Source organism: Roseofilum capinflatum BLCC-M114 (assembly GCF_030068505.1).
In the GTDB taxonomy this organism is placed as follows: Bacteria; Cyanobacteriota; Cyanobacteriia; order Cyanobacteriales; family Desertifilaceae; genus Roseofilum; species Roseofilum capinflatum.
On sequence record NZ_JAQOSO010000084.1, the window covers coordinates 1 to 57,671 of the forward strand.

Genomic DNA, 57,671 nt, shown 5'->3' on the forward strand with positions numbered 1-57,671 from the left:
ATCAGTCAGTGAAGCGTCAAGAATCACCGCTCCTTTAGGACGGTGAGTATGTCAACAGTAACTCTCTTCATGGTTTTAGATCGATTGAGCTAAAGTATATATGAAGCAGTTAACTAAAGATCCGAGTGACATCACCATCTAAAATTGAAGCCGTCAGCGATCGGGCAGCTCACCAGACGAGCCACAGCGAAAACAATACCAAAACGATTATTCTCGCGGGTGTGGTGGGAAATGTGATCGAATGGTATGACTTTGCCCTCTATGGCTATTTAGCTCCCGTCATTTCTCTGCTGTTTTTCCCCCATAACAATGAACTGGTTTCCCTACTACAAACCTATGGTGTGTTTGCAGCCGGGTTTATCATGCGACCTCTGGGGGCAGGAATCTTCGGTTATATTGGCGATCGCGTCAGTCGCCGCACCGAACTCTTTATTTCAGTCATCCTCATGGCCATTCCCACATTCCTGTTAGGTCTGTTGCCCACCTATAAACAGATTGGGGTTGCTGCACCAATTATATTAATTTTACTCAGATTAGTTCAAGGATTATCCGTAGGCGGTGAATTCACTGGATCGGTCACCTATGTCGCTGAAACCGCCCCTCAAACTCGGCGTGGCTTCACCACTAGCTTCGTCAATGTGGGGTCTACCATCGGATTATTATTAGGTTTAGGGATTGTTACCCTAATGACCCATCTCCTCTCTGAGGCCGATCTGCACAATTGGGGCTGGCGCTTGCCGTTCTTATTTGGCGGTATATTGGGATTGACTGGACTCTACATTCGTACAAATCTCCCCGATTCAGAAGTCTTTGAGGAACACCAACAAGAAAGACAAGTTCCCTTACTCAAGGCCCTAAGACAATCCCTAGTCCCTATGGTACAAGCGATGTTTTATGCCGGGGCCTATAGTGCTACCTATTACATTGTGATGGTCTATATCCCCACTTACTTGGATCGGTTCAGCGATATGCCCCGGAGCAGTGTTTTAGGCGTGAATGTGGTTGCCCTGGCTATTCAGATCGGGCTACTTCCCCTCTTCGGTTGGTTATCCGATAGTACCCTACGGCGTAAATCCTTGTTGTTGTTGACAACCCTGGGTCTGGGGTTATTGAGTTTTCCTGGATTTTGGCTGTTGTTGCAACCGAATAATTACGAGGTGTGGTTGGCTCAAATTCTATTAGCTATCTCAATTGTCCCCTTGTTAGCTACTTCCCCAGTAATGATGGTGGAATTGTTTCCCACAGAAACTCGCCTGACAGCCTATTCTCTCTCCTTCAACCTGGGCGCGAGTATTATGGGGGGAACGTCTCTGTTGGTGTGTACCTGGCTAATTAATATCAGTGGTAATGTTTACGCTCCTGCCCTTTATTTAGTGTTCAGCCTTGTCATTAGTGCGATCGCCTTGGGATTTATGAGCGATCGCAGCCGCGAACCCCTACGGTAGACCAACTCGGTTTATATGCCACTCCCCGATCCTAGCGATCGCCATACCATTCGGTGAGCAACAGGGATCTAGTTTGATACAATACTTGAGTCAAGTTGCCCTATCGGAGATCGGGGCATAAAAAATCTATCCTAATGAATTATTATATTGCCCCTCGATTTCTCAATAAAGTTGCCATCCATATTAGTAAAAATTTCCTCGACTTACCCCAAGTGCCCGTTCCTCTCATTCTAGGGATTCACGGACGCAAGGGAGAAGGAAAAACCTTTCAATGTGAATTAATCTTTCAGAAAATGGGCGTGGAAGTTGTCCATATGTCGGCTGGAGAATTAGAAAGTCCAGATGCAGGCGATCCATCTCGGTTAATTCGATTGCGCTATCGGGAAGCAGCAGAACGGATTAAAGTCCGAGGAAAAATGACCGCATTAATGATTAATGATTTGGATGCGGGAGCCGGTCGTTTAGATGAGCGTACCCAATATACCGTCAATACCCAATTAGTGCATGGCACATTAATGAATATTGCCGATCGCCCCACAGATGTACAACTTCCAGGAAGCTACGACCCCACCCCCCTGCACCGCGTCCCCATTATTGTTACCGGAAACGACTTTTCCACCCTCTACGCTCCCCTGATTCGGGATGGACGGATGGACAAATTTTATTGGGAACCCGATCGCCAAGATAAACTAAGCATTGTTAAGGGTATCTTTGCCCCGGATCGTCTTCCCCATGGCACGATTGAACCCTTAATAGATCGGTTTCCTGACCAATCCATTGATTTCTTCGCCGTACTGCGATCGCGCCTGTATGATGAACAAATTTTAAACCTGATCGAAACCGTCGGTTATGACCAAATTGGCAAGCGCTTGGTCAATAGTAAAGAAAAACTCCCCGAATTTCCCAGCCAAACTTGGAGTTTAGACCAACTGCTGCAAACAGCAGAACAATTGCAACAACAACAGCACCATATTAACCGGCTGAAATTATCCCAAACCTACCAACCGAGTCCACCACCAACAACAGCACCCTCCCCCACAGTGGCGGAGAATTTACCCCAAAAGTCCCCTCCTCTTCATCTCCCCTCAGAGATTACCCAACAAGTGCAACAGATTCTCGATGGAGGCTATAGTTTAGCCGTGGAAATGGCTGATTCTCGGAGATTTAGGACAGGATCGTGGCAAAATGGCGGGCCCATATCGGCTCAAAGTCTGCCAGAGGCGATCGCCCAACTGAGCCATATTTTAGCAGAGCATCCCCAAGAGTACATCCGCTTAATTGCCATCGACCGTCAACGCAAACAGCGCATCCTAGAAACCCTGATTCAAAAACCTTGAAGGCTTAATCTCAAAAAAGTATCCCCAACTGCCGATTAAAGTGCTATCCTAGAGTGCAGACCCGGACTTATGCAATTACAACGCCCAAACCTTGTCAGGACCGGAAGGTAGCAGCAATACGGGATGCTTGTAATAGGCGTAAACTCCGGGTCGCCCCGTGTCAGAAGAGGTTGGAAGATGCCAGGTTTAGGAGATTTCGTCAAGAAAGCATTCTATATGGGAGTTGGGGTGGCATCCTATGCAGGGGAAAGGGCCGGAACGGCCATCTCTGATTTGCGTCCCCAGGCCCAGAAACTGGCGAACGAAATGGTAGAGCGGGGCGAAATCACGGCGGAAGAAGCTCGACGGATGGTCGAAGAAATCGTCAACCGCGCTCAACAGCAGGTTAATGAACAAGCTGAAGAAGCCAATGTAGAGGATAAACCAAAAGAACCTCGCCGGATTGAGATTCTAGACGATGACGATCCCGATCTTTCCACAGATGAAGAAGTTCAAGTCAATCATTTACGAGATCAGGTGAATCAACTTAAAGAAGAACTGAAGCGACTCCAGCAAGATTAAGTGGTTATGGAAGATTGGGAAAAAGACTGGCAGAATCTCTGTGAAAGCTTGACTGCTGGAGTTGAAGAATTATTTCGGGAAGTCGAGGAAGAGTTAGGAGAGTGGGTGGGTGAGCTGGCAGAACTCACGGTCGAGATTGCTGAAACTCTTGATGATTTGCTCTTTTCGGATTTAGATGCTTTTTTCAATGAATACATAGAACCCCTTGAGGACTCCAATCCAGATTCAAGGGAAGATGAGCCATTTTACCACCCCTTTGCCGATGTCGATCGCCCTTCAAGTCATCAACCTCAAACTTGTGTGGGATGTCGTCATTACCATGGGCAAGTTTATGGGGGGAATCTGTTGGTCTGTGGAATGCATCCCTATGGGCCAGAAGATTCCTTTTGTCGCGACTGGGAAGGGATGGGGAATGGACAAAACTGAGAGTCAGGTGACCTTCAGGAGGTGAGGAGATCGCTCGATCCCTTACGCTTGATCTGGACTATGGGGTTGATTTAATCAACAAGTTACGTTATACTACAAATGAAGTTTATCCAGGCTTGAGAGCGGTGACTGTGGGAGTTCAGGAACTCAAAGGGCAAAAATTTCGTCATCTCAATCAACTTGACCCATAGGCAAAGGTTCGGCAATCTCGATGATGAACCGAACTGACACATTCTGGAAAATATTCGATCCTAGATCTTAGAAAAGGAGATGAATTTTTGGAAGCCAAGCCAGCACAAATACTTAGTCTAATTTGCGTAAGACAATTAAACTTCAAATTCACCTGAAAGGAGGAGGTATTTAACCCGAAGTTTAGTTTATTTTAGAGACAAAGTAAGTTAGACAAAACCCTGAAATCCCCCCCATCCTGGTAAAGATAAGTTGAAGTTAGGGCATGTCCCAACGGAACCAGGAGCAAAAAGGTGGGTGAACTGATTGCTCCAGTCCGAGTTGTCAAGATTTGGCAATCAATCGGGAACCCTAGAAATAGATATCTCTAATACTAGATGTCCGGGAAACGTCTACGAAACCAAGTAGGCGATTTTTGGCTCTCAAGTTTTTCTGCATTCACCCCGATCATCACGACTACCTAATCCTATGCCTAAGACCATGACCAAGACGCAAACTAAGCCTCCGACCTATACGGCAGATATGGTAAGGACATACTTACATGAAATCGGTCGTATTCCTCTGTTAACCCACGAGCAAGAGATTGTATTGGGTAAACAGGTTCAGCATATGATGCAGTTGATGGAAGTTAAAGAGGAGCAAGAAGCCGAACTCGATCGCCCCATTAGCGACCAGGAATGGGCAGATCGAGTGGAGTTAGATCCTCAAGAGTTGGATCGCATTGTCAAGCAAGGTCAAAGAGCCAAACAAAAAATGATTGAAGCGAACTTGCGTCTGGTGGTGGCGATCGCCAAAAAATACCAGAAACGAAATATGGAGTTTCTGGATTTAATCCAAGAAGGAACCCTGGGCCTAGAACGGGGAGTGGAAAAATTTGACCCCATGAGGGGTTATAAATTCTCAACTTATGCCTATTGGTGGATTCGCCAAGCCATTACGCGGGCGATCGCTCAACAGGGTCGCACGATTCGCCTGCCGATCCACATTACGGAGAAACTCAACAAAATCAAAAAAATACAACGAGAACTCTCCCAACAGCTTGGTCGCAGTGCAACTCCCACGGAAATTGGCAAAGCTTTAGACCTCAAACCCGCTCAAATCCGTGAATATCTCACCCTCTCCCGTCAACCGGTCTCCCTAGACCTACGGGTAGGAGATAATCAAGATACGGAACTGCAAGAACTCTTGGAAGACGATGGCATTTCTCCAGAACACTATGCCACTCAAGAACTCCTGCGCCAAGATCTACACCATCTCATTGCTGACCTGACCCCTCAACAACAAGAGGTGTTGAACTTGCGCTTTGGACTCACCGATGGTCATGAGTTATCCCTGTCTCAAGTGGGTCAACGCATGAGTTTAAGTCGCGAACGAGTCCGCCAACTGGAAAGACAAGCCTTAACCTACTTACGTCGCCATCGGGGTTTGGTTCGTGAGTATTTGGCCAGCTAAGGAGAAGGGTTTAGTCCCCCCAGAAGCGCCCATTATGTAACCCCCAATCTATGGGTGCTTCTGAAATGTATGCACAACACGCTCATTGATCGATCCATAAAATCATTCAAGGAGGAGACCAGGGTGTTTCAGTTTTTTTCATCTCAGATACAACGCTTGACTACAACGTTAGCTCACTCTTCATCGCTGCTAACGCCTCTGGCGATCGCCCTAGTGGTCTCCTTGGGAAATAGCACTCCCTCCCTGGCTCAAACGGCTTCGCGATCGGCTCAAACCGTTACTGAGTCTGAAAGGGTGGCCCACTTCCCAGATGGGATTTATTTTTATGGAGAATCACCTCAACGGGATCAACTCGGTCAAGGCTATATGGTTTTTGAAGCCCGTGAGCAAAACCTGTTAGGAGCCTTTTATCTGCCCCATTCATCTTTTGATTGTTTCTATGGACAGGTTACCTCTAACCAGTTAGCCATGACTGTGATTAATAGTTACGATCGCACTGCCCATGCCTATCAAATGGGCTTGGAACCGGTGGCGATCGCCTCTAATGAGACTCTAGAGACTCAAGACCTCCAGTTTAAGCCCCAAGGCTTTCACCGCATTCCAGAACTGAGCGATTTAGAGCATGAAATTCTAGAAACTTGTCGCCAAGATCTGCAAGACCATTAGATTGGAGAAGAATTAGAGTCAACAACGGGATCGTCATTGTTGGCTCAGTTTACCACTTCAATTCAATCGTATTGACTATTGACTGCTTTATCCCTTGATCCACTTTCTGAGTTGACGATCGCAAAACACAAATAAACCCGTATATCCCCATAAGAGTATAGCCATACTTAGCATAAAAAACAATATTTTTGGATAAGTGGGTATACTAACATATTTATTAAGTTGACGAAAGATTACGAAAAATAAGGGTTGATGAATTAGGTATATTTGATACGAATATAGACCTAACAAAGAAAAGAAACTCAACAGCCAAACAACAGGTTTCATTTTTTTTCTTTTGTCCAACCATACCAACAGACTCCGAAGTGCAACAAAAAATAACGGAGTAAACAGCATGTCAAAACCGAGCATATAGCGAAAATCAAAGCCTAATTTTCCTAAGTAAATATAAACAATAAATCCCAGCAAAAAGACAAGTAAAGTCCACCAGTAATCTATCTTTCTAAATCCATCATGGTAGAAATAGATAATCCCCCAATACAATCCCAAGCCAAATTGAAAAATATAACTTCCCAGAAAATCATTCTGCAATAAGTACCAATACAGATCTGAGCTTGTATCTGTATTAAAACACAGCACTTTAGTTACCACCCCTAAAAATAGAGTTACAATCAGAAGTATTATCGGTTTACTCTGAGAAATGCGGAAAATAAGTGGCGTAACTAAGTAGGCTTGTAAAATAACCGTAAAAAACCAAAATCCAGGATTAATAGATTGGAAGGTATAACCTGCTAAACCCACTACACTTAGCAAAAAATCTGGAAAAATATATTTTTGAGGATAGGACAGAATAAAATATAAAATTAAACTAAAAACAACAGCCAATAAATAGGTGGGATAAAGGCGATTTAACCGCTTGATTAGCCACGATCTCCAGTCAAAATGAATCGTAGGAAGTAAATTTTTCCTGGCCATGACATAAGTAATATTAAATCCAGCCATGACAAAAAAGATATCAACAGCAGCAAAACCCACTTTAGCACCTAGTTTGTCAAGGGTGACGACTAAGGGGATACGCTCAGGATAATTCTGGAAAAAATGAAAAAGTAAAATACCGAAAATTGCTAGACCTTTAATTTGGTCAATCCAATTGATTCGCTGTCCTGTTTGATTAGGTTGATTAGCCATAAGAATTCCATTAAAACTTAATGTTACAAAAAATCAGCAAAAATATTAAAAAACATCCTTCCTGTATAAGATTGAGGATTTTGAGTAAGTTCAGAAGAAAATTCTGCAATTTTTATTAAATCCTCTGGCGTATCTTTTTGAGTTACTCGAACTCTTGGTAGAGTATACGGATTTTGATTATAACCTAACTTAAAAATTTGGTGATTGTATAGATATCCTGATTGATAATATCTGGCTACAGAATTTTGGATCGAAGGATTGAAGTCATTATAAGCGTAAGCAATATGAGATACAGTCTTGGAATAATGGGAATTAGCTTGATCGTCAAGACAGGATCTTAAAATGCTTTGACCTTTGGATAACTCTATGGTTAATTGATCGGGATCTAAGTGTGTTAATCTTCGATGTCTCCATCCATGAGATTGAATATCAAAAAAATCACTTTCTATTCCTTGTTTTAGTTCTTCGCAAGTTGCATACTTTTTTGATTTTTCATGAGTCATAAACCTTGAATTTACAAATAGAGTTACTGTTAATTGCTTATGATATTTTTGAGAAAGTTTTCTGAGTAAAGGGAGGACTTGAGTATACATGCTTTTGTATCCATCATCAAATGAGATAAGAACTGCCTTTTTACCGATATATTTTTGCGGAATTTTTTGTGACCGTTCTAAAAAATAGGCTTTAAGATCATCGGTAGATAAAAACCAATAATCATTTTTACACAGATATTCTAAGAATTTTTCTAACTTTTTATTTTCGTAATCTAACCCATAATTCGTGGAAGATTCGACAACATCATGAAATCCAAACAAGGAGATTTTTGTGGTCTCTAGATTAAGCATAAGCCAGGGTTCTACACTTAAGGTGCTAGAGATCAAAAATATCAATATAATCACTAAATTAAAAAACCATCTAAGCATGGAAACTTATCTTAAAGAAATTGTTGGTAAACCTCGATCATTTGTTGGGCGATCGCCGGCCAGCTATAGTGAGTGTTTGCATATTCTGCGCCGGCTGCTCCCCGTTTCAGCCGTTCTTGGCGATCGCTCAGAGCCAATCGTAAACTACCAGTTAACGAATCGACATCGCAACCACACACCCATCCAGCCGCCGATTTTTGGATATCTTCCCAAATATAAACCCCTGTGGAGATGACGACAGGGGTTCCGGAGGCGATCGCTTCAGCAACAGCAATGCCAAAATTCTCATAATAGGAAGGCAGCACGAACAGATCCGCATCCCGCAACAGTGCTGCTTTTTCCTCTCCCCGGACAAACCCCGGAAACCGGGTACAAGAGGCTAAAGGCGAGGACTGGATCTCCTGTTTAATTTGCTCCACATAGGCAGTATTTTGTGGATTTCCGCCCGCTAAAACGAACTCAAAGTCAAATTTTTCATTCACCAGGGTTTCCAGGGCAGGCAGGAGCAAATCTAAGCCCTTTTTCGGGTCGATTCTGGACATATAGAGAATCAGGGGTTTATCTGGGGGGATGTTCAGGTTGGCTCTGGCTTTTCCCGGTTCAGGCAGTTGGGGCAGTTGTACGCCCAAGGGTACAATTACCCCTGGGGTATCGGTTCCGAAGCGATCGGAAATTTTCGCTTCAATACTACTGGTAAAATGAATCGCGGCTGCTCCAGCAATATTAGGCTTTTCCCAGAGCGCCGTATAGAGGCGTTTAAGCTGTCGTTTTTTGCGTAAATCTGCTGGGTCTAAAGTTCCCAAAGGACGCATCAGATAAGGCAGTTTTTTCCGTCGGGCAATAGTAGCTGCCGCCGAACTGACGGGAGAAAACAGGGCATGAATATGGGCAATATCATACTCTGAGGCATGTTCAGACAGCCAGTTTAATAAATCTAGGGAAAACTTGTAGCGTCGGAAGGGAGAGCAGCGAAAGTAACGAATGTGATAACCATTTTCTTCCACAGGGCGGTCTAGAGGCACATCTAAAGGCGCTTCTCCCGTATCGCCATTGGAATCTGTAGTTAGAATAGTTACTTCAATACCCGCATCACTCAAGGCCGCAGACAACCCTTTGACCATCTGACTGGGGCCACCATAGACCAGAGAAATCGAAGGAACAATTTGTAAAACGCGCATTATAGTTAAGAGTATAGAAATTTATAGCATATGTACAAAATCTCCCCTCATCCCCCAGCCCCTTCTCCCGCAGGCGCTGCCCTGAGCGAAGTCGAAGGGAGAAGGGGAGAGAAGTCCCTCTCCCTTGGGAGAGGGATATAGGGAGAGGGCAAGATATCCACTTAAAATTTAGGCAAGCAACTGTTCATAAAACGATAATTGTTGTTTTGCCAAAGCCGTATTGGTATAGTGAAGCATAGCCCGTTCGTAACCTTTTTGCGCTAAATCTTGCCGTAAGTCTTGATTTTCCATCATTTGACGCAAACAGTTTCGCAAACCATCTACATTCGCTTCTGGAAAAATTAATCCCGCTTCCTCAATCACATGGGGAATTTCTCCAGAATCCGAACCAATCACAGGCACTTTACAAGACATTGCTTCAATTAAAACATGGCCGAACTGTTCTTTCCAACCGGCCGCTGTTAGGGTTTTAAACTTATAGGTCGTCTCAGAGGGTAAAACCAAGACATCCATTAAATTAATATAGCGATAAACTTGATCGTGGGGGACACTTTCCACAAAAACAAGCCGGTCTCGTAAGCCAAATTCTGAAGCCTTGTTTAAAATCTCTTGCTTCAAATCACCGCGACCGAGCAACACCCATTTCCAGGGATGTTCTGTAATTCCTTTTAAGGCTGTGAAGAGGGTTAAAAGTCCTTTTTCTTCCACAAACCGCCCCACAAAACCCACCACAAATTCATCCGGCTTAATGCCCAATGATATTCTTAACTCTGGTTGCTCTTGGGGGGAAAATAATTGCTCATCTACCCCCAGTTGGGGCATGACTTTAATGGGCCCGTCATAGCCATGATCGCGCAGAACATCCGCTCCGTCTTGGTTTCCCGATATGATTCCGTGGGAATTTTTCAGATTAAAACCCTCTAACACAGAGATGGGAAACTTAACTTCATAGGGTAAGTTCCACCAGGTGAAAAATACATTTTTAGCTTTCAGGTTTAGTTGGTTATTGAGGGTGATTAATTCGGCATGACTGAAGGCTTTTGCGCCTTGTTCGGTCTGCAAGATATTGGGCTTGAATGTTTTTAGCAGTTGCACTAAATCTAGACCAAAGGTTAATAAGCCTTGGTTGTTTTGACTAAAGTTAGATAAAGGCACAACCCGAAAATTGCCCTCATCCACGGGTTGAGTTTCAATGATTTTGTTTTGTACCCCTCCTGGTCGCCATCGTTTGGGGACAACTACGGTTACTTCTATCCTGGGATCGAGTTGGGCCAGTTTTCTCAATTTCTCACGATTGAGATCGACGATATAGGTGTGGCTGGCGATTAAAATTTTCATGATGATCTAGAGTCCAATAACACCATTAAACCGATTGAGAGGTTGTCCATTTTTCGTCTTGCTGGCTATACATTTGCCCAGTTTTCCAGAGAGTTTTGAGTCGAGTTTGCCAAGCACTCAAGTAACCCATGGTGTAGAACCCTGCGCGACTGACAATTTTGATGGGGGAACCACTTTTATTGCAGGGAGGATGACCTAAAACATGGCAGTCAAATAACTTGCTAAAGAACCGGACTTGCTGACCGACGGTCAAATTTTTGAGTCCCATGAGAAAGTGGTTATGGTAGAAGGTAATCTGATATTCTAGCGATCGCGTCGAAATATCGTGACATCCTCCCGTTTCTTCCCCTAAATGCACCAAATTTGCCTCTGGATCGTACCAGATTTTGTATCCGGTCTGGCGCAAGCGCAAGCAAAAATCGGACTCTTCCCGCACCGCACTACCGCGAAATCGCTCATCAAATTCCAGTCCATATCTGGTAAAAATATCACGCCGAAAGGACATATTACACCCACGAGCAGAAATGACTTCCTGAGCTTTCGTGGTATGGACTAAATCAATGTGATACCAAGCGATGCCGGGGTCAAAGGCTTGGGGGGGTAAGTCCTCAATGGTGTAACCATCCTGAGACTCGCCCAACTTCATGCGGTCAAAAACGCGACCCGCTACAGCACCGACTTCCGGGCGATCGTAATTGCGAGCATGGGCCATCAAATACCCGTCCGGTAACACCACATCATCATCAATAAACAGCACCACATCCCCACTAGAGCGCCGTACTGCATAATTTCGCGCTCCAGGTAAACTCGCCCAACTGACTCGAAACAGCTTAATTTTACCTGAATTAGCCATCTCATCCAAGAACGCTTGCACTTCCGGTTTATGCTCGGCGGTTTGATCGACGACTATCAGCTCAAAATGGGGATAGTCCTGCTTAAGGACATCCTGGATACTATCCCGTAAGGGTTCCTCTCGCCCATAGGTAGGAATAATTACAGAAAGAAAAGGTAAACTCATAGTTGGTTACTCTATAGTAGTGGATTGTTTCATCTAATTTGATGCATTAGATTTTGTTTGTAGTGAGCGCTAAAGCGCTAACACCGAACCGAGTTTTCTATTGCCTTATTTTAGTTGAAACAGTCCAGTATAGGGATTCTATCTCCTCTTTTTACTCGATTTACGCCCATTTTTGCCAGATTTAGCCGATTTAGATTTAGATTTCTTGCGTTTTTTCGGATCGGCTTGTGCTTCCAGCAGCGCTTCCAACTCTTCCTTTTTCTTCTGCTCCTCCTTATCAATGGCTGGCAACTTTAACGTAATGCCAGCAAACAACCAATAGTAGACGCACACCGGATCAGTGTCCAGGGGATACCAGTAAGTTTGGTAACTAATAATTAAAATAAATACCCAGAAGCAAGCGCCAAAGTTTCGTAAGCTTTTATCTTTCACCGAACGATAAGATTTAAACGTTTCCCAGGTGAGAACTGTAACCATCAACAAAAACAACGTCAGCCCTGGCTTCCCAAGTTCAAATAGTATTTTTGGAAACCATGTTTCCACCAAAAAAGTCCTCCCAAATGCTCTAGCAGAGTTAGTTGCACGTCCTAATCCATTGCCAAACAAACCGGCTCTCTTGGCAGAACTTTCTGCTTGTTCAGCAATAAAATCGGCGGGGTTAGACGCACCGACTCGACCGATTAAACTATCCCATCTTTCTTGCACAACATCGGGGAATGCTACAGCAGCACCTCCCAATAGCAAGGTCAATCCCAATGCAATGGGAATAAATCGTTTTAGGTTGGCAACTTGACCCGTCAGCACCAGTAAAATAATCGTTACTACTGGTACAAGCATTGTGGCAATTCGTTGCCCTGAAATTACAGAACAAACGAAGTTTAAACCCATGCCAACAAATCCAGCCATTTGCCAGGGAAGAGAAGGATCGCAAAAGGCAGTTGCAAAGGTAAAAAAGGCACTACAAATCATATACCAACCCCAGTGCCAAGGAGAGGGTAACGTACTTGGTAGGCGAATCTGATTTTGTGATGGACTGAAGGTTAAAGAACCTCCCACTAAACATTTGGCCTCAATATCCGCTTTAAATAAAGCATCTCCTATCGCACCGCGTGTTCCGTTGCATGTACCAGATGACAGCATTTGATATTGCATCAAACAGAGAACACAAGTAATAATTGCAAGAATTGTGGTTAAGCGCGTGATCCAGAGCAATTCTTTTTTTCCCCGAATCATATAAAACCCGCAGCTAATTAGGGGGATATATCCCATGAAAACTTTTAAACCTAAAATTCCTAATAAGATCGGTTTATCCCCTGGGTATATTCTTTCAGTTGTATTGATAGCAAGGATGACAAATATACAATAAGCTAATAAAGCGAATATGAAAGGGACTAAAGCTTTGGGCACAAGGAAGGGTAAACGATATCGTTTTGTATATTGATAGATCCCCATTAATCCGGGAATGTAGAACGCATCTTTGGCTAAGTGAAGGAGAGCATTCCCTCCTCCGACCCAATAGACGACCGTGCCGCTGAAGGGCATATAAATATAAAATGCCCACAGAGCTTGAATGGGATAGTTTAAGGAAAATATGAGGACAGCAATACCAAATAATCCGGCCACAAAAAATGAGGGTTCACCCATAACTGCAAATCCAATTAAGCCGAAGACGGAACCGATACCGATCGCCTGTCCGAGGACTCCATTGAACTTTTTGCGAGCATTGGCGGCTTCGCGTTTTTTGGCGGCTAGTTCTTCTTTTGTTGGCGGTGGTTTGACTAGAGTTGCTGGATTAGGTGCTTTTCCTTTGGATTTGAGTTTAGTTTTGGCCATGAGGGAAGCGGAAACGACTCTGCGTTATTGGGTTTGGGAGATCAATACAATTGCACCCTTGCCTAAGATAGCTTAGAGATTGCGTCCGTTGCCGAGCAATGACAGAATACCTGTAGGCTGTTTTTTTATTGACTATTATATGCTACTGAAGTCTACGACCCGCCATATCCGCATTTTTACGGCTGTTATTGAGAAGGAGGAACTGAATCCTTCTGAAAATATGCTGACTCTGGATGTCGATCCGGATAATGAGTTGAATTGGACAGATTCGGCGCTGAAAGCGGTCTATGGGAAGTTTGAGGAGTTGGTGGCGGCTTATGAGGGCCAGGATTTGACGGAGTATAATCTGCGTCGGATTGGCTCGGATTTGGAGCATTTTGTGCGATCGCTCCTTCAGAAAGGAGAACTGAGCTATAACCTGGAAAGCCGGGCAGTCAATTACAGCATGGGCTTACCCCAAGTCGCCGTCGATCAATAATCCTCCCCACCTAAAATCCCTCAAACGGATTAGGCGGTTCAGGACGAGGACGATCGCCCCCTGCCAACTCGGAAGGCGGTCGTTCATCGCTCCAACCCCACCAAGCTTGCCCACATTCACAGAGATAAAATTCTTGCCATTTGCGGCGATGGCCTTGGGTATAAACCGGCGATCGCCGATTTAACCAAACCCGCTCGGCTTCCCTAGAAGTCGCCGCACAACGAGGACAACAAAACTTAAACGCATGGGTCGCCTGCTCTGTCCAAGCCGGTGGATTTAAATCAAACGCTTCCATAAACCTCAAATTCTCCCTAAACCAACGGAGTGCTTATATCCTAAGCTTAAACCCCTTAACCTCAATTTTTCATCGATTATGGCCATTCTGGACTTGACATCGGTCTAATTCCAGAGTCTGATAATAGTCAAATTGGTGTGAACTCACCGGATTGGCTGGCTACTGTAAGGAAGCACTCTGCCCATGAACCCCATCTTAAACCTAATCTCCGCCCTCGGAATCGTCGTCTTATGTCTGATCGCTTGGGTGGGTTCCGAAGACCGCAAAGTGGTTCCCTGGAAAACCATTATCTTTGGGATTAGTCTACAACTGATTATTGGACTGCTCGTTTTCGTCCTCCCTACCCGCGACCTCATTGCCCAACTCAATAATCTGCTCAATGCCCTCTTAGACGCTTCAGAAGCGGGTGCTCGCTTCCTATTTGGGGGGGATACGTCCGCCTTTGTGCCCGATCCCAACCGGGTGGTTGGCCCGGGGCCAGCCGGACGCTGGATTGCGCGGGCAGTCGGTCAACCCTATATCGCTATTCCCGGCGATAAACTTGGCTCCGATAACCTCAATCCGGGCTATATCTTCGCCTTTCGCTCTCTACCGCAAGTGGTCTTCTTTTCTGCTTTAGTGGCTCTGCTCTATCGATTGAATATTATTCAACCGATTGTGAAGGTGTTTGCCCAAATTTTCCAGAAAACCATGAAAATTAGCGGGGCAGAGTCTTTATCGGGAGCCGCTAATATTTTTGTGGGCATTGAATCGGCGATCGCCGTTAAACCCTTCCTTGCTAAAATGACCCGTAGCGAAATCTGTGCCATTCTCACCAGTTGCTTTGGCTCTATCGCTTCCTCTGTCCTCGGACTCTATGCCGGATTTTTGCGCCCCGTCTTTCCCTCCATTGCCGGTCATTTGGTCTCCGCTTCCATTATGACCATTCCCGCGTGTTTCGTAATTGCCAAAATCCTGGTTCCCGAAACCGGAACACCGGAAACCCTGGGTAAAATTCCCGAAGAGCCAGAGCAAGACCCCGAAAAGCGTCCTAATCCCATGGACAGCCTGATTATGGGAGCCTTAGATGGGGTAAAAATGGCCGTCGGTATTGCCGCCGTCATTATCGCCATTTTGGGCTTAGTCGCCCTAATTAATATGGGATTTGATAGCCTATCCGGATTACCTGCACCAGTCGGTACTGTCTTTCAGGTGATCACTCTGCAAAATATTATGGGCTTCCTGTTCTTTCCCCTGACCATGCTCACAGGAGTTTCCCTAGATATTAACGAGATTTGGCAAGCTTCGGTGATTATCGGTCGTCGGGTGTTTGAAACCAATGTGCCACCCTATATTAGTCTTGCTAATCTTAGCCGCACTGGAGCCATTAGCGATCGCGCCATGCTCATCGTCAGCTATGTTCTCTGCGGCTTTACCCACTTTGCCTCCTATGGCATCTTTGTTGGCGGACTCTCTTCCCTGATTCCCGAACGGCGCTCCGAAGTCTCTTCCCTCGGCTTCAAAGCCTTATGGGCCGCTACTCTCGCCACCCTCATGACCGGTTGTATCGCCGGACTCTTTGACTTGGGTAATCCTGCGACATTAGGACGATAAACTGAGGTTTTTCCTCTTGCCTCACCTGCTACAGAGACTCCAAATAACTCAATAAATCCGCCATCACTTGGGGACTGGGCTGAAATTGGGGCATGGGGGGCGTTTTGCCACTGATCACTTGTTCGATTAAACGGCGCTTAGACTTATGCTCTGAAACTCCTTTCAAACTTGGCCCCACTCGGCCATTGGCTTCAAGTCCATGACATCCGGCACAATTCATTTGGAAAATAGCATGACCTTGAACGCGATCGCCTTCCAAAGCCAAGACTTCTTTTAAGTAAGGAGAAGGCCGATCGAAATACTGGATCGAAAAGCCAATTACGCCCACTGACACCAGCACCAGCACTACTATCCCCCAGAGGCGCTTACTCAAGAGGGGGTCACGGAAAGGATGATCCAATATTTTATCACTAAACTGCTTCACCAAGGGGTTTATAACGATTAAATTGAAAACGATCGGAGCAGAACACTCAACAAACTTTGGAGAAATATGAAATTTAATAACATACTAATAACATAACTTAAAATTTCACAACTCTCCAAAACCAGCGTATAGAGACCCGATCTGGTCAAAGTGAAGAGAACACGCTAGGTTATATCTGTCTCCAACGCTGAACCAGCGCGATTTCGCTTATGGAAGGATCTTTTGAAATCACCCTCTTGATTATCCTCACAGTCATGTCCGGGATTAGTGCCCAGGTGCTGGCAGATTTTCTGCGCGTACCGGCGATCGTCTTCCTGTTGCCCTTTGGGATTTTGTTAGGGCCCGATGGTGTAGGATTAATTGATCCTCAACTGCTCGGTATTGGTATTGAAGTGATTGTGGCCCTTTCGGTTGCCCTAATTTTGTTTGAAGGGGGACTGAATCTTGAACTTCGAGATTTGGGTAAAGTTTCTGGAAGTTTGCGGAATCTGGTCACCATTGGCACTTTGATTACGTTGATTGGTGGGGGTATCTGTGCCCATTACTTGGCTGAATTCCCTTGGGGAATTGCCTTTTTATATGCTTCTTTGGTCGTGGTGACCGGGCCGACAGTCATTTCTCCCTTGCTCAAGCATGTGAAAGTGCAGCGGCCGATAGCAACCCTGTTGGAAGGAGAAGGGGTCTTAATCGATCCGGTAGGGGCGATCTTGGCGGTGGTGGTTTTGGATATTATCCTCAATGGGGATGCCGATCCACTTTCTATTATCAGTGGGTTATTGCTGCGCCTAGGCATTGGTGGGGCGATCGGTGCTTTGGGGGGCTGGCTACTGGGTTGGTTTCTCAAGCGCAGTAAGTTTTTGTCTGAAGACTTAAAAAACTTAGTGGTTTTGGCCGGGTTGTTAGGACTGTTTGGCATTGCCCAAACCATTCGCTCCGAAGCCGGACTCATGGCCACCGTTGTCTCTGGGATTGTTCTCCGGGGGTCTTCCCTGCCAGAGGAGCGGTTATTACGGCGGTTTAAGGGCCAACTGACCATGTTGGCGGTTTCCGTCTTATTTATTCTATTAGCTGCTGATTTATCGATCGCCAGTATCTTTGCTTTGGGTTGGGGCAGTGTCTGGACTGTCTTGATGCTCATGTTCGTCATTCGACCCCTGAATATTTGGGTCTGTACCTGGCCCAGTGACATGAATTGGCGACAAAAGTTATTTTTGGGTTGGATCGGCCCTAGAGGAATTGTTTCTGCCTCCGTTGCTTCCTTATTCTCAATTTTATTAACTCAACGGGGCATAAGCGGGGGAGATGCCATTAAAGCCTTGGTGTTTTTGACGATTATTATGACCGTCTTATGCCAAGGTCTAACGGCAGGATGGTTCGCCAGCTTGTTACAAATCACCTCAACGAAAGCCACGGGAGCCGTCATTGTCGGGATTAGTCCCTTGAGTCGGTTAATAGCTCGCTTGTTTGAGGAACAAGGGGAGTCTGTGGTTCTAATCGACACGAATACAGAAGCCTGCCGTCAAGCGGAAGCAGAAGGGTTGCGAGTGTTTGTTAGTAGTGCCCTGGATACGGCCGTTCTAGAGGAAGCGGGACTCGCTTCCATGGGGACATTTTTGGCCATGACCAATAATGGTGAAGTGAATTATGTCTTGGCTCAACGGGCGGTAGAAGAGTTCGATCCCCCTAGGGTGTATGCAGTGTTTCCCCGTGATTCCCAGGGACAGCAACATTCTAAGAGTCCCCAGAAGATTTCCCAGGCATTTATTCCCCACCTGCCGATTAAGATTTGGAATCAGTATGTAGACGAGGGGAAGGTGAAGTTGGGGGTAACGACGCTGAAAACGGAAGGGTTAGGGTTTCAACAGGCCCATTTACAAGCCCTGATCCGGGCTGGGGAGTTGGTTCCGATTTTGTTCTCTAGGGATGGCCGCTTGGAAGTGATGCCTGCGTCGGAAGAGTGGCGCAGTGGCGATCTGATTATTTATTTGCTCCACGATCCGAGACCCGCTCTGTTGAAGCGTTTGTCAGGCGCTTCTCAGGCCAAGCGGTTATCGGTGGAGCGCCTGCCGGAAGTGGAGGAAATCCCCCTGACTCAGGTGGAACCGGAAAAGATTTTAGATGCTGTCCCGGCTGAATCGAAAGCTAACCCGGTTTCAGAGGCAAAGGCGAAGGTGGGATAGGGGAATAGGGAAAAATTACTGATTATCGATTACTGATTACCCATCACCGCCCTGGGCGCTGTAATGTCAAGAATCATGACAGTTTTATCGATGAATTATTAAATATTTTTTCAGGAATATACCAGCTCTGAGAAGGTTAGGGTTCAATGGAGATAGTAAGGAATTTACACGAACAAAGGATTGGGCCCATTGCACGTAAGGACTTAAGGCTATGAAACGACCTTCACAACTAACGCGGTTGATCTGGGATTTTTATCGTGAGAATCAACGAGAATTAAGGTGTTTGCTCCCTTTGTCTCGATGTCAGGTATTTAGGCGGTGGGGGGTGTTACATATTCGCTGTTTCAATCGAGAGATGGCGGATAAGCTCGCTAAGGTCTATGCGTTGATTCGTGAGCCGGTGATCCAATTGAGGTTAGCCCACACAATTAAAATTCAGGTGGATCAGCGATCGGTGGCGGTGGTTGATGTGCCCTCTGGAGAGTTAATTGCTTGATGGCTCCTAGGGTCTCGGTTGACCTGAAAATCCCGGAATAGATAAAGATGAGAATTTTTGTTGGCGATCGCTAAAACAAATTCTCATCTTTTGACTGTTGACAAAAATCACTGGATCTCATTACGTTAGATTAAACTCCGCCCATCCCTCCCCTTTACCGGCCTTCAGGGTATGTTATTCACGAGCTTTACTTTCTTCGTTTTTGTTCTGATTACCTTTATCCTTTATTACTTACCCCTTTTTAAGGGCATACAGGTTCCGATTCTCGTTATTTCTAGTTTTATCTTTTATGCCTGGAGTTCTCCAGCTCTGCTATTATTACTCATTATCTCGATTGGCATCAATGTTTTAACCAGCTTCAAAATTTGCCATACAGAGAAGCGACAAGTTAGGATTCTCTGGGCCGTTTTGGGAGTAGCCGCCAATTTAGGGGTGTTGGGATTATTTAAGTACGGTGCATTGCTCACCAACCTATTTACAACCTTCTTGAATATTAATCCCACTCCAGAAGATGCCCTCATACAAACCCTTTTACATCTACCTCTCCCCATCGGCATCTCCTTCTACACCTTCCAAGGCATTAGTTTAGTCGTCGATGTCCTGCGTCAGCAAGATGCTGAATGGGAAGTCAGAAAACAACAAGAGAAATATTTTGTCCATCTTACCCCTATTCGCTATTTACTCAACACCTCCTTTTTTCTGTCCTTTTTCCCGCAACTGGTCGCTGGCCCCATTGTCAGAGCCAATGATTTTTATCCGCAAATTGCGAGAAAATATTTTCAGGATATCCCTTGGGAACTGGTTTTTCGGGCCCTGGTGTCTGGCTATTTCTTGAAAATGGTGATCGCCGATAACATAAAAGACTATACCTTCTGGATTACCTATCCCTATTATCAAAGTCAAGGCACTCTGACGAACCTAGTCTTGTTATTTGGTTATTCCATGCAAATTTTTGCCGATTTTGCCGGATATTCCTTAATCGCGATCGGTTTAGCGGCATCCTTTGGCTATACTCTACCCGAAAACTTCAATTTCCCCTATATTTCCCGCTCCATTGCCGAATTTTGGCGACGGTGGCATATTTCTTTATCGACCTGGTTAAAATATTATCTCTACATTCCCCTAGGAGGGAATCGGAAAGGTGAAATCCGAACCTATCTTAATTTAATGATTGTCATGACTCTGGGGGGATTATGGCATGGAGCGGCTTGGAGTTATGCAGTATGGGGGATGTTTCATGGTATGGGGTTAGCGGTAGAGCGATTATTGGGATGGGATCGTGTATCTCAATCTAGCGATCGCGATAGAATCCAATGGAAGCCATTCTTGACCGATACTATCCGAGTCTTAGCGGTATTTACGTTTGTTTCTTTCGGCTGGCTTTTATTTAAGCTTCCTGAGTTTAGTCAAGCGGTTGACTTCATGGTAACCCTGGCTAGAAATACTCAGGTGAAACCTGCTCTAATTCGCATTATTCCAGTCTTGCTCTTCTCTCTCCCTGTCTTACTGTATCATTTGCCTCATTTTCCCAATCTGCAAAGCAAAGGGGCGGAACTTCTTGGATCTGGAACCGGAAAAAAATTACAGGTCTTAAGTTTTGGATTGATGCTGGCATTGATAATTCTGAATAAAGGAAGTTCTAATGCGTTTATCTATTTTCAATTCTAAAGTCAGAAAAATAAATTTTGTCGGGCAATGTTTACTCTTATGCTTTACAGTGATGATTGGGTATCAAGTTTTGATTTTTTCAGGTTTGATTAGTCCCAGTGAAGGGATTCATCAAGCTCAGTCTAATTTCATTAAAGCAGAAGAATATGTTTATACTCCCATGAGTCATGCTCAAATGGTTTTGGTCGGAAGTTCGCTAACGGCTAATCTCGATCCCAAAATGATTGGTTCTGATGTTTTTAATTTGGCGATGCGGGGAGGTTGCACGCAAACAGGTCTAGAAATTGTAAGGAAAAAATCATCAAAACCTAAAATCATATTGGTTGAAGTGAATGAGACGATTCAACGGGAACTGGATGTATATTTGATTGATTCTTTGTACAATCCTTTTTTATATTTTATGCGCTCTCATTTTCCTATGTTTAAGCAAGAGTATAGACCGGTTAGTGTGTTGGTGGATAGTTTGAGGAAGTGGTCACAAGGGAATCAAGAATCTGGCACTGCGCCAGATTCTCCGTTGAGGTTACAGGAAATAGAAAGAGTGAAGAAACAATTCAGTAATCCTCTATCTGATGAGACAAAAGCATTGATTATTGAACAAGCTCAGGTGATCAAAAATCAATTATTGGCCATCAGTAGTCAGGAGTCGCGCATTGTTTTATTTAATGTTCCGGGAGAACCGGGTTTAGAAACAACGGTCAAAAAACAGGAAATCGAAGAGCTAATAGAAACTCTTTTTCCGAGCGATCGCTTTGAATGGTTACCGAATCCCCAGAGGGAGTGGAAAACGAGCGATGGGGTGCATCTAACTCAGGGTGATGCTCAAGAGTATGCGGTTTATTTGAGAGAACAATTACTCGATCCGATTTCGGGTTAAACCTTCAGCTCAATGGATTTATGAAGAAAAGGTTAGTACAGTTCTTGGGACTATTTTGTATAGGCTGGATTACGTTAAGCTGTATGGGCGATCTTGGCTATACCTCAGCACCGGATGGGGGGTTTTCTTGTAGAACGCTCCAGGTTACCAGTTATCCAGCACTGACTGAAGTTCCGGAAAATGGCGATCGCGCTCAAGTCTACCTGAATGGGGTATGGGATTTTCAACCGGCGATCGCCTCTACCACCACTCCCCCCCAAAGCAATTGGGGCAAAATTCGTGTTCCTGGGGACTGGAGACGGGAAAACGCCCAATCAGTCCCCGGTGTCCTTTCCCGTGGTACTGGCGACCCTTGGAAGGGCTTTAACGGAGAAACGTTAGCCCAGGCTTGGTATCAAAAACAGGTAAATATTCCGTCTGGGTGGGAAGGACGTAGAATTCTCCTCAGTTTGGAGCGGGTTAGCACGGATGCCAGTTTGTATATTAATAACCGACCTTGTGGTGAAGTGAATTGGCCTTATGGGGCTGTAGATATTACTTCAATGGTTAATCCGGGAGCAGAGAATAATCTCAGTCTTTTGGTTCGTGCCATTCCCGATCGCGATGATAAAGCGGTAATTATGGGGCCGAATGAAATTTACACCACTGAAGCTAAATTAGACTCTCGCGGTTTGATTGGCGAAGTGCGATTATTAAGTATTCCCCAAGGTGCATTGATTAGCGATGTCTTTGTACAACCTTCCACCCGCAAACAACAAATACAAGTTGATGTTGAACTCACAGATGTTAGACAAGCGGGTTCAGTGGAAATTACAGCAAAAATGCTGGATGAACAGGGTCAAGTGGAACGGGAATTTACAGCAACAAAACCCGTTAAAGCACAGTCAGTTCAAACTCTAAACTTAGTCTGGGATTGGCAAAATCCTCGATTGTGGGATGTGGAGCAGCCGAATTTATATACGCTCCGATTGCAAGTGAAAGGAGAGGGGATTGAGGATACCTACGATCAATCCTTTGGTTTTCGAGAATTTTGGATTGAAGGCAAACAATTCTACTTAAACGGCACAGAAATTCGTCTGCGTCCTATTTACCATAAGGATAATTGGCAAGGTTGGGCGGTGGGTATTCCTGAAGCGATCGATCGCATGATTGAGGGGTATCAGTGGGCTGGATTCAATATTGCCGAACTTTGGCCCTGGAATCATGATGAACGGGGACGATGGCATTTTCGCGAGCTGTTGAGCGAACGGGCGGATTTAAAGGGATTTCCTATCATTGCACCGGCTCTAGATATGACTCCTTTGGGGTGGTCAAAGCAGTGGAAAAAGGAAGAAAAACGCAAAGATTGGGAAGAGAGAATGGAGCGGGAATTACGTCGTTATCGCAATCATCCGTCTATTCTCTTTTGGGCAACGAGTCCTAATTTTTTGGGTCATGGTGACGATCAAAATCCGCGTCGAGTTGGGATCAAGAATGTTGTGGGAACTTTGGGTTCACGAGAGAGCGATCGCCGTTGGCAAGAAAGAAGACTCATGGTTGAAGCGGCAGTGGAAAAGATTAAGCACTCCGATCCGACTCGACCGGTGATGGTTCATCAAGGAGCATCGGTGGGAGATATTTATGCTCTCAATTCTTATTTGAATTTGATGCCTCTACAGGAACGGGAAGAGTGGCTTTCCCATTGGAGCAAACAGGGAGAGATGCCCTATTTAGTGGTTGAGTTTGGTACGCCGATATTTACGACGATGATGCGAAGTCGCGATGGTGTAGCGAAGGCGATGCATTCAGAACCTTGGATGACGGAGTTTAGCGCGATTTATTTGGGTAGTAAGGCTTATGAGTTAGAAACGTCAGCTTACCGAGACAAGATTCGCCAGCAGTTTATTGCAGACCAAGACTATCAAAACTGGCATCATCAGCCGGAATTGGATTTTGCACCGGCTTTTCAGGAATTACAGCAATTATTTAGTCGGAATACTTGGCGCAGTTGGCGAACGTTTGGCATCACGGGGGGGATGATTCCTTGGCAAGATGGCCATGGCTGGGAAATTTCTGAAAAGGGTCGAGAGTGGGTGACTAGAGATGCTTTTCAGAAAGGCGATCGAGGGCCCTATTTGGAGAGTATTCCCAAGTATTTTGGGGAGTATTTTCAGCCGGATAGTTATCGAATTTATCCGGGTGGAAAAGCGATTTTAGATAATAATGGGGCAACTCTGGCTTGGATTGCTGGAGGCGATGGGGCGTTTACGGCTAAAGACCATAGCTATCGGGTGGGAGAAGGTCTACAGAAACAAATTGTGCTGGTTAATGACGATCGCCAAATGCAACCGTTTAAGTTGAATTGGGAGGTGGTGGTTGAAGGGGAAACAGTGGCAAAAGGCGATCGCGCAGGAACTCTCGATCCAGCAACCACTCGTTTTTTCCCGGTGGAAGTGGCTTTATCGGATACAGAAATGATTCGCCCAAATGTAAGCTGGCCTTTACAGGGAGAAATCCGTCTCAAGGCGGAAATCGGCGATCGCAAAAATCAACAAGAAGACTCTTTTCAATTCCGAATTTTTGAGGGTTTAAAGCCAAATCATTCTCAAGTGGCGCTTTCTCTCTACGATCCAGTGGGAAAAACTACCCGAATTCTGGAGCAATTGGGGTATGATATCGTTCCCTGGGATGGACAACAAACAGCGCGATTAGTGGTAATTGGGCGCGAGGTGCTATCCCAAGACTATGAACTGCCAGGGGATTTAGCCGATTTTGTGCGTCAGGGGGGGCGAGTGATGATTTGTAGTCAACATCCGGATTGGCTCAGAGATCGGTTAGGGTGGCGAGTGGCTCCCCATATCAGTCGCCGCGTGTTTCCTGTTCATCCCAATCATCGGGCAATTGAGGGATTGGATGCAGAAGATTTACTCGATTGGCGCGGTAATAGTACGTTAATTGAAGCCTATCCCAATACTCTCCAGGAGGCAGGGAAATTGAGTCCTAAAGGTTATCCTTGGTACGGTTGGCATTGGGGTAATCAAGGAGGTGTGAGTAGCGCTGCGATTGAGAAGTTTCACTATGGCTCGTGGCGACCCATTCTAGAGGCTGAGTTCGATCTGGCTTATACGCCTCTGATGGAGTTGGAGTACGGTCAAGGGCGTTTAATTTGGAATCAGTTGGATTGGGAAGACCATGTGCCTTTAGATGCTGCGGCAACTCGTTTGACAGAGGCAATTCTGGATTATGGGGTGACGGAGCCTTTGAGACCCAAGGTTAAGAATGTGGTGTTTTTGGGGAGCGATCGCCAGGCTGCCCAATTAGATGATTTAGGCTTACTCTATCAGAGGGTCGATCGATTTTCTCCCTCTGCCGATTTGGTCATCCTAGGAGAAGGAATCACCGTTCAGGAAGAAGCTCTCAGAGATTATCTAAATCGGGGGGGTAGGCTGTTGGTTTTACCCCGAAAAGAGGGGGAACTGTTAGGGGTGAAAGTCGCACAGGTTAAGGATTTTCCGGGTTCTTTGAACGTGCCCCAATGGCCAGAAACTCAAGGATTAAGTGCTTCCGATTTGCGATCGCGCTCCGGTTATGATACCTGGTTAATTCAATCGGGTGGGGAAATGGCTGCCGATGGCTTATTGAGCCGCTTACAAGTGGGTAATGGGGTGGCTCTTTTTTGTCAAATTGATCCAGAGTGGTTACTGGCAGATAGTCAAACTTATTTGCGGTTTACTCGCTGGCGACAGACCAGGGCAATTTCAGAGATTCTGGCTAATTTGGGAGCTACATTTAAGTCAGACGAAACCCTCTTTGAATCGATTCAACCCCAAAAACGATTCGGTTTCTGGACTTCACCTCACCCAGTTTACCATTCCGATTACCGCATGGACTTTGAGTTAGGCGACGATCCCTATCGCTATTATCGCTGGTAATTTGCTTATGGGTGAGCTTGAGCTACAGTATTTTTTTCAATAGAGCGGGATAAAATTGTGCGGGTGTTAAGCGCTCAAAGAGCGATCGCAACTGTCGCTGTAGATCGCGAAATTCAGAATCCGAGAATCGATTATGCCATTCCCAGAGGCGATCGGGCAATTCAGGCAAACGAGTTGAGGGCACTCTGACAATTACATCATCCCACGCAATTTCATCCTCTAAAGGCAACACACAATCCGTATCAATCAAAATCGGTATTTTACCTAAAGAAAGTGCTTCATAAAATCGCCAACTATAGTTATCTGTCCCACGAGAGCATAGAGCATAAGCATTATTTTGTAAGTTTTGCAAAAACTGCTTACGTCGTTGTCCTTGTTCTTTTGGCCCCATTCCCACCTGACCGCGCCCCATAAAATCCGTTTTAATTCGAGCATCTTTTTCTAGGATTTGCATCGTATCTACTCGTAGGGGATAACAACAAGTGGCTCGAATACCACGAGTAGTCCCACAAAAGAAATTAGCCGCCATTTTCCGAGTTAATGTTTTGGGCATCATTCTCCAAATTGCCAGCCCTATTTTTCCTCCTTCTCGACCACAAAAACTAACCGTAGGATACTCTTCTTTTTCTGACGGTTCCCAGTTGTCAATCCCTAGCTCTGCGAGTAAATCAAAACCTTCAGAATTCAGAAATGCAGGACTAATAATTCCCCCCGATTCCTGAAACGAACCATACCAAGAGAAACGGATGATATAGTCTAACCAAGCAGGTTTTCGTCGCTCATTACTAATATCAAAACCGATGGCAGGCAATTTTAGTTTAGAGACTATTTCTCCAATTTCTGCAATCTTTTCAGCAGAATAAAATGAAACATTAGACGGTAATATAAAGCCATCTGCTTCCGAAGTTTCCACAATTTCTAAAGTTTCTTGAATGACTTGATTGAAATGTGGTGAATAGTTTCCTCGCCATGCTTTCAAAATAGGACATCCATCAGGAAATTGTTCTTCCCGTGCCAATTCAATGCCTAGAGTCGTTAATCTTAGTTTATCTTTCATAAATCACTCTAATTCTTAACTCAAGATATCCTTAAAAACATCAATATAACGGTTCGCTTGCCGCTCGAAAGTCCATTCAACTGCCGCTTTAGCACGAGCGGCTTGTCGCAATTTTGGGTATTGTTCTGGATTATCCAGTACCCAGGTGATTCCCATGGCTAAATCTTCAATTTCATAAGGCTGTGCGAGATAGCCTGTTTTCTGATGTTCGACAATATCTTTTAATCCAGTTGCCGCAAATGCTACTACTGGAGTACCACAAGCAAGAGATTCAGAAGCGGTTTGCCCAAATGCTTCCTGAAGTGAGGGCACAATCATCACATCCGCCGCAGCATAGGCCGTTACCAAAGAAGTATCATCATGTAAACGGCCGAGATAGTGGCATTTAAAGCCAACATCAACCGGTTGTTCGGGTCGGGATGCCCCAAAAATCACCAGTTCTATCCGGTCTTTCCAACCCGACTGACTGAGGCGTTGTAGAGCAGGTTGAAGTAAATGGAATCCTTTACGGCGATCGCTATTCGGATACAATGCCCCAAATAGCACCAGTTGCTTGTCTTGAGGTAAATTCAGCAATTGTCGTGCCATTTCTCGATCAATCGGTTTATAGATTTGCGTATCTAAACCATGGGGAATGACTTCAATTCGTCGATCTCTGAGTAGCGAGCTTGATTTCGCACAATCAGCTAACCACGTTGAAGGACTGATAATTGTCAAATTCAGACTCTTCCAGGCTTGCGCTTTACGCTTCCACACCCGCTGCGATACATCAACAGGGTTAAGGCTATGTAGAATAGGGCATTTTCCGCAGGATTCCATGTAGCGATCGCATTCTGGAGTATAATGACATCCTCCCGTAAAGGGCCACATATCATGGAGCGTCCACACTAACGGCCGGCGGAATTTCGCTAAACTTTCAATCTGGACAAAACCATTGCAAATCCAGTGTAAGTTAATCACATCAGCTTTGAGCTGCTCAACTCTAGATGGGATCTTATCCATAACCCACTGTAGTGAAAAATCAGTGCGATCGCGATCGGGATACCTCTTTAACGGCAATTTATCTAAGTGTTCGCTCAGTTTTAATTTGGATATTAGTTTACTCAGAGTGCTAGGATCTACAGTCACAGTGCGATCGTCATGAGTTTTGTGTTGCACCAACATTTGAGAATCTATATCAGAATCTCGTAATCCCCGATGCAACCGATAGGCCGCACGACCAGCTCCCCCACCATCTGAATTAGCTAAATGCAGAACTCTCACAAAAACTTATCCTGTCTATCTTTTCAGTAGTTTCTTTAGTCTAGTCCTTACCTGTAATTTCCTCCTTAACCTAGTCCACAAATTATGATTCTGCCCCTTAGCATACCCTCGAAAAACCTTTTTTTTGTAAATACTTTCTTTGATTTCATTGGGGTAGGTTCTAACACGGAAACCTTTTGGGGGACGAGCAACCGGTAGATTCTTTTGCTTACAATGAATGCCACTTCCATCAAAACCAATATTGTCCACCAAAGAGTAAACAGGAAACAACGTTAAGCCTTCCTGCATAAAAACACTCAAGTACCATACAATTGCCCAAGAATCAACTTTTCCATTCATGAATCCCTCCAGCAGACTAAAATAATAATACGATCCATCTAAATCAAACTTATATCTAAGTTTCCTATTGTTCTTTAATTCAGGATAACCCGATAAATTTGGATCAAAATAATTCCATGCTCGTTCCCAAGTCGCCCATCCCCATGAAGTTATATAAGGCAAAAAAATACTATCCGTTTCCGGCTTAAAATTAGCCGGAAACATATGGCCTCCAATTTGCATAACTTGCTTCTCATTTTCGTAAAGATTCAATCCTGTATTCATATATTCTAAAAAGCAAGGATGAAGCAACAAATCATCTTCTAAAACAATAACCTTACCAGACTCTTGGCAAAGATTCGTCACTCCAGAAATAATTGAACGAGCTAACCCCATGTTCTTCTCTTGTTCAATGATTTCCACCTCACCACACCAAAGTTGGCTCTTGGCAACCTCTCTAACTTTCAATACGCTTTCCATATCTTCAGCACACTTAGCACCATCACAAAACACATAAAGCTTACTATCCTTAGCCAAATCACACTTAGATAAAGAAGAAAGAGCTTTCAGGGTATGCTCTGGTCGTTTATAAGCAAAGAAGGCAATTGGTGCTAAATCCATATCTAACTATTCCCAAAGTTTAATTTTTCATTGCTGTTTTAAATTTAGCAAACTTTTTAATCATACTCACAGCAATACTTGATATATCTATTAAATTAGTATTGAAAGGAATATAACGGTACTTAAAAGCAGCTAGTCGGGGATCTTTCTCCTGATACAGAATATCTTGAGCAAAGTTATTCCATCTTGACTTATGCATCAAATCAAGAGTCATTCCCGCATGACCAGATGGAAGGAGCATATTTGAGCCATGTATACCAATCACTAGACAACTATCCGCATAGACTTTACAAACTTTTCTCTCCGTTTCCTCAGTATAGTTCTCAACTCTTAAATCTTCAATCCATTGAGGAAATTTAGTTTTTTTTCCCAATCCAGCTATCGTCACTTGAGCATCAGGAATAGCTTTTTTGATTAACCATAATAACCTACGGACTTTCCAATTTTGAATCCTTACCAACCAAGGTATAACTTTAAATTTTCTACAAACTACATACAGAAATTCACCAACCCATGGTCTATCTTCACGCCAAACAAAAGTAATTCTAGTTTTGTCATCTGACCAATCATACTTATCTATTTTTGTGAACTTTTCTATATCAAACTGGCTGGGATGAGAATGAGCTTTACTGACATAGATTTCATCAAATCTTTCACATTCTTGTTCTACAAAATCATGAAATTGCGTATAATAACATTGTCCATTCTTCAATGATATATTAACCGTCCAAATTTCCGCAACCCCTTCTGGAACCATCCATCGAAGATACTGAGGAACAATAACAACTAATCCAAGATCTGTAGCTTCATCCAAGTGCCTTTGAGCATTTAGAAGTTTCAATAAGCTATGACCATACAAAAAATCAATACAATTTAAAACAATTACTTTTCTACAAGAATCGAAAACTTCTTTCTTTATTTCAAGTGAACTATTATCAGGATTTTGTAAAGAGTAAAGCAAAGGCATTCCCAGAAAACTCTTTGCAGCTTCATTTCCCCAAATTTTACCATCTATAACATCAATCGTATAAGGATTGGTCTGTGCATGGCCAACTTTCAACTCTTCAACAATTTCTCGATTCCTATGTAAACAATAACCTTTAACGCACACATGAGTACCTTGCCATAAGATCTCTTTTGGAGTCAATTGCTCTCCACTATAAGGTGAAATTAGCTTATGATCAATATAAGGTTTAATCTGTATCACTTCAGTAACTCCTTAAATCTATTTATTACGCCAACTGGATTCAATACATTTAAAATAAAAATTTGGATTTGATATAGATCTTTAATCAAAAAATTGATTAGTATAGTTACAAAAAAGTAAGTGGCTAGAGTAGCAATTGTTGCACCTGTAGCTCCCATTATTGGAATCAGATAAAGATTCAGAGCTATATTAATCAATGCACCTGATAGGCTAAAGTATAGAGAATATTTTTGTTTATTTTCTATCAGCAAATAAGAACTTCTTGCTACACCAAAATTGCTGCCAAACTGTGCCCAGACGTAGATAGAAAGAATGGGAATACTAGGAGCATAGGATTCTCCATATAACCAATTAATAATCCAGGGAGACAACAAAGAGGTGGGAATGGCAACAGCCAACCATAAGCATAACATTAAATCAAAATAATTTTGATATTTTTTAAGATATTCTTCAGGATCACGCTTTCTCAGAGAGGTTAGTTTTGGCAGAACAGAGCTATTAATTGTCATGGGAAGAAAATCAAACATTTCGGAGAGTTTAACCGCTACTGAATAAAATCCAAGCTCTGAAGTATCTTCTAGTAAAGATCCGAGCATAACTTGATCGATTTTAGAATATATATATATAGTGATCCCCGCAAAAAAGATTGGCCAGCTATCTGTCAGTAGAAGTTTAGCCCGATTTAATCGTATTTTCCATAAATTTATTTTATTTCCTTTTATTTGATAAATTATCATCAAGGCAATAGAACTGAAAACAATTTCTGCAAGACTTACTATGGCAAAAGCAATTACTGTGGCTTGAGCTTGAATCAATAAAATTTTTACCAAAGAAATCCCCAGATAAACTATTCTCTTGGCAATGACAATATACTTGGCTTGAACTTGAGATTGAAACCAAAATTCAATTACTTGAGATGATTTGAAGACACTTCCAATGGATAAAATCACAATTAGTATATTACTAATGATATTATCTGGCTTAATAGCAAAACTCAGACTTGTTGCTAAGATAATAACTAGCAAGCCAGTTAATAACTTTAGAGTAAAACTTGTGCCGATAATTTCATCCTTGTCTTCTGAATTTCTCGCTAGATCGCGGACTACAATTCCGTCTAGTCCTAAACTAATCAGAGGGTTAAACAAAGAAACAAAGGCGATGGCATAACTAAGCAACCCAAACTGATTCGGTCCAAGATAACGAGCAACCCATACTCCTACAATGAGTCCCAAGCCCATCTGCAAAATTTTATCAAAAAAGAGCCATGAAATATTATTCAATACTTGGCGCATACCCAAGTTTCTACTCTTATAAATTTGTTTTATTTTGTTAAGCATATTAATATTGAATCAAAAATAGAGTTAGTTTAATTTTTGTGTTTTTTTTGAATTTTCACCAGTTTTGTGTTTATAGTGTCTATGCATAGTCTTACAGTTATCATAACATAAGCAGACCAAACATGATTATTGCCTGCCAGAGTGCTTTCAGTAATATTATTCAAAACAATATACATAATGAAAATAATTGGCACTCCAGACAATTCAATTTTCTCTTCAATGAGATAATATACCGCATTGAGTATATTATTGATGAATGAAAATATAAATAGAGTTAATCCAATAAGTCCAAAGGCTAAAAATATATCTATAAAACCATTATGAGCATTGGGTGGAGACCAACCATTTTCTGTCATAATAACATAACCCGGACTATCATCTCCTCTCCAATTCTGCCAAAATCCACCAAACCCATATCCTAACCAGGGACTTTTGTAAATTTCCTCAAGAATGAGAGGCCAAATAATTGTACGTCCTGTTAGAGTCATGTCTTTTTCAAGAGATGTAAAAATTGCTTCTAAATTTTCTATCACTATGAGTCCGACGCAAATATTGAGTGCCATCATCACTACAATACAAGTAAGCGCCCACCTAAAATTGAGTTTTTTTACAAAGTTAAGACTTAGTAAAATTGCGATAATAATGATCGTTGAAATTAAAGCTCCTGCCGATCTTCCAGTCCTCACCAAAAAAAAGGAAATCACTGTAAATAACAATGCTAAATAACGGCTCTTTGCTTCTTTATTTCCTTGAGAATACTCCAAAAACCATAGAGCAGTACAGATACTTAAAATTCCTCCTAAAGCGTTTTTAGATAGGGTGATTCCTGTCCAGTCACCTGAACCTGGAGGTTGTTTAACATAGCTAAATAGACCAATAAAAAGATAGCTAAATCTTAGTATCTTTGACAGCTCAATCCAATTATATTGACTAGCAATATAAATACTCAAAAAAGTTGTAATGAAGAGTGCCAATCCAAATTCAAGGGTAGGTCGAGGTGCTAAAGACCAGGCACTTGATAGAGGCGGGAGGAAAATATATAATAAAAATGTCGGATTTTTTTTAAATATAATTGATGACATCTGAATTATGTTTTTACTAAAAAAAAATAATTTACTCCATAAAACAATAAAAACGAGTGGATAAAAAAACAAAGGAAGAAAATTTAACACTTGTTTAGAAGGTTGCTTGGCGATATTTATTGGGTGCAAATAATTCAAAGGAGGCTGGGTTAATACAGGGCTTAATATAACAAAAATGTAAGCAAATAAATAATTAAAAAAACTTCCTATTTTTTGATTTTTTGATGACAAATGAAAAAATAACAAGGTGGATAAAAATCCAAGGCAAGCTAAAAGTAACAAAAGAATTGGATTCCCTAGTAATAGTTCTCGAATCATTCTTGCCATAACTTCACATACCCTTATTTTTTACTTTTCTTTTTAATTTATTAATAAAAAAGTATAGACAACACATTGTAAGGTTGATACCATATCATAAGTCGGTTGTATATAAATCCTATAATTTTACCGATAAATGCTCTGTTCAAATTCAAATTATAGTAACCTTTGTTAAAAGAATATACCTGGAGTAGTTATGTTCATTTTACTTTATAATTTTCAATTCTTAATTTTTTGTGGATACATTGTCTTCGCGCTCTTTTTGGATATACGGTTGGCTTCAGCACAGTTCCATGCTGATGATTCACAAAATAGCGCTCGTTCAATATCAGTATCTCCATTTACTTCAATTCCTAGGGAATATTACTTAGGGGCTGGAGATACTATTAATGTAGATATTTTAGGGGTTCCTGAACTCAGTGGAAGATATGATATTCTCTCAGATGGTTCCATTAGCCTCCCTTTGATTGGTCGCATTGTAATTGAAGGTTTTACCATCCCAGAAGCAATCACTGAAATCACGGTACGCTATCGTCTGGTCATGAAGAATCCCGTAATTTCTCTGAGGGTTGCCTTTCCTCGTCCCATTAATGTTGGTGTAATAGGAGAAGTGAATCGTCCAGGGACTTATACTATCCGCTTAACACCTGGAGTAGGGGCCAACCCTTCTGCTCAATATCCTACAGTCAGTCAAGCCATTAAACTGGCTGAAGGTATAACTCAAGCAGCGAATTTACGCGAGATCGAAGTTCATAGATATCATAGATCTGGCCAAATTGAAAAGATAAGCTTAAACTTATGGGATTTTTTACATAAGGGTAAACTGAATCAAGACATAATCTTACAAGATGGAGATACTATTATCATACCAACTCTCACAGAAGTTGATTTGGTTGAAGCGAGATCTCTGGCTTTAACCAGTTTTTCTCCAGCGACAGATGTACCCCGTAGTATTGCTGTCATAGGAGAAGTGAATCGTCCAGGGCCTTATGTTTTGGTTGGAGGAAATACAACTACCCAACTGCGAACATTAGGTTTGCCAACGGTAACACGAGCAATTCAGTTAGCAGGGGGAATTAAGCCTAAAGCCAATATCCGTGAAATTAAAATTCGTCGATTGACCCGTTCGGGGACTGAGCAATATATTACAGTTAATCTTTGGGCCCTCTTGGATGAAGGTGATTTGAAGCAAGATACTATTTTGCAAGATGGTGATACAGTAATTGTACCTACTGCTACTGAACTCCGTTCATCAGAGGCGATCGCATTGGGTAATGTTAATTTTGCCCCTGAGACAATTCAAGTTTATGTGGTTGGAGAAGTTAGAGGGGAAAGAGCAAGTCGCATTGAAGTGCCTCCAGATACTACATTAAATCAGGCCTTGTTAGCATTTGGCAGTTTTGGATATGACAATGTGAGAGTAAGAAGAGGTTCTGTTAAGCTTCTTCGACTGAATCCCAATGGAACCGTATCAAGTCGCTCGATAGTAGTTAATTTAAACCAAGGTCTGAATGAAGAAACCAACCCTCAACTGAGAAATAACGATATCATAGTAGTGGATCGTAATTTACTAACCAAAATTTCAGATGGTTTACAGTTATTAGTGAGACCTGTTGCACAAGGTTCATCCGTCTTGAACTTTATTGGACTCTTAGATAACTTATTTAATATCATTAACCAGGAGAATTAGCTAAATTATTAGCTATTTAGAATTTATCATACATCTGCTTAAACTATAACTAGGTAGTGCCATGGACATTGAACAGCAATTTCATAATCGTCCCTCTCAACAAAATGGTCAATCCATTGAAAGTGCTTTGAAAGCTGGCTTAGATCAAAGCCAGGATGTTAATGAAGAAGAATTTGATGCCACCTGGCTATTTGCTGTTTTGCGTCGTCGAGTGTTAACTATGGCAGGAGTCGCATTTGCTTTGTCTGTTCTAGCTGGTGGCATGATTGTGTCTAAATCTCGCAACATTACACTTGAATATCAAGGATCATTTCGACTATTGGTAGAGCCCCCAACTGCTCAAGAAGTTCTAGCTCGGCAGTTTATTTTAGCACAAGGTAGTAATCCAGATGTTCAACGAGCTAGTGTTCAGAGCCATTTTTTAGATTATGAAACTCAATTACGGGTGCTACGGAGTCCTTTGATTCTTGAACCAATTGTTGAGGATCTGAAACAAAAGTATCCAGATATGAACTACTATAAATTAACGAGTAAATTAACTCTTGAACAAAGTAAATATTTGGTTGACGGAAAGCAACAAGGTACTAAAATAATTGTTGTTTCTTACAAAGACAAAAATATTGAGAAAATACAATATGTACTAGATAACATTGCACAATCATTTGTGAACTATAGTCTTCAACAACGTCTAAATAGCTTACAAAATTCTTTAAAGTTTATTGATGAACAGATTCCTAATCTTCAACAACGAGTAGATGCCCTACAAGATAAAATGCAAGAAGTAAGAGGGGAATCTAATTTTATTAATCCTTCAAAGAATGCTAACACTCTAGAAATTTTAGCTATTAAAATTGAAGAACAACGGGTGGCAATAGAGACACAGCTTGCTCAAACTTACGCTTTATATAAAGCTAGTGAAAAACAATTGTTGGAAGGTAATCCTATATCTGTCTTAGCTCAAGATACAAATATAAACGAAAGACTACTCCATCGAATTGCAGAAAATGATGCTAATTTAGCAGAAGCCTTGTCCCACTTTCGTGACGATAGTGCGCCAGTAGCAATCCTAAAAAGTCAAAAACAAGAGTTGTTAAATGAAGCTCAAAGAATTGTTGAAGGAAGAATTTTACCCAAAATAGTAATAGATATTGAAAAACTGGAAGGTCAACGTCAAGAGCTGTTACTTGCAGAGCAAGAACTCAATCAAAAAATAAAGGATTTTGCTTTGAATACACGACGTTATAATGATATTGAGCGGGAACTAGAAATTGCAACTGACGTTCTGAAAGAATTTCTTTCTAAGCGTAAAGCTTTGGAAATTGATGCAGCAGAACAGCAAGCTCCTTGGGAAATCATTCATCCTCCAGCGATTAATCTAAATGCTAGTGGACAACCTCGTTCAGTGACTGAGACAAAAACCAAGAGAGAGTTAGCTTTGGCTGTGGTATTAAGTTCATTAATGGGGGTTGCTGTTGGTTTTTTGATTGAAGTGCTTCATACGGTGTTTCATAGTCCGGATGAGGTCAAGAATAGTACGAAATCACCTCTATTAAGTTCGATTCCATTTGTTAAGTCTCTTAACAAATCGAGTAAAAAAAGAATTAAAATTTTAAGTAAAGTCCAAGATTTAAATGGGTTTACTGAATGGGTACAACCGGAGTATAGTGCATCATTCTTAGAGGCTTTCCGGTCTTTGTATACTAATATCAATTTATTAAATTCAAAGAAGCGGCCTATTCATTCATTAGTGATTAGTTCTGCTACTGTAGGAGAAGGAAAATCGACGATCGCTCTACAGTTAGCTCAAACCGCAGCAGCTATTGGAAAAAGAGTCTTGCTGGTAGATGCTGATTTGCGCCACCCTCAGCTTCATGTCTATCTTGGCTTAGATAACCAGCGAGGGCTGAGTGATAGTGTAACTAATTACTTAAGTTTGAATGAAGTGATTCAACAGTCGGTTTTAGAAGAAAATTTATTTTTCTTGAGTGCAGGACAGTTTACGCCCGATCCCATTAAGCTCCTTTCTTCTCAGAAAATGCAATATTTAATGGGGCAGTTTCAAGGCTTTTTCGATCTAGTTATCTACGATACTCCTCCCTTGGTGGGTTTGGCGGATGCCCATATTGTTGCCGCTCATGCTGATGGATTAGTTTTGGTGGTTGGTTTAGAAAAAACTGACCGTTCAATGGTCAATCAGGCAGTGGATGAACTGGGGATTTCTGGAGCAACTGTATTAGGTGTGGTTACTAATCAACTCAAAAAAGGAGGGAGTTCTAAGAGCAGTCATGTTAAGAGGGGCTACGTTTCCCCTAGAATGGGCTTAGTCTCTGAGAGCCATGAGGTCAAATAAATCTCCTAAAACAACAGTTCCGATGAATGACTCATCGGAACTGTTTTGACTTAGATTAAGTTATCGGCTCTATAACCGATGCAAACCTATGCATTGCGGCGACGGGTAACCAATCCACCTACAGCACCGAGTGCTAATAAACCAAGGATAGAAGAGGGTTCAGGAACATCGACAAGGTTTCTAGCGTTACCTTCACCGATATCAACTACGAACAGGACATCATTGAAGTCATTATCAGCCCAGTTACCGTTGATATCTTCCCATCCCATGATAATGTAGCGTTTATCTAGAACATAGGAGACTACCTGTTGCAGGCCTTCCCCAGTGGCACGACTTGTAGGATTCAAGCTACTATCAGTGTAGTAAGTTGCATCGTAACCGAGATAATTGCATGTCGTTTGGTTATCCCGGCAATAGCCATCAGCTCTAAGGGCAAAGTCTAGGTTACTTCCGGCAGTAACAGTTCCTAAGCTAACCCAATCTCCTAAGTCCAGAGCATCACCCCCCCAGTTCCCCACTGCTTCGGCTGAGGAAATGTCGTCAAAAACCAGTCCTTCTCTGTTGGTGGTGCCTGTCGCTTCATAGGATAGTTGGTTTCTGAATAGCGCACCTTCGTTGATGAAGTGTACTGTTACTTCATGGTCATACTTCAAGAACAGGTCACTTGGATTGAATTCGTGAAGATCTGCTCCCTCTAATTTCACTCTTTCTTCTTGGAAAAACTCTGCAAATTGCTCGTAGAAGCCAGTGGTGTCACTGTTGATGGTGGGTGCTGGGCCGCTGAAGGTGAATGCGGAAGCGGCTGTGGTTAGGGAAAAGAGTCCTGCAACTGTGGTTGCTGTTCCGAGTGCGATCGCCTTAACTGTGCTGTTCATGTCTGCTCTCCTGTCCTAGAACTGTTTTGTTTGTCTATATCCCTAATTTACGGCTTTCCAGAAGTTTTGACATTGGAAGATCTACTAAATTATTTCTTGAATATTCGGCGAAGCGGAGGAAATACGGAGGTGAGAGTTCAGGAGATTCCCGGAGTTAGCTTTATGAAGATAGGATAAAGCTCCTGGGGTGTCCAAAGCGCTAAGAGTCTGATTCTCTTGACTAAGATAGCTAGAAGTCAGGATTGGCCGACGATCGCCCGCACTCTATAGATGGGGCGGTCTTGAGATTCATGGTAGACTCGCATCAGTAATTCTCCCAGCAGGCCAAAACAAAAGAGCTGTATTCCAGTCAGAAGCAGGACAACCCCCAAAATGAGTAGGGGACGGCCGCCGATATCTTCGCCAAAACCAAACTTCAAGATAGTCAGATAAATCCCCAACAGAAATCCCAGAAACATGGACAGCAAGCCCATAGAGCCGAAGATATGCATCGGCCGGGTGAGGAATTTCTTCATAAACCAAACCGTGAGCAAATCCATTAGCACTCGGAAGGTGCGTCCCAGACCATACTTACTCTTACCATACTGTCGAGAATAATGGCGTACTGGTATTTCAGTAATTCTGGCTCCTTCAATAAAAGCTAGAGCGGGTAAAAAGCGGTGGAGTTCCCCATAAAGGTTCATATCTGCTACCAGTTCAGCACGATAGGCTTTCAGGGAGCAACCATAGTCATGGAGTTTTACCCCAGTGACTCTGCCGATGATCCAGTTAGCAATTTTGGAGGGTAAGAGCCGAGTTATAGCATGATCTTGGCGATTTTTCCGCCAACCACTGACGAGATCGTAGCCTTGTTCGAGGGTTTCTAAGAGTAGGGGAATATCGGCTGGGTCATTTTGGAGATCGGCATCAAGGGTAATGACAACATGACCTTGGGCATATTTGAATCCAGCGGCCATGGCTGGAGTTTGGCCATAATTGCGGCGTAAGATTAGGCCTTTGAGATGGGGCGTTTTCTGGGCGAGTTGGGTTAGGAGTTCTGTGGAGCCATCGGTTGAGCCATCATCAACACAGATCAGTTCGTAGGTATATTGGGTGGATGTGAGGCTTTTGGCGATCGCCTCGACCAGTAAAGGCAAGCTTTCAACTTCATTGTAAATCGGAACCACAACAGAAATATCCGGTTTAGGGACATCAAGGACTTCAGGCAGTTGGCAGGCGTTCATCGATTTAGCGATTTCTTCAGGGAGCTTAGGGCAGTTCAAGGACAATAGCACTAAAATGACCCGAATAGAGACCTGATTCAATCAACTTTGAGGAAATGACCCGAATTCAAGGATTGATAAAGCCAGGCAAGTAGAGCGCCGATCGCCTCGGCTAATACACTAATCACCCGATATAAAGCCACTCCACTGAGGATAATAGCCGATGGATAGACTCCATCCAAGAGGGCGATCGCCGTGGCTTCAAAGACTCCCAGACCTCCGGGTGCGCCCGGAATAACTAAGCCGAGTAACCAGGCAAAGCTAAAAGCACTTAAGAGTTGGGGCACTTGAGCCATTTCTATGGCAGATAATGCTCTTAGAGCAAACAAAAATCCCAGTCCGCGAATCAACAGAAATCCCATTTCACCGAGTAGGGGTTTTAAGGGATAGCGTTTTAACTGCGCTGAGGGTTGATCCTTGTCTGCTAGTTCCCTTTTTATTTTCTTTTTCGAGAGAAAAGTGAGGATGGGGTTTAAGATGCGGGGGTGAACCCCTATCAAGACAGTGGCTAAAATGACCCCTTGCAGTAGTCCTCGACTTTGGGGACTTGCACCTGCGGCTAATATCAAGGCGGATGCTGCCATTAGGAGGGGTTCCATGAGGGTGCTGAGGATGGCGATCGCCCCTGGAACCCCCACACTTTGAGCGGCTCGAATGCGACCATAAAAATGCCAGACATTACCGGGCAAATATTTACCAATATTGGTGATCAGATAGGTTTGAATGCTCCAAACGGCTTTAACTCGTTGGTTAAACTCAGCTAAAATCCAGCCCCAGATCCAACCTGACCAAATATGAGCGATAATTGTAATCAGGAGGGCGATCGTCAAAGACATCCATCCCCAACCACTGACGCGGACGGCCAGCACCTCCTGCCAATGGTCTTTGAATACCTTGACCAGGAAAAACAATGCCACCCCAACAATAAACCATCGTAGGTAAGGTTTTAAGCTGAAGAGTAGACCCTGAGCGAAACTTTTCACAAATACCCTAAATTGCTTCAAAGATTAAAATGATGAGACCAAATTTTTCAATTTTTTCCTCATCTTATTTTTATATTTTATTGTCGTACTGTAGTAATCTTCCAAAGACAACCAAAAATCAGCTTTTTTACCTGAATAACCCCGATCTATTGCTGCAAACTGACGACGGAAAAACGTCATGGGATCGGCATAAGTCTTTTGAGTCGATAATAACGGTTTAGGCCCTGCCCAGTGAATCACAAATCCATCTTGGTTCTGAACCCTAGGCCCGTTTTCTGTAATGCAAAATCGTTTTTTCAAATCTTGGATATCCCAGTCTGGAGCAATAACTTGCATATTTTCCTGTCCAACACGGATTTTTCCCCGATCCCCAGCACGGAAAATCATTAAATTCAAAAAACTCATCTCACCGCCAAAGGAAAACACATCAGGGTTTGCTTCTACAAAATCCAACATATTGATATACTCTTGCAGGGAAAAAGTATTGCGTTTAGCAAAAAAAGTACCCGTACAAAAATAATCCGCACGATGTTTTTGCCAATCAAAATCTGGGAAATGCTTTTCTAAGTTACTGACATGAAAGAAATATTTTTCAATCGCCGCATCTGAATTGATTTCTAGGGGCTTATCCACAATCATATCGAAATCATCAAAATTAACATATTTGAGAATATTCCCCCAAACTATCGTATCGGCATCGACAAAAAGAAATCGTTCCCAAGGGCTTTCCCAAAACGAAACCATTTTCGTGATACCCCAACCAAAACTCCGTTTTCTCAGGATATCCTGTTTAACTGTTTGTTGATTAATAACGTGAACGCCATAGTGGTTTTGCAAAGACTTAACAGATAAATCACCATCTACGATTAAACAGATTGGAATATCACCAAGAAAATATCGAATTGAGGCACAACAACCCTTAACTAAAAAATAATCCTGATCGCAACAAGCAATGATAATACCAAAATCATCTATCATCGATATTATTCCTCTGAATATAAATGCTATGAGATGAGATTTCAAAAATAAGCATCACGATCGACATCACACCTCTAAATAATTAGCTAATCCAGAGTTCTGTTTTAAGACACACTCATACACCCAATCAGAGTGTAGACGAGTAAAATCCTCTCGTGACAATTCATAATTATTGTCACGGGCGATCACTCGTGGATCGTGATATGTTTTTTTCTTGACTTCTTCTTTAGAAACTCGATCTTTAATCTGATTCAATTTTTCTTTATCTAAAGATTTTCCAAAATGATCCGTAACTTTAGAAAATTCATCTTCAATACTTGCTTTTAATCTTTCATAGCGAAGAATTGTTTTCTTTTCACTGACTGTCTCATCAATCAGCCATTTACCCAAATGCTTTCCATACAGATTAGACCAATATTCTATTTTTTCTTTGTCATTTGTATTTTCTTGATAAAAATTCAACTGTGAATAAATTGTAGGCACGGGATCTCGGTACAGATAGATAACATTTTTACGATAGACATCTAGATCGAGATCATGGGTATGATAACTCATGAAATCTTGGCTATCTTTATAATAAAATGCTCTGACTAGAGAAGGGCGCTCAAAATATAACTCCATCATCAAGCGCATCCAATGGCTACCTGTTCTAGGAAAACTAACGAAAAAAGGAAACTCTGGATCGCTAACAAATTTCTCTATTAACTTTTCGTCCCTAACTCGTCTCGATAAATCTTGATAAGAACTAGGATCGGTAATCAGAGTTTTTATTAACTGCATTGCCCGACTTATCATGATAATTTACTCCTGATTTTGATTAACTATACAAGGCAATAAAAAATAAGTTTTTTATTACTGAATAGTCTATAATTACAGTCCCAAAAAACAATATTGGTTTTCTATACAGAATTGAGTAGACTCCCCTTATAATAGTGCTAATAGATGTGACATGGCAAGCTACTGATCAAAATGTTATGAATTGTAAAACTATTGCTGTCTTACTGACTTGCCACAATCGGAAAGACAAAACCTTACAGAGCCTACACTCGCTTTTGAGCCAAGATTTATCCTCTGATTTTTCTCTAGTCGTCTATTTAGTAGACGATGGGAGTACAGATGGCACGTCAGAGGCGATCGCCCAAACTTATCCTCAAGTGAAGATCCTGCAAGGGGATGGTAACCTGTTTTGGAACGGCGGAATGCGGAAAGCCTTTGCAGCCGCTCTAGGTGTGGGCCATGATTATTATCTATGGCTCAATGATGATACAATCCTGTACCCCCATAGTCTTAGCACACTTTTGAACACTCATCAGCAACTAAGCGATCGCCAACAACCTCGCTCTATCATTGCCGGCTCAACCCAAGATCCAGATACTCAAGAATGGACTTATGGAGGCTATCGGCAACTGGGATGGTGGTATCCTCCCTTTAAGTGTTCTCCCGTTAAACCGACGGATACACCCCAAGCCTGTGATCTCGTCTGTGGTAACATTACGCTTATCCCTCAAGAAGTTACTACCGTTGTTGGCAACCTAGATCCAGCTCTAACTCATTATGCCGGAGATTGGGACTACAGTTTGCGGGCCAAACAAAAGGACTGTAGCATTTGGATTACTTCTGGGTATTTAGGAAGTTGCGCCAGAAATCCTAAACCGAATCCAGAAAACACTCCGGTTCTCAAGAAAGCATTAAAAAATATTGAGCAACCCAAAGGTTTATCCTTAGAAAGTGTTACCCTACAACCGTGGGAAGAGTGGAAACTTCTGATGCAACGGCATGGAGGAATTCTCTGGCCCATTTTTTGGATACTTCCCTATCGAAAACTCTTTTTGTCAGTGCTATTTAAACAAAATTAGGCTGCTGGCAAAGAAAATCGCGAAATCATTAAATAGCAGTAAAAATAAATATCAAATCAATGGAGCGTCTTCAGAATGGAGAATACTCGGATTGCATGGCTAGTTCCCGCAGTTAGGAGAGGAGCCTATTGGCAACCTGTATTAAGTCACTTTACTAAAATTTATCCCCACACCAAATTTTATACAGGTCAAACCTGGCCCGGATTTAACCCAGAAGCACCAGGTGCAAACGTAATTACAGTCATCGGCAAGTATCGATTTCAGGAAACTCAAACCATTGAATCAGGTTATAACCGAGGAATAATCATTGTTTCTCCGACGGTAATCTTGCCCTTGCTCAAATTCAAACCTAATGTAGTATTTGCCAGTAGCTTTTCGATTTGGACAGTATTAGCAATTCTTTTCAAATCCATCGGAAAATGGAAATTAATCCTTATCTATGATGGTAGCTCATCTAATGTAGACTTTCGCGACGATCCTTTACGACTAAAAGTTCGTAAATGTATTATTAAGTTTGTTGATCGCGTAATTGCTAACTCTCGTCAGGGAAAAGACTATTTAGTTGAATTTGTAGGAGTACCTCTAGAAAAAATCATCAATCGTCCCTACTTGGTTCCAGATACCCAAACGCTCTTAGAACAACAAGCTACGATTGAACCCGCATCAGTAGAACTCAAAAGACCGATTTTCTTATGTGTAGGTCTACTTGTCCCCCGTAAAGGAGTCAAAAAGTTATTACAAGCTTGCAGTGTTTTGCAAAAAAAAGGTTATTCTAACTATAGCTTAGTCTTAGTGGGGGATGGGGAACAGCGAGAGGAATTAGAATCCTTTGTCAAAGAAAATCACTTGGAAGAACAAGTTACTTGGACAGGCTGGTTAAAATATGGTGAACTTGGCCCCTATTTTCGATCGGCAGATGTTTTTATTTTTCCAACATTAGAAGATATTTGGGGTGTGGTTCTCTTAGAAGCAATGGCCTTTGGCAAAGCAATTATTGCTTCAAAATGGGCGGGTTCATCTGAAATGGTTATAGAAGGAGAAAATGGCTATGTTATCGATCCCTATGAACCGGAAAAATTTGCTGAAGCCATGATGAGACTAATTGATGATCCAGAGTTGATCCAAAAGATGGGAGAAAAATCCCAGGAATTAATGGCCGAGCATAATGCAGAAAAAGCAGGCTTGTTTTTAGCCAGTCAAGTAGAGAAAGTGCTGGGAAAATAAAATCAAACTTAGAGATAAAGCTATGAAAATTCTCTTATCAGCATTTGCTTGCGAACCCGGACAAGGCTCCGAAGAAGGAGTCGGTTGGAATGCGGCAGTTGAGTCTGCCAAACACGATCAAGTGTGGGTAATTACCCGAAAGTTTTGCCAACCTTCCATTGAAGCCGAATTAGAGCGTAATCCCATTCCTAATTTACAGTTTTGCTATGTGGAACCCTTCGACTGGAAAGAAAATTTTAAGGGCAGACAAGGGGGGCTGCAACTCCATTATTATCTGTGGCAACTTTTAGCTTATCAAGAAGCTCGCCGATTGCATGAGGAAGTGCAGTTAGATGTGGTGCGCCATGTGACTTATGTTAAGTTTTGGTCGCCGAGTTTAGTCTGTCTATTACCTGTGCCCTTTATTTGGGGCCCCATAGGGGGCGGAGAAGCAGCTCCTAAACCGTTTTGGCGCGATTTTAGCTTGAAAGCCAAATTATATGAAACGGCGCGGGATATTGCCCAAAAAATCGGGGAAAGAGACCCGTTTACGCGGCTGACAGCGAAACGGAGTGCGATCGCCCTCGTCACTACGGAAGATACGGCCCAACGAGTCAAAAATATGCCCGTTTCCCAGATAGAACTCTATTCAGAAGCCGGTCTTTCCCAAGCCGAAATGACCCGGTTAGCCTCCCTAGGACAACCGCCGACCTCTCCCATCCGCTTTATCAGTTTAGGGCGCTTATTACACTGGAAAGGGTATCATTTATCTGTCCGTGCCTTTGCCCAGGCCAATTTACCCGATGCCGAATATTGGCTGTTGGGAGATGGGCCAGACCGGGAAAAACTGGAGGCCTTAGCCGAGAGTTTGGGAATAGGAAACCGGGTCAAGTTCTGGGGCAAACGTCCCCGCGATGAAAGCCTAGAAAAACTAGGACAATCCCATGTTCTGGTGCATCCGAGTTTACATGATTCTGGGGGATGGACTTGTCTGGAAGGCATGGCTGCGGGTCGGCCGATTATCTGTTTAGCTCTGGGAGGGCCGAATACTCAGGTTACGGCGGAAACCGGCATTAAAGTACCAGCCCTGAATCCGGATCAAGCCGTCACTGGGATAGCTGAGGCCATGAAACAATTGGCCCAAAACCCCGAACTCAGAGAAAAATTAGGACAAGCTGGACAAAAACGGGTGCGTGAAGTCTACGATTGGGAGATTAAGGGGCAATTTTTTGCCCAACTCTATAGAAGGGTTGCTAAACAAGAATCACCGTTATTGAATTCAAATTAATCATGAGTATTGCGATTATCACTGGTTCTGCGGGTTTAATTGGCTCCGAAGCCTCCAAATTCTTTGCCGGAAAGGGCTTAGAAATTGTTGGAATTGACAACGATATGCGCCGAGTGTTTTTTGGGGATGATGCCTCGACGACGTGGAACCGCCAGAGATTAGAGAGTGCTTTGGGCAAACAATACAAGCATTTAGAACTGGATATTCGAGATCAAGAGGCGATCGCCAAACTCTTCCAAGACTACAGTAAAGATATCGCCCTCATCGTCCATACCGCCGCCCAACCCTCCCACGACTGGGCCGCCCGTGACCCCCACATGGACTTCACCGTTAACGCCAACGGAACCCTGAACCTCCTGCAAGCAACCCGCGACTTTGCCCCCGAAGCGCCTTTTATCTTCACCTCCACCAACAAGGTTTATGGGGACACTCCCAACCGTCTGCCCCTCATCGAACAAGAAACCCGATGGGAAATTGACCCCGAACATACCTATAACACCGGCATTCGGGAAGATATGTCCATTGACCAAACCACCCATAGTTTATTCGGCGCGTCTAAAGTTGCTGCGGATGTGCTGGTGCAAGAATATGGTCGCTATTTCCAGATCCCAACCGCCTGTTTTCGCGGCGGATGTCTCACCGGGCCGAACCATTCCGGAACGCAACTGCACGGGTTTCTCGCCTACCTAATGAAATGCACCGTCACCGGCAAACCCTATACCGTCTTTGGCTACAAGGGCAAACAAGTGCGGGACAATATCCACAGCGCCGACTTAATCAATGCCTTCGATGCCTTCTTCCAAGCGCCGCGAGTCGCCGAAGTTTACAATACGGGAGGCGGGCGCTATAGCAATTGCTCCATGCTCGAAGCGATTAAAATTTGTCAGGAAATTGCGGGCAAGGAGTTAAATTCAACGTATTCTGAAACCAACCGCATTGGCGATCATATTTGGTGGATTAGTGATAATGCCAAGTTTGCCAACCATTATCCCAACTGGAAACACCAGTATGATGTGCCCCAAATCTTGCGGGAAATTTACGAATTTAATCAAGAGCGTTGGGAAAAGGAGACGATTTAAATGATTGATGCTGGAAAGCGGAATATCCTGGGAGTTCTCGTTAATGCGATCGATTATGAAGGAGCAGTTGCCCGGATTATTGAAGCCGCCAAAGAAAAAAAAGGGCTATCGGTTTCTGCCCTTGCTGTTCATGGGGTAATGACGGGCGTTCTGGATAATACCCACCGCTTCCGGCTCAATCATATGGATTTAATTTGTCCCGATGGGCAACCCGTGCGTTGGGCGCTGAATTTTCTTCATAAAGCGGGATTATCTGACCGGGTATACGGCCCCAATTTAACCTTGAGGGTCTGCGAGCGAGCGGCTCAGGAGGGGCTGCCCATTTACCTGTACGGGTCTCGACAAGAGGTTTTAGATGCTTTTTCTCGAAATTTGTGCGATCGCTACCCTCAGCTCAAAATCGCCGGATCTCAGCCCTCCCGCTTCCGGCAAACCAGCGCCGAAGAACAACAAGAAATTAGCCAAACCATCAAAGACAGTGGAGCAGCCATTACCCTAGTCGGTTTAGGCTGTCCTCGCCAAGAAGTCTGGGCCTATGAATACCGCGATCGCCTTTCCATGCCCCTTTTAGCCGTCGGTGCAGCCTTCGACTTCCATGCCGGACTCCTGCCCCAAGCCCCCCCGACCCTGCAAGCCGTAGGCCTAGAATGGTTCTATCGCCTCATTCAAGAACCCAAACGACTCTGGAAACGCTATGTTTTTCTCAATCCCTATTATGTGTGGCTCTTAAGCTTGCAAATTTTGGGCTTGCGTAAATTCGATCCAGATAGTGCCACTCCGCCAGAAAACGAACTCCGATATGGTTAATTAATACGCCCCTTTACGCCCTAAAACCACCTGCACCGTTTTCAATAAAATCTCAAAATCCAGAGCCAACGACCAGTTATTAATGTAAGACATATCCAACTTAAACGCATCTTCAAAGTTTTTAATATCCGATCGCCCCGAAACTTGCCAAAGCCCCGTAATTCCCGGCAGAACATTGTGGCGCATAAAGTGGTGTTCAGCAAATCCTTCCACATCTCGCAAAGGCAAAGGGCGAGGGCCAACTAGGCTCATTTCCCCAATCAAAACATTCACAATTTGGGGCAATTCATCCAAGCTATAGCGGCGTAAAAATTTACCGACTCTGGTAATTCGCGGGTCATCTTTCATTTTGAACAGAACTCCCCCTTTAATTTCATTTTTAGCTTCGAGTTCCTTCATCAACTGATCAGCATTGATGACCATGGTGCGGTATTTCCAGACCTTAAAGTGTCTCCCCTTGAGTCCCATGCGCGTTTGCTTAAAGAAGATCGGCCCTGGGGAATCGATTTTGATGGCGATCGCCAGAGCAATGAAGAGAGGACTCCCTAAGAGTAAAATCAGCAACGATACCAAGACATCAAACGTCCGCTTCATCCAAAAATCACTGCCCAATAAACCCGGAGGCTGAAACTGAATACTGGGCATTCCGCCAATCATCTCAATTTTGGGATTATGATGGGGAACTTCTAGACCAATGGGCAAAATTCTTAGAGCAATTCCGGCATTTTTTAAACTCCAGTAAAGGGGCATAATATTGCCGACGACATTCCAGGAACAGAAAAACACCTCCCCCACACCCAGAGATTGAATTTCTTCAAGAACGTGAGACCATTGATTGGTATTGCTTTGTAGAGATAGATCCAGTTGTCCCGCGATCGTAAACTCTTTGTTGCTATCGAGTTTTAGGGCAATTTTAGCAATTAGGGTATCTTTGGAATTACCGATCAGAAAAATCCGACGAGGCACTCGACCCTGGCGACGAAGATTGGTAATCATGGCTTCGGCAATTAACCGTGCTGTGCCAACATATAAAATCACAAATAACCAGGATAGGAAGAACATCGACCGAGAAATAATCAGACCCGGTTGATAGATAAAGGCAATGACGATTAAGACCCCTTGAGCAAAGGTAATACTTCTAAGTAAATGACCAAACTGACGACGACTACCGCGATCGCCATATAATCCTCCTGTGGCAATCATCCCTAGGGTAATCCATAAGATTGGAAATAGAAATCCGGGTTGCTCTGGAGTATGGGCTAATAAATGAAAGGAGGGAACATGATCTAACCACTCGACTTGTTCTACAATCACCTTCGCACTCTTCCAAGCCAAGGAAATCATGACCGTATCTAAGCACAGAAAAGCTAGAATTCTCAGCCAAGCAGCGATTATACCTCGTCGCAGACCCACAATCGTGGGAACCCGCAAATCAACATGACCCTGGGCTGATTGATGGGTTTTGTAAGGAGTTTGGGGCAGATTATCTGACATAGTTTAACCTTGGCTGCCGCGATCGCAGATGGAATCTTGAGTTTCAACTGAATGATATCCGGAAGTAGCTTTAATTTTACCATTCTCAAGATCGGTTGTCCAAAGGTTAACTCTCCCCTTCCAATCTTTGGGGTTTTATGGGTATTTTTTATTTGTCTCGAATATAATCTCTAGGAGGCGATCCCTAAGAAATAGCCGCGATCGCCTGTTGAGGGGTCACTTAAACACCCATTTTTACCGATTTAACGGCAAATCTGTAATTGTGAATATCGGCTATTTTGACACAATTGCTGAAAAGCTTGCGTGATTTGAGGATACTGCATAGGGTTTTTCCCATACATCATAGTCATTTGACGAAACTCTTCTGGGGACAAATCATGCTCTTCTAAAACCGTTTGTGATTGACTACAAAAATTTTGTAAATAGCTAATCATCGTTGGAGGAATTCCCGCCGTATTACTCACCGTTCCTGCCTCTAGGTTACAATCAAAAACAGGTCTATTTCCTGTTGAGACCAGTGCTTGAGTATTCTGCAAAGCCGTTTCACGAGCCAATTCAATCTCCAAAACCGACTGCACAAAGTTAGACATTTGTACAGGAGAATTAAATTGAGCTTGTGCAGTGTTGGCTCCAGTCAATCCTCCACATACCGATAATAGAGTGGCGAGCAACGTCCGGCAGATCCATTGACGATGAAATCCGAATCGACCAGAAGACCGAAGTAGCAATTGAAAATTAAAGGAATCATTCATGATGGCGCTTTCAAAACACAAGACTATCAACTCTTTTGAATTCTTTTAGGAGGGTGAAGTTCCAGCTCTCCCCCAGATGGCTGGGTATCCTCTATAGCGCTGGGGGCTGGTCACCAGATTAAGTCTTAGATTAAGTCTTAATTGTACGTTAAGACTTCCGATAGAGCTGACACATCTGGATAACGTGAGTCTGGAGTATTTCCCGTTCCGGTTTTCCTTGCTTGAGTCCCCACTCCAGGGAGAGCAAGAGGGGTAGAGTCTGCTGTAATGAGGTCAAAGGGAGCGATCGCACCTCTTTTTTGAGAAAATAGACCCGTTTAGGATTATTGACCTCAGCAGCTTGGGCAATTTGGCGATCATCCCGTTCCCCACTCTCAACCATCAATTTAACCCAGAACCACGTCCGAAACTGCCCTACCAAGGTAGCCACCACCCTTAACGCGGGTTCATTCCTCTGGAGTAAACCCTCAATCAAACTTAAACTCCGATCCACCTCACCTTTAGCGATCGCCTGGGCCAATTCTAAACTCGTTTGCGTATTCGAGACCACCAACCGCTCCACATCCTGGTGACTCAACACACCCCCATCAGCATGATACAGTGCCAACTTCTGCAACTCATTCACCAATCGACGAGTATCATTACCCACCGACTGACTCAAAACTTCCGCCCCTCCCTGAGTTAATTTTACCCCCTCTTGACTCGCCATCTCCTGAACCCGTTGCAACAGCAAATCCGTCTTCCAGGGCGCAATTAAGGCAAATTCGCGAAATTCAGCGTACTTTTGCATTAACTTGGTCACTTTCAACCGTTGATCCGGTTTTCCCGCTACAGTCAATAAGAGTACGGAAGATTCTAGCAAAACCGGTAGAGTCCGCTCTAACTCAGCCAATAGACTCCCAGAAGCCTGTTGAAACAGCCCCGTATTCACCAACCACACCAACCGATTTCCAGCCCCAAACGGCGGAGTCATCGCTTGGTTCAACGCTTCCATCACACTATCCGACTGATCCGGTAAGACCTCAGTATAATTAAACGACATCCAACTCGGATCGAGCAAGCGATCGCGCAACCGCTTAACCGCCTGCTCCATCGCAAACTCATCATCCCCCCAATACACATAAATCGGCATTAACCCAAACCATGAAACGTCGAAACCTACTCAACAAAATTGCCCTAGGCGCAGCCAGCACCTATACTATCACCGCCTGTCAATCCCCCAACCCTCCTGAACCCACTCCTGAACCCACCCCCAGCCAACCCCTCATCCGTTGGCGCATGGCCACCAGTTGGCCCAAATCCCTAGATATCATCTTTGGAGCCGCCGAAATCCTCTGTCGGCGAGTCGAACAAATGACCGAAGGACGCTTCAGCATTACCCCCTATCCCGCCAATGAAATTATTTCTCCCCTACAAATTCTTGATGGTGTCATTGCAGGAACCGTAGAATGTGGCCATACCAATCTTCTCTTTTCCTTCGATCGCAATCCTGCCCTAGGACTTATTTCGGGCCTGCCCTTTGGCATGAACCTTCAACAGCATAATGCCTGGTTTTATTATGGAGGAGGACTAGAGGCCATGGAGAAAATCTATCAAGGCTTTGGCGTGAATGCCTTTCCCGCAGGCAATACTGGCCTACAAATGGGAGGATGGTTTAATCGCAAAATTAATACTGTTGATGACCTCAAGGGTTTAAAAATGCGAATTCCCGGTTTAGGCGGTAAAATCCTGGAACGACTCGGCTGTGAAGTCCAAGTTTTACCCGGAGATGAAATTTTTCCCGCCTTGGAACAAGGCAAAATAGATGCTGCCGAGTGGATTGGGCCCTATGATGATGAAAAACTAGGACTGAACCGCATTGCCCCTTACTACTACTATCCCGGTTGGTGGGAACCCTCATCTATTCTGATTGCCTTAGTTAATCGTACCCAATGGGAGCAGCTCCCCAAATCCTATCAAGAAATTTTTCGGTCGGCTGCTCGTGAAGCCTATTTTTTAACCATCAGTCGATATGATGCTGCCAACGGAGAAGCCCTAGAACGAATGGTTTTAAGTGGCACTGAATTACTGCCCTATAGCCAAGACATTTTAGAGGATGCTTACCCAGTTGCTTTAGAACTTTATCAAGAGTATGCCTCAGATAGTGAAGACTTTGCTAGAATTTATCAACAATGGAAACAATTTCAATCTTCAATTTCCAACTGGTATACAACCAATCAACTGACCTATTCCAGCTTTCGATCAGGTATCGATCCAATCAATTAAATATTCTGTCCCTAAACTTTATCCGTTCATAACTCTTAAGTGCAGCACTTTACTTACAGTTAACCCATTATGTTTGATAAAATCACTAGGCATTTTCAAAGATCGATTCCTAAGATCGGGAAAATCATAAAAATAAAACCACTCACTATTAAAGACAAACTTAACGTTGCTTTTGGTGGATTGATCGGAGCTACCTTTGTGATTATGGGCGTAAATTATTGGAGCAGTGTACAAGCGACCTTAAATATTAATCGTACTCAAGAATTACGAATGCCGATCGCTCTTTCATCTTCCGAAGCACAAAGTAACTTGTTAAAAATGCTCTCCAATGTACGGGGATATTTAGTGACCGGAGATTCAAAATTTCGAGATCAATATCAAGAATCTCGACATGCCTTTGAAAAGAATTTAGCAGAAATGGAAATTTTATTTCAACAGTGGCAAGTCCCGATACAACTGGAACAGCTAGAAAATTTACGCAGATTTTATGAGATTTGGTCAGAATTACCGCCCTATTTATTTGATTTAAAAGACGATCGATTACAGAGTGAACCGGCCTTTCGTCTGTGGCAAGAAGAAGGAGAAATTATTACGCTTCAAGTCTTGGGCAACATCGATCAAATGATTCAGGAACAAGATCAAAAGTTTTTATCACCCACCAATCTAGAATTACTCCAAGAAATGGTGGATTTAAAAATAAATTTTTCTTTGTTAATTGCTGATGTTAGCAATTATATCACAACTCGCCAAGATGAATATCGATTTGATTACACCGGGCATTATCGTAAGAGTAAAGACAGCTTAGATTTTCTTCAGTCACGCTCTGATTTTCTCAGTGAAAGTCAACAAATATCGCTCAGAGAGGTTTTGGCTAAAGTATCTACCATAGAAGGAACTATAGAAGAATCTTTTGCAATTATGAAGGGCGATCGCTATCGAGAAGATCTTTATGTCTATCAGAGTAAGGCAGAGCCGATCGCTCAAGAAATGTTGATCATTTTAAATTATATTGCTCAAACTCAAAAAGGACAATTTACATCAGAATTGAAATCTGGAGTTTCTAGCCTAAATTCCTCACAACTACAAACCCTAATTGGCTCCATTTTTATCCTTATTTTAGGAATATTGATGACCATTATATTACGAAGAAAAATCTCCGATCCCATTCATAAATTAACCGAGGCAACTAGTGCTGTTCGAGCCGGCAACCTTGATGTAAAAGCATCGGTTTATTCTGGAGATGAAATTGGTATTTTAGCCAAAACATTTAATGAGATGACAAATTCTTTGAAAACTTCACTTAACACCTTAGAGAAATACAATAAAAACCTAGAATTAATTGTAGAAGAGAGGACAGAAGAATTGCAATCTAAAAACAAAGAATTACAAACCACACTGTATAATCTCCAAGAGACTCAATCCCATTTAATTCAAGCTGAAAAAATGTCAAGTTTAGGGCAAATGATTGCCGGTATTGCCCATGAAATCAATAACCCAGTCAGTTTTATTCAATGTAACCTTTCTCCCTTGACGGCTTATTGTCAAGATTTACTTGAATTAATCAAAGATTGTCAAGAAAATTATCCAGACGATCTGCAACTTGCAGAAAAAATCGAGGATATTGACCTGGAGTATATTGAGGAAGATTTGCCAAAATTGGTAGAATCTATGAATATGGGAACCCATCGTATTCATGAAATCATTTTATCCTTGAAGAATTTTTCTAGAATCGATCAGGCGAACTTGAAAGAAGCCGATATTCATGAAGGAATTGAAAGCACATTATTGATTTTACAGCATCGATTGAAATCAGCTAGAAATAACGGGAGAACGATTCAACTGCAAAAAGAATATGGGGATTTGCCCTTGGTGGAATGTTATCCAGGGGAACTCAATCAAGTGTTTATGAATATTTTAGCGAATGGTATTGAGGTTTTAGAATCTGAAATTTCAGATGCTATGGTAGACTCCAGTCCGATCCATTTAGAAGTGGAAGAGGGGGTTTTAACAATTCATACAGAATATCGTTCTTCAGCAGACACAATTGTCATTCAAATTCGAGATAATGGGCCGGGTATGGAGTTGCAAACTACAGAAAAAATATTCGATCCTTTTTTTACGACTAAACCTGTGGGCAAAGGAACGGGTTTAGGGCTATCCATTAGTTATAAAATTATTGTTGAACACCATAAAGGGATGTTAAAATGTTATTCAGAACCCGGTCAAGGAGCCATGTTTGAAATTGAAATTCCTGTTCATCAGAGCTTGACATCATCCCCAAATGAAAATCAGAAATTAGGTGCAGGGAGTTTAGCTTGAACGGGGAATGGGTGATTAATGTTTAAAAGTGGAATTTATGGTTGATTTTCTCTCAAGCACAACTTCTGAAACGCCGATTTCCGATCCATTAGAAAGCGCCTTAAATTCGATTCGCCACCAGTTGCGGGAAGGGCAAAGACAGATGGCTGGTTGGCAAGGGGGAGAATTGGCGGTTTCGGCGGTTCCGGGATCGGGTAAATCTACGGGGATGGCGGGTGCGGCGGCGATCGCCATTGCTCAAAATCGTCTCCATACCCGTCATCAACTGGTAGTCGTGACGTTTACCCGTTCTGCGGCTGCGAGTCTAAAGGGCAAAATTCGCCGCCATCTGCAAACCTTGGGCTTACCCTCCACTGGCTTTGTGGTGCATACGCTCCATGGGTTGGCTCTGCAAATTGCCACGCGCCACCCAGAGTTATCTACCCTCAGTTTAGACGCGCTTACCCTGATTTCTCCTAACCGATCGCACCAACTCCTGCGCCAAAGTGTGGAAAATTGGGCTAATAGCCATCCCCGACTCTACCAAAGGCTATTAGAAGGCAACCAGTCCGACGGCGAAGAAACGGAACGCCTGCGTCGTCAAGGGGTGCTGCGAACTGAAGTTTTACCCTACTTAGCCTATACTGCAATTCATGAAGCCAAAAGCTCTGGTTTATTGCCCTCAGATCTCTTGGAGCTGGCACAAATTCAGGAGAGTCAAACCTCTGGAGAGGATTACCCGATTTTACGCATTGCGGCGGGACTTTATGAAACCTATCAGCAGCAACTGCGATCGCGCTCTTTAATCGATTATGATGACATGATTCTGGGAGCCTTGCGGGTTCTGCAAGATGTGGGCGCAAGACGGTTATGGCAAAATCAGGTCTTTGCCGTGTTTGAAGATGAAGCCCAAGACTCCAGTCCCCTACAAGCGAAACTGCTAGAAATTTTAGCCCAAGAGGATAGTGATTCCATCGGCGCGGGTTCTGTAGGGATGGGTTTGAAACCCGCCCCTACCAGGGAAAATGGGGATAAACCCACCATCAACCTGATGCGAGTGGGCGATCCCAACCAAGCCATTAACTCCACTTTTACCCCAGCCGACCCCATTTATTTTCGCCAATTTTGCGATCGCCTACAAACCCAAAACCAACTCATCGCCCTCGACTGTGCCGGGCGCTCTAGTCCCATTATCCTCCGCGCTGCTAACTTCATGCTGCAATGGGTTAACCGGCATATTGACAACCAAAATCAACCCGCCCCCTTACCCTTCAGCGAACAACTGATTAAACCCGTACCTCCCGAAGACCCCCAACCGGACGCAAACCCAGCCCCCGAAGGCAAAGGTTTAGAACTCTACAGTCCCCGCGATGTCTTCCAAGCGGTAGAATGGATTGGCGATCGCATTCATACCCTATTTACCCAAGACCCCTATCGCAGCGCCGCCGTCCTCGTCCGTACCAACGATCAAGGACGGTTTGTCGCCCACCAACTGCGGGAGAAATACGGAACCGAAATTAACCTCTTTGAAGTCGCCGAAAGCGATCGCCACTCCCACGTCCCCGCCGAAATACTCAACCTGCTCAACTTCCTCGAACGTCCCCATTCCCCCGACGCACTCAAAGCCGCCCTCACCGTCCTCGTCAACCGTCGCCTCATTCCCCCCCAAGACCTCAACGCCCTAGCCAGCTTACCCGAAGTCTTCCTCTATCCCGGCCCCCTCGACTCTCCCGGAGATGACACCAGTAAAAGCGCCCGCCGCTACTGTCGCGCCCTGCTTCGGGCAAGAATAGACTTACCCCTTTACCAACTCATTCCCTTTCTTGGTCTCACCCTACGCTATAGCCAAAACGAACTCGCCACCGCCGATAAATTAGCAGAACGAGTCACCCAGCAAACCCTAGGCGACTCGTCCCTGTCGGCTCTGTTGAGAGTTCTAACTGAAATTGTCCAATCAGAACGATTTGAGCCAGTTGAAGTAGATACCGCCGATGATTCCCCTTATATGCGGCCCAATCAGCTTACCATCATCACCATGCATAAAGCCAAAGGATTAGATTGGGATTATGTCTTTTTACCGTTTCTACACAAAAACATGATTCCTGGCAGTTTCTGGACTCCGCCCCAAACCCGGTTTTTAGGAGAATTTAGTTTAGCCGAAGTCGCTCGCGCCCAAATTCGGGCCCATTTACACGGAGATCCCATTCCAGAGGGACATCAAGCTTGGATCGAGGCCGAACAGCTCAAAACCGCCGAAGAATATCGCCTACTCTATGTGGCCATGACTCGCGCCAAACGGCTCTTATGGATGTCTGCGGCGAACAAATCCCCCTTTACTTGGAGCAAATTTAACGTCAATCGCCAAATGAGTCTCCAAGCTCAACCCGTTTGTCCAGTCTTCCCCGCCTTAAAGCGTCAATTTCCTGAATCTGGGATGCCAATTAAAATTGATCCCTAAACGTCAGAATTGCTCAGATTTAGATGGGGTATGCTTCCAAGCTCAAGGGGTGACCAGGATACTCGATGGTATAGAGTGTTAGGGTTTGAGGCGATCGCTGCGATCGCCTCTTGTTGGCCCACTTTGAGTCAAATCTGATTCTAATTTGGTTCAGTGTCTATAATCCACAAGAGGTGACCAGTCTATCTTCGCTCAGAATTCGGGATACAGCGCTTCGCGCTAGGGAATAGGGAATAGGGAATAGGGTTGTGGTACATGGCTTTGAGCCTTTAAAGCTGTACACCATAACAGCGCAAAGCGCTGTATGAAGATTTATTAAGATATAGCAACAATGGCTACAACTTAGAAAATACAGGAGACTATGCCCATTATCCCCAGGTCTTGCACTGTGATGCACAAGTCATGCAATCCCCATCTACTAGCCGTGATTGTCTTTCCATAACCATAAAAGATCATGGCATTATTTACAAAAACACCTAAAAAACGCCGTCCTATTGGTTTGTGTGAAGGTGAATTTATTGTACCTGATGATTTTAATGATCCCCTCCCTGAAGAAATAGATACTTCGTTTTCTGGTCTTTTCCGTGCTAGTCCTAACAAGAGCAAATCTGCTACAATTTGATCAACTGACCAAATCGATTCAGGTAATTCACCATGAACTTACAACAATTAAAGCAATACCGCTCTAATATTATCAAATTAGCTGAACAATATCACTCTACTAATATTAGAGTGTTTGGTTCAGTTGCTAAAGGTGAAAACACCGAAAATAGTGACATTGATTTTTTGATTGATCCCAATCCAGAACAAGATTTATTTGATGTCATTCGCTTGCGAAGGGCATTACAAGAACTGCTGAACTGTGATGTTGATATTGTGCATAGCACAGCCTTACATCATACTATTAAACAGGAAGTTTTATCATCCGCAATTCCCCTATGAATAAACAAAAATCTCCTCTATTTTTTCTTTATCACATTAAAGAATCTATTGAAGCGATCGCCATTCATATTCAGCACGGAAAAGAAAGTTTTTTAACCAATCGAACAGTAAAAATGGCTGTACTTCGTGAACTAGAAATTATTGGTGAAGCAGCCAATAAACTCCCTGATGAATTAAAAAATCAGTATCCTTCAGTACCTTGGCGGGATATTACAGACTTTAGAAATATTCTCGCTCATCATTATTGGGCAATTGATTTAGAAACCGTCTGGAATATTATCCATAATCCTGATAAATTACCTGACTTAAAAACTCAAGTAGAAACTTGTATTCACGAGTTAGAAAATCGAATTTCTGAATAGCTACTGTTTTGACTTGAAGGAAAGATACTTATTCGATCTTGTAGTTAGTA

The 57,671-nt window shown here is 43.3% G+C and carries 48 protein-coding genes and 1 other RNA gene; 27 read left to right on the top strand and 22 right to left on the bottom strand.

The genetic code is table 11. The annotated features are described in order from the left end of the window. Nucleotides 1–125 precede the first annotated feature (125 nt). The 7 genes from PMG25_RS15330 (at nucleotide 126) to PMG25_RS15360 (ending at nucleotide 6,076) form a co-directional block, all read left to right on the top strand. Nucleotides 126–1,445 (top strand): MFS transporter, encoded by a 1,320-nt coding sequence (locus PMG25_RS15330; RefSeq protein WP_283767772.1) that lies wholly within the window; start codon nucleotides 126–128, stop codon nucleotides 1,443–1,445. A 134-nt stretch (nucleotides 1,446–1,579) separates the two neighbouring features. Next, nucleotides 1,580–2,782 (top strand): RuBisCO small subunit-like domain-containing protein, encoded by a 1,203-nt coding sequence (locus PMG25_RS15335; RefSeq protein ID WP_283767773.1) that lies wholly within the window; start codon nucleotides 1,580–1,582, stop codon nucleotides 2,780–2,782. Nucleotides 2,783–2,840: 58 nt separating this feature from the next. After that, nucleotides 2,841–2,937, top strand: an RNA gene (gene ffs / locus PMG25_RS15340) — signal recognition particle sRNA small type. Between the two features lie 22 nt (nucleotides 2,938–2,959). Continuing rightward, the gene (locus PMG25_RS15345) at nucleotides 2,960–3,343 is read left to right on the top strand and encodes a phasin family protein (RefSeq protein WP_283767774.1); all 384 of its coding nucleotides are present in this window, start codon (nucleotides 2,960–2,962) and stop codon (nucleotides 3,341–3,343) included. 6 nt (nucleotides 3,344–3,349) lie between these two features. Continuing rightward, a complete protein-coding gene (locus PMG25_RS15350; protein WP_283767775.1) occupies nucleotides 3,350–3,769 on the top strand; it encodes a hypothetical protein in 420 nt (139 codons plus the stop codon). Between the two features lie 657 nt (nucleotides 3,770–4,426). Then, on the top strand, nucleotides 4,427–5,410 hold the full coding sequence (locus PMG25_RS15355) for an RNA polymerase sigma factor, RpoD/SigA family (RefSeq protein WP_283767776.1): 984 nt from the start codon (nucleotides 4,427–4,429) through the stop codon (nucleotides 5,408–5,410). Nucleotides 5,411–5,533: 123 nt separating this feature from the next. Then, on the top strand, nucleotides 5,534–6,076 hold the full coding sequence (locus PMG25_RS15360; RefSeq protein ID WP_283767777.1) for a hypothetical protein: 543 nt from the start codon (nucleotides 5,534–5,536) through the stop codon (nucleotides 6,074–6,076). An 87-nt stretch (nucleotides 6,077–6,163) separates the two neighbouring features. Here the strand turns inward: PMG25_RS15360 and PMG25_RS15365 are convergent, their stop codons facing one another. From PMG25_RS15365 to hpsL, 6 genes are all read right to left on the bottom strand, one after another. Further along, nucleotides 6,164–7,264: an acyltransferase family protein gene (locus PMG25_RS15365; protein WP_283767778.1), complete on the bottom strand. Its 1,101-nt coding sequence runs from the start codon at nucleotides 7,262–7,264 to the stop codon at nucleotides 6,164–6,166. A 23-nt stretch (nucleotides 7,265–7,287) separates the two neighbouring features. Then, nucleotides 7,288–8,109: a polysaccharide deacetylase family protein gene (locus PMG25_RS15370; protein ID WP_283767779.1), complete on the bottom strand. Its 822-nt coding sequence runs from the start codon at nucleotides 8,107–8,109 to the stop codon at nucleotides 7,288–7,290. A gap of 89 nt (nucleotides 8,110–8,198) precedes the next feature. Continuing rightward, nucleotides 8,199–9,365, bottom strand: a complete 1,167-nt coding sequence (gene hpsP, locus PMG25_RS15375) for a hormogonium polysaccharide biosynthesis glycosyltransferase HpsP (RefSeq protein ID WP_283767780.1) — start codon at nucleotides 9,363–9,365, stop codon at nucleotides 8,199–8,201. Nucleotides 9,366–9,533: 168 nt separating this feature from the next. Continuing rightward, a complete protein-coding gene (gene hpsO / locus PMG25_RS15380; protein ID WP_283767781.1) occupies nucleotides 9,534–10,703 on the bottom strand; it encodes a hormogonium polysaccharide biosynthesis glycosyltransferase HpsO in 1,170 nt (389 codons plus the stop codon). Between the two features lie 25 nt (nucleotides 10,704–10,728). Next, a complete protein-coding gene (gene hpsN / locus PMG25_RS15385; RefSeq protein WP_283767782.1) occupies nucleotides 10,729–11,721 on the bottom strand; it encodes a hormogonium polysaccharide biosynthesis glycosyltransferase HpsN in 993 nt (330 codons plus the stop codon). Nucleotides 11,722–11,859: 138 nt separating this feature from the next. Continuing rightward, on the bottom strand, nucleotides 11,860–13,554 hold the full coding sequence (gene hpsL, locus PMG25_RS15390; protein WP_283767783.1) for a hormogonium polysaccharide biosynthesis protein HpsL: 1,695 nt from the start codon (nucleotides 13,552–13,554) through the stop codon (nucleotides 11,860–11,862). Between the two features lie 139 nt (nucleotides 13,555–13,693). On the opposite strand from hpsL, the gene ndhM reads away from it, so the two are divergent. Next, nucleotides 13,694–14,032 carry an NAD(P)H-quinone oxidoreductase subunit M gene (ndhM, locus tag PMG25_RS15395; RefSeq protein WP_283754998.1) on the top strand — a complete coding sequence of 113 codons (339 nt, stop codon included), beginning with the start codon at nucleotides 13,694–13,696 and terminating at the stop codon, nucleotides 14,030–14,032. A 10-nt stretch (nucleotides 14,033–14,042) separates the two neighbouring features. Here the strand turns inward: ndhM and PMG25_RS15400 are convergent, their stop codons facing one another. Next, nucleotides 14,043–14,327, bottom strand: coding sequence for a hypothetical protein (locus PMG25_RS15400; RefSeq protein ID WP_283767784.1), 285 nt, complete (start codon nucleotides 14,325–14,327; stop codon nucleotides 14,043–14,045). A 183-nt stretch (nucleotides 14,328–14,510) separates the two neighbouring features. Here PMG25_RS15400 and PMG25_RS15405 point away from each other — a divergent pair, with 183 nt between their 5' ends. Further along, complete coding sequence (locus PMG25_RS15405) at nucleotides 14,511–15,920, top strand: NupC/NupG family nucleoside CNT transporter (protein ID WP_283767785.1); 1,410 nt, start codon at nucleotides 14,511–14,513, stop codon at nucleotides 15,918–15,920. A 28-nt stretch (nucleotides 15,921–15,948) separates the two neighbouring features. On the opposite strand, the gene PMG25_RS15410 is transcribed toward PMG25_RS15405, so the two are convergent. Next, complete coding sequence (locus PMG25_RS15410) at nucleotides 15,949–16,263, bottom strand: c-type cytochrome (protein WP_347178847.1); 315 nt, start codon at nucleotides 16,261–16,263, stop codon at nucleotides 15,949–15,951. Nucleotides 16,264–16,553: 290 nt separating this feature from the next. On the opposite strand from PMG25_RS15410, the gene PMG25_RS15415 reads away from it, so the two are divergent. From PMG25_RS15415 to PMG25_RS15435, 5 genes are all read left to right on the top strand, one after another. Then, nucleotides 16,554–18,524 (top strand): cation:proton antiporter, encoded by a 1,971-nt coding sequence (locus PMG25_RS15415; RefSeq protein ID WP_283767786.1) that lies wholly within the window; start codon nucleotides 16,554–16,556, stop codon nucleotides 18,522–18,524. Nucleotides 18,525–18,735: 211 nt separating this feature from the next. After that, entirely contained in the window at nucleotides 18,736–19,020 is a 285-nt protein-coding gene (locus tag PMG25_RS15420) for a hypothetical protein (protein WP_283767787.1), read from the top strand. Between the two features lie 171 nt (nucleotides 19,021–19,191). Beyond that, nucleotides 19,192–20,688: an MBOAT family O-acyltransferase gene (locus PMG25_RS15425; protein WP_283767788.1), complete on the top strand. Its 1,497-nt coding sequence runs from the start codon at nucleotides 19,192–19,194 to the stop codon at nucleotides 20,686–20,688. Further along, complete coding sequence (locus PMG25_RS15430) at nucleotides 20,663–21,565, top strand: hypothetical protein (protein ID WP_283753351.1); 903 nt, start codon at nucleotides 20,663–20,665, stop codon at nucleotides 21,563–21,565. The genes PMG25_RS15425 and PMG25_RS15430 overlap by 26 nt, the downstream gene beginning before the upstream one ends. A 20-nt stretch (nucleotides 21,566–21,585) precedes the next feature. Then, nucleotides 21,586–25,476: a glycoside hydrolase family 2 TIM barrel-domain containing protein gene (locus tag PMG25_RS15435; RefSeq protein ID WP_283767789.1), complete on the top strand. Its 3,891-nt coding sequence runs from the start codon at nucleotides 21,586–21,588 to the stop codon at nucleotides 25,474–25,476. Between the two features lie 22 nt (nucleotides 25,477–25,498). Here PMG25_RS15435 and PMG25_RS15440 read toward each other — a convergent pair whose 3' ends face one another. The 6 genes from PMG25_RS15440 to PMG25_RS15465 are packed head-to-tail and all read right to left on the bottom strand — an operon-like array spanning nucleotide 25,499 to nucleotide 32,688. Next, the gene (locus PMG25_RS15440) at nucleotides 25,499–26,533 is read right to left on the bottom strand and encodes an exostosin domain-containing protein (RefSeq protein WP_283767790.1); all 1,035 of its coding nucleotides are present in this window, start codon (nucleotides 26,531–26,533) and stop codon (nucleotides 25,499–25,501) included. Between the two features lie 15 nt (nucleotides 26,534–26,548). After that, the gene (locus tag PMG25_RS15445; protein WP_283767791.1) at nucleotides 26,549–27,796 is read right to left on the bottom strand and encodes a glycosyltransferase family 4 protein; all 1,248 of its coding nucleotides are present in this window, start codon (nucleotides 27,794–27,796) and stop codon (nucleotides 26,549–26,551) included. Nucleotides 27,797–27,811: 15 nt separating this feature from the next. Continuing rightward, a complete protein-coding gene (locus PMG25_RS15450) occupies nucleotides 27,812–28,735 on the bottom strand; it encodes a hypothetical protein (protein WP_283767792.1) in 924 nt (307 codons plus the stop codon). Between the two features lie 19 nt (nucleotides 28,736–28,754). Next, the gene (locus PMG25_RS15455; RefSeq protein ID WP_283767793.1) at nucleotides 28,755–29,942 is read right to left on the bottom strand and encodes a hypothetical protein; all 1,188 of its coding nucleotides are present in this window, start codon (nucleotides 29,940–29,942) and stop codon (nucleotides 28,755–28,757) included. Beyond that, complete coding sequence (locus PMG25_RS15460) at nucleotides 29,939–31,279, bottom strand: flippase (protein ID WP_283767794.1); 1,341 nt, start codon at nucleotides 31,277–31,279, stop codon at nucleotides 29,939–29,941. The genes PMG25_RS15455 and PMG25_RS15460 overlap by 4 nt, the downstream gene beginning before the upstream one ends. 29 nt (nucleotides 31,280–31,308) lie before the next feature. Beyond that, a complete protein-coding gene (locus tag PMG25_RS15465; protein ID WP_283767795.1) occupies nucleotides 31,309–32,688 on the bottom strand; it encodes an O-antigen ligase family protein in 1,380 nt (459 codons plus the stop codon). 187 nt (nucleotides 32,689–32,875) lie between these two features. Here PMG25_RS15465 and PMG25_RS15470 point away from each other — a divergent pair, with 187 nt between their 5' ends. Continuing rightward, nucleotides 32,876–34,369: a polysaccharide biosynthesis/export family protein gene (locus tag PMG25_RS15470; protein ID WP_283767796.1), complete on the top strand. Its 1,494-nt coding sequence runs from the start codon at nucleotides 32,876–32,878 to the stop codon at nucleotides 34,367–34,369. Between the two features lie 61 nt (nucleotides 34,370–34,430). After that, nucleotides 34,431–36,719 (top strand): GumC family protein, encoded by a 2,289-nt coding sequence (locus PMG25_RS15475; RefSeq protein WP_283767797.1) that lies wholly within the window; start codon nucleotides 34,431–34,433, stop codon nucleotides 36,717–36,719. A gap of 86 nt (nucleotides 36,720–36,805) precedes the next feature. Here the strand turns inward: PMG25_RS15475 and PMG25_RS15480 are convergent, their stop codons facing one another. The 5 genes from PMG25_RS15480 to PMG25_RS15500 all read right to left on the bottom strand — a co-directional run bounded on the left by PMG25_RS15480 (nucleotide 36,806) and on the right by PMG25_RS15500 (nucleotide 41,612). Further along, on the bottom strand, nucleotides 36,806–37,594 hold the full coding sequence (locus tag PMG25_RS15480; protein ID WP_283767798.1) for a DUF4114 domain-containing protein: 789 nt from the start codon (nucleotides 37,592–37,594) through the stop codon (nucleotides 36,806–36,808). 236 nt (nucleotides 37,595–37,830) lie between these two features. Beyond that, nucleotides 37,831–38,817: a glycosyltransferase family 2 protein gene (locus PMG25_RS15485; protein WP_283767799.1), complete on the bottom strand. Its 987-nt coding sequence runs from the start codon at nucleotides 38,815–38,817 to the stop codon at nucleotides 37,831–37,833. A 77-nt stretch (nucleotides 38,818–38,894) separates the two neighbouring features. Beyond that, nucleotides 38,895–39,839, bottom strand: a complete 945-nt coding sequence (locus tag PMG25_RS15490) for a lysylphosphatidylglycerol synthase transmembrane domain-containing protein (RefSeq protein ID WP_283767800.1) — start codon at nucleotides 39,837–39,839, stop codon at nucleotides 38,895–38,897. Between the two features lie 24 nt (nucleotides 39,840–39,863). Next, nucleotides 39,864–40,817 (bottom strand): hypothetical protein, encoded by a 954-nt coding sequence (locus PMG25_RS15495; RefSeq protein ID WP_283767801.1) that lies wholly within the window; start codon nucleotides 40,815–40,817, stop codon nucleotides 39,864–39,866. A 66-nt stretch (nucleotides 40,818–40,883) separates the two neighbouring features. Next, a complete protein-coding gene (locus PMG25_RS15500) occupies nucleotides 40,884–41,612 on the bottom strand; it encodes a sulfotransferase domain-containing protein (protein ID WP_283767802.1) in 729 nt (242 codons plus the stop codon). A gap of 179 nt (nucleotides 41,613–41,791) precedes the next feature. Here PMG25_RS15500 and PMG25_RS15505 point away from each other — a divergent pair, with 179 nt between their 5' ends. The 5 genes from PMG25_RS15505 to PMG25_RS15525 all read left to right on the top strand — a co-directional run bounded on the left by PMG25_RS15505 (nucleotide 41,792) and on the right by PMG25_RS15525 (nucleotide 47,050). Beyond that, the gene (locus tag PMG25_RS15505; RefSeq protein ID WP_283767803.1) at nucleotides 41,792–42,673 is read left to right on the top strand and encodes a glycosyltransferase family 2 protein; all 882 of its coding nucleotides are present in this window, start codon (nucleotides 41,792–41,794) and stop codon (nucleotides 42,671–42,673) included. A gap of 75 nt (nucleotides 42,674–42,748) precedes the next feature. Then, complete coding sequence (locus tag PMG25_RS15510; RefSeq protein WP_283767804.1) at nucleotides 42,749–43,897, top strand: glycosyltransferase family 4 protein; 1,149 nt, start codon at nucleotides 42,749–42,751, stop codon at nucleotides 43,895–43,897. 22 nt (nucleotides 43,898–43,919) lie between these two features. Further along, on the top strand, nucleotides 43,920–45,164 hold the full coding sequence (locus PMG25_RS15515) for a glycosyltransferase family 4 protein (RefSeq protein ID WP_283767805.1): 1,245 nt from the start codon (nucleotides 43,920–43,922) through the stop codon (nucleotides 45,162–45,164). 2 nt (nucleotides 45,165–45,166) lie between these two features. Continuing rightward, nucleotides 45,167–46,243 carry an NAD-dependent epimerase/dehydratase family protein gene (locus PMG25_RS15520; RefSeq protein WP_283767806.1) on the top strand — a complete coding sequence of 359 codons (1,077 nt, stop codon included), beginning with the start codon at nucleotides 45,167–45,169 and terminating at the stop codon, nucleotides 46,241–46,243. Continuing rightward, nucleotides 46,244–47,050, top strand: a complete 807-nt coding sequence (locus PMG25_RS15525; protein ID WP_283767807.1) for a WecB/TagA/CpsF family glycosyltransferase — start codon at nucleotides 46,244–46,246, stop codon at nucleotides 47,048–47,050. Here PMG25_RS15525 and PMG25_RS15530 read toward each other — a convergent pair whose 3' ends face one another. From PMG25_RS15530 to holA, 3 genes are all read right to left on the bottom strand, one after another. Next, on the bottom strand, nucleotides 47,051–48,544 hold the full coding sequence (locus tag PMG25_RS15530) for a sugar transferase (RefSeq protein WP_283767808.1): 1,494 nt from the start codon (nucleotides 48,542–48,544) through the stop codon (nucleotides 47,051–47,053). A 242-nt stretch (nucleotides 48,545–48,786) separates the two neighbouring features. Next, nucleotides 48,787–49,296 (bottom strand): DUF4168 domain-containing protein, encoded by a 510-nt coding sequence (locus PMG25_RS15535; RefSeq protein ID WP_283767809.1) that lies wholly within the window; start codon nucleotides 49,294–49,296, stop codon nucleotides 48,787–48,789. Between the two features lie 148 nt (nucleotides 49,297–49,444). Beyond that, on the bottom strand, nucleotides 49,445–50,428 hold the full coding sequence (holA, locus tag PMG25_RS15540) for a DNA polymerase III subunit delta (protein ID WP_283767810.1): 984 nt from the start codon (nucleotides 50,426–50,428) through the stop codon (nucleotides 49,445–49,447). Between the two features lie 11 nt (nucleotides 50,429–50,439). Between holA and PMG25_RS15545 the strand changes: the two genes are divergently transcribed. The 6 genes from PMG25_RS15545 (at nucleotide 50,440) to PMG25_RS15570 (ending at nucleotide 57,621) form a co-directional block, all read left to right on the top strand. Beyond that, entirely contained in the window at nucleotides 50,440–51,561 is a 1,122-nt protein-coding gene (locus PMG25_RS15545; RefSeq protein WP_283767811.1) for a TRAP transporter substrate-binding protein, read from the top strand. A 204-nt stretch (nucleotides 51,562–51,765) separates the two neighbouring features. Continuing rightward, complete coding sequence (locus PMG25_RS15550) at nucleotides 51,766–53,880, top strand: ATP-binding protein (RefSeq protein WP_283767812.1); 2,115 nt, start codon at nucleotides 51,766–51,768, stop codon at nucleotides 53,878–53,880. Between the two features lie 37 nt (nucleotides 53,881–53,917). Beyond that, the gene (locus PMG25_RS15555) at nucleotides 53,918–56,317 is read left to right on the top strand and encodes an ATP-dependent helicase (RefSeq protein WP_283767813.1); all 2,400 of its coding nucleotides are present in this window, start codon (nucleotides 53,918–53,920) and stop codon (nucleotides 56,315–56,317) included. A 454-nt stretch (nucleotides 56,318–56,771) separates the two neighbouring features. Further along, on the top strand, nucleotides 56,772–56,939 hold the full coding sequence (locus PMG25_RS15560) for a hypothetical protein (RefSeq protein WP_283767814.1): 168 nt from the start codon (nucleotides 56,772–56,774) through the stop codon (nucleotides 56,937–56,939). A 32-nt stretch (nucleotides 56,940–56,971) separates the two neighbouring features. Next, entirely contained in the window at nucleotides 56,972–57,259 is a 288-nt protein-coding gene (locus PMG25_RS15565; protein ID WP_283767815.1) for a nucleotidyltransferase family protein, read from the top strand. Beyond that, on the top strand, nucleotides 57,256–57,621 hold the full coding sequence (locus PMG25_RS15570) for a HepT-like ribonuclease domain-containing protein (RefSeq protein WP_283767816.1): 366 nt from the start codon (nucleotides 57,256–57,258) through the stop codon (nucleotides 57,619–57,621). The genes PMG25_RS15565 and PMG25_RS15570 overlap by 4 nt, the downstream gene beginning before the upstream one ends. Nucleotides 57,622–57,671: the final 50 nt, after the last annotated feature.

Excerpts from the sequence above, each read along its gene's own strand:
- PMG25_RS15335 (WP_283767773.1), top strand. The coding sequence starts at position 1,580 with ATGAATTATTATATTGCCCCTCGATTTCTCAATAAAGTTGCCATCCAT.
- PMG25_RS15345 (WP_283767774.1), top strand. The coding sequence starts at position 2,960 with ATGCCAGGTTTAGGAGATTTCGTCAAGAAAGCATTCTATATGGGAGTT.
- PMG25_RS15350 (WP_283767775.1), top strand. The coding sequence starts at position 3,350 with ATGGAAGATTGGGAAAAAGACTGGCAGAATCTCTGTGAAAGCTTGACT.
- PMG25_RS15355 (WP_283767776.1), top strand. The coding sequence starts at position 4,427 with ATGCCTAAGACCATGACCAAGACGCAAACTAAGCCTCCGACCTATACG.
- PMG25_RS15365 (WP_283767778.1), bottom strand. The coding sequence starts at position 7,264 with ATGGCTAATCAACCTAATCAAACAGGACAGCGAATCAATTGGATTGAC.
- PMG25_RS15370 (WP_283767779.1), bottom strand. The coding sequence starts at position 8,109 with ATGCTTAATCTAGAGACCACAAAAATCTCCTTGTTTGGATTTCATGAT.
- hpsP (WP_283767780.1), bottom strand. The coding sequence starts at position 9,365 with ATGCGCGTTTTACAAATTGTTCCTTCGATTTCTCTGGTCTATGGTGGC.
- hpsO (WP_283767781.1), bottom strand. The coding sequence starts at position 10,703 with ATGAAAATTTTAATCGCCAGCCACACCTATATCGTCGATCTCAATCGT.
- hpsN (WP_283767782.1), bottom strand. The coding sequence starts at position 11,721 with ATGAGTTTACCTTTTCTTTCTGTAATTATTCCTACCTATGGGCGAGAG.
- hpsL (WP_283767783.1), bottom strand. The coding sequence starts at position 13,554 with ATGGCCAAAACTAAACTCAAATCCAAAGGAAAAGCACCTAATCCAGCA.
- ndhM (WP_283754998.1), top strand. The coding sequence starts at position 13,694 with ATGCTACTGAAGTCTACGACCCGCCATATCCGCATTTTTACGGCTGTT.
- PMG25_RS15400 (WP_283767784.1), bottom strand. The coding sequence starts at position 14,327 with ATGGAAGCGTTTGATTTAAATCCACCGGCTTGGACAGAGCAGGCGACC.
- PMG25_RS15405 (WP_283767785.1), top strand. The coding sequence starts at position 14,511 with ATGAACCCCATCTTAAACCTAATCTCCGCCCTCGGAATCGTCGTCTTA.
- PMG25_RS15415 (WP_283767786.1), top strand. The coding sequence starts at position 16,554 with ATGGAAGGATCTTTTGAAATCACCCTCTTGATTATCCTCACAGTCATG.
- PMG25_RS15420 (WP_283767787.1), top strand. The coding sequence starts at position 18,736 with ATGAAACGACCTTCACAACTAACGCGGTTGATCTGGGATTTTTATCGT.
- PMG25_RS15425 (WP_283767788.1), top strand. The coding sequence starts at position 19,192 with ATGTTATTCACGAGCTTTACTTTCTTCGTTTTTGTTCTGATTACCTTT.
- PMG25_RS15430 (WP_283753351.1), top strand. The coding sequence starts at position 20,663 with ATGCGTTTATCTATTTTCAATTCTAAAGTCAGAAAAATAAATTTTGTC.
- PMG25_RS15435 (WP_283767789.1), top strand. The coding sequence starts at position 21,586 with ATGAAGAAAAGGTTAGTACAGTTCTTGGGACTATTTTGTATAGGCTGG.
- PMG25_RS15440 (WP_283767790.1), bottom strand. The coding sequence starts at position 26,533 with ATGAAAGATAAACTAAGATTAACGACTCTAGGCATTGAATTGGCACGG.
- PMG25_RS15450 (WP_283767792.1), bottom strand. The coding sequence starts at position 28,735 with ATGGATTTAGCACCAATTGCCTTCTTTGCTTATAAACGACCAGAGCAT.
- PMG25_RS15460 (WP_283767794.1), bottom strand. The coding sequence starts at position 31,279 with ATGCTTAACAAAATAAAACAAATTTATAAGAGTAGAAACTTGGGTATG.
- PMG25_RS15465 (WP_283767795.1), bottom strand. The coding sequence starts at position 32,688 with ATGGCAAGAATGATTCGAGAACTATTACTAGGGAATCCAATTCTTTTG.
- PMG25_RS15470 (WP_283767796.1), top strand. The coding sequence starts at position 32,876 with ATGTTCATTTTACTTTATAATTTTCAATTCTTAATTTTTTGTGGATAC.
- PMG25_RS15475 (WP_283767797.1), top strand. The coding sequence starts at position 34,431 with ATGGACATTGAACAGCAATTTCATAATCGTCCCTCTCAACAAAATGGT.
- PMG25_RS15480 (WP_283767798.1), bottom strand. The coding sequence starts at position 37,594 with ATGAACAGCACAGTTAAGGCGATCGCACTCGGAACAGCAACCACAGTT.
- PMG25_RS15485 (WP_283767799.1), bottom strand. The coding sequence starts at position 38,817 with ATGAACGCCTGCCAACTGCCTGAAGTCCTTGATGTCCCTAAACCGGAT.
- PMG25_RS15495 (WP_283767801.1), bottom strand. The coding sequence starts at position 40,817 with ATGATAGATGATTTTGGTATTATCATTGCTTGTTGCGATCAGGATTAT.
- PMG25_RS15500 (WP_283767802.1), bottom strand. The coding sequence starts at position 41,612 with ATGATAAGTCGGGCAATGCAGTTAATAAAAACTCTGATTACCGATCCT.
- PMG25_RS15505 (WP_283767803.1), top strand. The coding sequence starts at position 41,792 with ATGAATTGTAAAACTATTGCTGTCTTACTGACTTGCCACAATCGGAAA.
- PMG25_RS15510 (WP_283767804.1), top strand. The coding sequence starts at position 42,749 with ATGGAGAATACTCGGATTGCATGGCTAGTTCCCGCAGTTAGGAGAGGA.
- PMG25_RS15515 (WP_283767805.1), top strand. The coding sequence starts at position 43,920 with ATGAAAATTCTCTTATCAGCATTTGCTTGCGAACCCGGACAAGGCTCC.
- PMG25_RS15520 (WP_283767806.1), top strand. The coding sequence starts at position 45,167 with ATGAGTATTGCGATTATCACTGGTTCTGCGGGTTTAATTGGCTCCGAA.
- PMG25_RS15525 (WP_283767807.1), top strand. The coding sequence starts at position 46,244 with ATGATTGATGCTGGAAAGCGGAATATCCTGGGAGTTCTCGTTAATGCG.
- PMG25_RS15530 (WP_283767808.1), bottom strand. The coding sequence starts at position 48,544 with ATGTCAGATAATCTGCCCCAAACTCCTTACAAAACCCATCAATCAGCC.
- PMG25_RS15535 (WP_283767809.1), bottom strand. The coding sequence starts at position 49,296 with ATGAATGATTCCTTTAATTTTCAATTGCTACTTCGGTCTTCTGGTCGA.
- holA (WP_283767810.1), bottom strand. The coding sequence starts at position 50,428 with ATGCCGATTTATGTGTATTGGGGGGATGATGAGTTTGCGATGGAGCAG.
- PMG25_RS15545 (WP_283767811.1), top strand. The coding sequence starts at position 50,440 with ATGAAACGTCGAAACCTACTCAACAAAATTGCCCTAGGCGCAGCCAGC.
- PMG25_RS15550 (WP_283767812.1), top strand. The coding sequence starts at position 51,766 with ATGGGCGTAAATTATTGGAGCAGTGTACAAGCGACCTTAAATATTAAT.
- PMG25_RS15555 (WP_283767813.1), top strand. The coding sequence starts at position 53,918 with ATGGTTGATTTTCTCTCAAGCACAACTTCTGAAACGCCGATTTCCGAT.
- PMG25_RS15560 (WP_283767814.1), top strand. The coding sequence starts at position 56,772 with ATGGCATTATTTACAAAAACACCTAAAAAACGCCGTCCTATTGGTTTG.
- PMG25_RS15565 (WP_283767815.1), top strand. The coding sequence starts at position 56,972 with ATGAACTTACAACAATTAAAGCAATACCGCTCTAATATTATCAAATTA.
- PMG25_RS15570 (WP_283767816.1), top strand. The coding sequence starts at position 57,256 with ATGAATAAACAAAAATCTCCTCTATTTTTTCTTTATCACATTAAAGAA.